This window comes from Lactobacillus sp. ESL0701, from assembly GCF_029433445.1.
Taxonomy (GTDB): Bacteria; Bacillota; Bacilli; order Lactobacillales; family Lactobacillaceae; genus Lactobacillus.
Genome location: NZ_JAQTIC010000004.1, coordinates 1 through 57,671, shown reverse-complemented (window position 1 = coordinate 57,671; position 57,671 = coordinate 1). Strand labels below are relative to the sequence as shown.

53 protein-coding genes (1 of these 53 running past the window's edge) are annotated in these 57,671 nt (G+C 39.9%); 6 read left to right on the top strand and 47 right to left on the bottom strand.

The window, feature by feature from the left end; all coding sequences use genetic code 11:
- The 8 genes from rseP to PT281_RS04190 all read right to left on the bottom strand — a co-directional run.
- On the bottom strand, positions 1-585 hold the start of the coding sequence (gene rseP / locus PT281_RS04225) for an RIP metalloprotease RseP (protein ID WP_277152354.1). The gene continues 672 nt to the left of window position 1, outside the view; the window shows 585 of its 1,257 coding nt (coding positions 1-585); the start codon lies at positions 583-585; its stop codon lies off the left edge, out of view.
- Between the two features lie 10 nt (positions 586-595).
- Complete coding sequence (locus PT281_RS04220) at positions 596-1,393, bottom strand: phosphatidate cytidylyltransferase (RefSeq protein ID WP_277152352.1); 798 nt, start codon at positions 1,391-1,393, stop codon at positions 596-598.
- A gap of 9 nt (positions 1,394-1,402) precedes the next feature.
- On the bottom strand, positions 1,403-2,134 hold the full coding sequence (locus PT281_RS04215; protein ID WP_277152350.1) for an isoprenyl transferase: 732 nt from the start codon (positions 2,132-2,134) through the stop codon (positions 1,403-1,405).
- Between the two features lie 7 nt (positions 2,135-2,141).
- The gene (gene frr, locus PT281_RS04210) at positions 2,142-2,699 is read right to left on the bottom strand and encodes a ribosome recycling factor (RefSeq protein ID WP_277129515.1); all 558 of its coding nucleotides are present in this window, start codon (positions 2,697-2,699) and stop codon (positions 2,142-2,144) included.
- Complete coding sequence (gene pyrH, locus PT281_RS04205) at positions 2,699-3,424, bottom strand: UMP kinase (RefSeq protein WP_277152348.1); 726 nt, start codon at positions 3,422-3,424, stop codon at positions 2,699-2,701. Before pyrH ends, frr begins: the two co-directional genes overlap by 1 nt.
- A gap of 131 nt (positions 3,425-3,555) precedes the next feature.
- Positions 3,556-4,431, bottom strand: coding sequence for a translation elongation factor Ts (gene tsf / locus PT281_RS04200; protein ID WP_277152346.1), 876 nt, complete (start codon positions 4,429-4,431; stop codon positions 3,556-3,558).
- Between the two features lie 31 nt (positions 4,432-4,462).
- Complete coding sequence (gene rpsB, locus PT281_RS04195) at positions 4,463-5,251, bottom strand: 30S ribosomal protein S2 (protein WP_277152344.1); 789 nt, start codon at positions 5,249-5,251, stop codon at positions 4,463-4,465.
- 158 nt (positions 5,252-5,409) lie between these two features.
- Positions 5,410-6,441, bottom strand: a complete 1,032-nt coding sequence (locus tag PT281_RS04190) for a GIY-YIG nuclease family protein (protein ID WP_277152343.1) — start codon at positions 6,439-6,441, stop codon at positions 5,410-5,412.
- 62 nt (positions 6,442-6,503) lie between these two features.
- Here PT281_RS04190 and PT281_RS04185 point away from each other — a divergent pair, with 62 nt between their 5' ends.
- Positions 6,504-7,118, top strand: a complete 615-nt coding sequence (locus PT281_RS04185; RefSeq protein ID WP_277152341.1) for a 1-acyl-sn-glycerol-3-phosphate acyltransferase — start codon at positions 6,504-6,506, stop codon at positions 7,116-7,118.
- 83 nt (positions 7,119-7,201) lie between these two features.
- The gene (locus PT281_RS04180) at positions 7,202-8,380 is read left to right on the top strand and encodes a cyclopropane-fatty-acyl-phospholipid synthase family protein (protein WP_277152339.1); all 1,179 of its coding nucleotides are present in this window, start codon (positions 7,202-7,204) and stop codon (positions 8,378-8,380) included.
- A 54-nt stretch (positions 8,381-8,434) separates the two neighbouring features.
- On the opposite strand, the gene PT281_RS04175 is transcribed toward PT281_RS04180, so the two are convergent.
- The 5 genes from PT281_RS04175 to PT281_RS04155 form a co-directional block, all read right to left on the bottom strand.
- A complete protein-coding gene (locus tag PT281_RS04175; protein ID WP_277152337.1) occupies positions 8,435-9,835 on the bottom strand; it encodes an FAD-binding oxidoreductase in 1,401 nt (466 codons plus the stop codon).
- A 133-nt stretch (positions 9,836-9,968) separates the two neighbouring features.
- A complete protein-coding gene (locus PT281_RS04170; RefSeq protein ID WP_277152335.1) occupies positions 9,969-11,750 on the bottom strand; it encodes an ABC transporter ATP-binding protein in 1,782 nt (593 codons plus the stop codon).
- A 1-nt stretch (position 11,751) separates the two neighbouring features.
- Positions 11,752-13,506 (bottom strand): ABC transporter transmembrane domain-containing protein, encoded by a 1,755-nt coding sequence (locus tag PT281_RS04165; protein ID WP_277152333.1) that lies wholly within the window; start codon positions 13,504-13,506, stop codon positions 11,752-11,754.
- A gap of 77 nt (positions 13,507-13,583) precedes the next feature.
- Positions 13,584-13,802, bottom strand: a complete 219-nt coding sequence (locus PT281_RS04160) for a YneF family protein (protein WP_277152331.1) — start codon at positions 13,800-13,802, stop codon at positions 13,584-13,586.
- Positions 13,803-13,872: 70 nt separating this feature from the next.
- Positions 13,873-14,121 carry a DUF896 domain-containing protein gene (locus PT281_RS04155; protein ID WP_277129505.1) on the bottom strand — a complete coding sequence of 83 codons (249 nt, stop codon included), beginning with the start codon at positions 14,119-14,121 and terminating at the stop codon, positions 13,873-13,875.
- Positions 14,122-14,265: 144 nt separating this feature from the next.
- Here PT281_RS04155 and lexA point away from each other — a divergent pair, with 144 nt between their 5' ends.
- Positions 14,266-14,889: a transcriptional repressor LexA gene (gene lexA / locus PT281_RS04150; RefSeq protein ID WP_277152329.1), complete on the top strand. Its 624-nt coding sequence runs from the start codon at positions 14,266-14,268 to the stop codon at positions 14,887-14,889.
- Positions 14,890-14,910: 21 nt separating this feature from the next.
- On the opposite strand, the gene PT281_RS04145 is transcribed toward lexA, so the two are convergent.
- The 8 genes from PT281_RS04145 to ylxM form a co-directional block, all read right to left on the bottom strand.
- Positions 14,911-15,561 (bottom strand): uracil-DNA glycosylase, encoded by a 651-nt coding sequence (locus tag PT281_RS04145; protein WP_277152327.1) that lies wholly within the window; start codon positions 15,559-15,561, stop codon positions 14,911-14,913.
- Positions 15,562-15,745: 184 nt separating this feature from the next.
- Entirely contained in the window at positions 15,746-16,510 is a 765-nt protein-coding gene (locus PT281_RS04140; protein ID WP_277152325.1) for a nucleoside phosphorylase, read from the bottom strand.
- 104 nt (positions 16,511-16,614) lie between these two features.
- Positions 16,615-16,962 (bottom strand): 50S ribosomal protein L19, encoded by a 348-nt coding sequence (gene rplS, locus PT281_RS04135; protein ID WP_277129501.1) that lies wholly within the window; start codon positions 16,960-16,962, stop codon positions 16,615-16,617.
- 122 nt (positions 16,963-17,084) lie between these two features.
- Entirely contained in the window at positions 17,085-17,801 is a 717-nt protein-coding gene (trmD, locus tag PT281_RS04130; RefSeq protein ID WP_277152323.1) for a tRNA (guanosine(37)-N1)-methyltransferase TrmD, read from the bottom strand.
- A complete protein-coding gene (gene rimM, locus PT281_RS04125) occupies positions 17,791-18,306 on the bottom strand; it encodes a ribosome maturation factor RimM (protein ID WP_277152321.1) in 516 nt (171 codons plus the stop codon). The genes trmD and rimM overlap by 11 nt, the downstream gene beginning before the upstream one ends.
- A 72-nt stretch (positions 18,307-18,378) precedes the next feature.
- On the bottom strand, positions 18,379-18,651 hold the full coding sequence (rpsP, locus tag PT281_RS04120; RefSeq protein WP_277129498.1) for a 30S ribosomal protein S16: 273 nt from the start codon (positions 18,649-18,651) through the stop codon (positions 18,379-18,381).
- Positions 18,652-18,734: 83 nt separating this feature from the next.
- The gene (gene ffh / locus PT281_RS04115; protein ID WP_277152319.1) at positions 18,735-20,162 is read right to left on the bottom strand and encodes a signal recognition particle protein; all 1,428 of its coding nucleotides are present in this window, start codon (positions 20,160-20,162) and stop codon (positions 18,735-18,737) included.
- 4 nt (positions 20,163-20,166) lie between these two features.
- Complete coding sequence (gene ylxM / locus PT281_RS04110) at positions 20,167-20,508, bottom strand: YlxM family DNA-binding protein (RefSeq protein ID WP_277152318.1); 342 nt, start codon at positions 20,506-20,508, stop codon at positions 20,167-20,169.
- A 203-nt stretch (positions 20,509-20,711) separates the two neighbouring features.
- On the opposite strand from ylxM, the gene PT281_RS04105 reads away from it, so the two are divergent.
- Both PT281_RS04105 and PT281_RS04100 read left to right on the top strand, forming a co-directional pair.
- Positions 20,712-22,139, top strand: coding sequence for an amino acid permease (locus PT281_RS04105; RefSeq protein WP_277152316.1), 1,428 nt, complete (start codon positions 20,712-20,714; stop codon positions 22,137-22,139).
- 159 nt (positions 22,140-22,298) lie between these two features.
- The gene (locus PT281_RS04100) at positions 22,299-23,723 is read left to right on the top strand and encodes an amino acid permease (RefSeq protein WP_277152314.1); all 1,425 of its coding nucleotides are present in this window, start codon (positions 22,299-22,301) and stop codon (positions 23,721-23,723) included.
- 49 nt (positions 23,724-23,772) lie between these two features.
- Here PT281_RS04100 and PT281_RS04095 read toward each other — a convergent pair whose 3' ends face one another.
- From PT281_RS04095 to PT281_RS04020, 16 genes are all read right to left on the bottom strand, one after another.
- Positions 23,773-25,197, bottom strand: a complete 1,425-nt coding sequence (locus PT281_RS04095; RefSeq protein ID WP_277152312.1) for a C69 family dipeptidase — start codon at positions 25,195-25,197, stop codon at positions 23,773-23,775.
- Between the two features lie 24 nt (positions 25,198-25,221).
- The gene (gene ftsY / locus PT281_RS04090) at positions 25,222-26,676 is read right to left on the bottom strand and encodes a signal recognition particle-docking protein FtsY (RefSeq protein WP_277152310.1); all 1,455 of its coding nucleotides are present in this window, start codon (positions 26,674-26,676) and stop codon (positions 25,222-25,224) included.
- Positions 26,677-26,678: 2 nt separating this feature from the next.
- Complete coding sequence (gene smc, locus PT281_RS04085) at positions 26,679-30,242, bottom strand: chromosome segregation protein SMC (protein WP_277152308.1); 3,564 nt, start codon at positions 30,240-30,242, stop codon at positions 26,679-26,681.
- A gap of 10 nt (positions 30,243-30,252) precedes the next feature.
- The gene (gene rnc / locus PT281_RS04080) at positions 30,253-30,939 is read right to left on the bottom strand and encodes a ribonuclease III (RefSeq protein WP_277152306.1); all 687 of its coding nucleotides are present in this window, start codon (positions 30,937-30,939) and stop codon (positions 30,253-30,255) included.
- A 161-nt stretch (positions 30,940-31,100) separates the two neighbouring features.
- Positions 31,101-32,870: an oligopeptide ABC transporter substrate-binding protein gene (locus PT281_RS04075; RefSeq protein WP_277152305.1), complete on the bottom strand. Its 1,770-nt coding sequence runs from the start codon at positions 32,868-32,870 to the stop codon at positions 31,101-31,103.
- Positions 32,871-33,049: 179 nt separating this feature from the next.
- Positions 33,050-34,819 carry an oligopeptide ABC transporter substrate-binding protein gene (locus tag PT281_RS04070; protein ID WP_277152303.1) on the bottom strand — a complete coding sequence of 590 codons (1,770 nt, stop codon included), beginning with the start codon at positions 34,817-34,819 and terminating at the stop codon, positions 33,050-33,052.
- A gap of 184 nt (positions 34,820-35,003) precedes the next feature.
- Complete coding sequence (locus tag PT281_RS04065) at positions 35,004-36,776, bottom strand: oligopeptide ABC transporter substrate-binding protein (protein ID WP_277152301.1); 1,773 nt, start codon at positions 36,774-36,776, stop codon at positions 35,004-35,006.
- 198 nt (positions 36,777-36,974) lie between these two features.
- Positions 36,975-37,889 carry an ABC transporter permease gene (locus tag PT281_RS04060; protein WP_277152299.1) on the bottom strand — a complete coding sequence of 305 codons (915 nt, stop codon included), beginning with the start codon at positions 37,887-37,889 and terminating at the stop codon, positions 36,975-36,977.
- A 15-nt stretch (positions 37,890-37,904) separates the two neighbouring features.
- Positions 37,905-38,864 carry an oligopeptide ABC transporter permease gene (opp4B, locus tag PT281_RS04055; RefSeq protein ID WP_277129485.1) on the bottom strand — a complete coding sequence of 320 codons (960 nt, stop codon included), beginning with the start codon at positions 38,862-38,864 and terminating at the stop codon, positions 37,905-37,907.
- A 2-nt stretch (positions 38,865-38,866) separates the two neighbouring features.
- Positions 38,867-39,832 carry an ATP-binding cassette domain-containing protein gene (locus PT281_RS04050; RefSeq protein ID WP_277152297.1) on the bottom strand — a complete coding sequence of 322 codons (966 nt, stop codon included), beginning with the start codon at positions 39,830-39,832 and terminating at the stop codon, positions 38,867-38,869.
- Between the two features lie 3 nt (positions 39,833-39,835).
- Complete coding sequence (locus tag PT281_RS04045; protein WP_277152295.1) at positions 39,836-40,855, bottom strand: ABC transporter ATP-binding protein; 1,020 nt, start codon at positions 40,853-40,855, stop codon at positions 39,836-39,838.
- A 119-nt stretch (positions 40,856-40,974) separates the two neighbouring features.
- Positions 40,975-41,217: an acyl carrier protein gene (gene acpP / locus PT281_RS04040; protein WP_277152293.1), complete on the bottom strand. Its 243-nt coding sequence runs from the start codon at positions 41,215-41,217 to the stop codon at positions 40,975-40,977.
- 40 nt (positions 41,218-41,257) lie between these two features.
- Entirely contained in the window at positions 41,258-42,256 is a 999-nt protein-coding gene (gene plsX, locus PT281_RS04035; protein WP_277152291.1) for a phosphate acyltransferase PlsX, read from the bottom strand.
- A 19-nt stretch (positions 42,257-42,275) separates the two neighbouring features.
- Complete coding sequence (recG, locus tag PT281_RS04030) at positions 42,276-44,312, bottom strand: ATP-dependent DNA helicase RecG (protein ID WP_277152289.1); 2,037 nt, start codon at positions 44,310-44,312, stop codon at positions 42,276-42,278.
- Between the two features lie 3 nt (positions 44,313-44,315).
- On the bottom strand, positions 44,316-45,974 hold the full coding sequence (locus PT281_RS04025) for a DAK2 domain-containing protein (RefSeq protein ID WP_277152287.1): 1,659 nt from the start codon (positions 45,972-45,974) through the stop codon (positions 44,316-44,318).
- Positions 45,975-45,995: 21 nt separating this feature from the next.
- The gene (locus PT281_RS04020; RefSeq protein WP_277152285.1) at positions 45,996-46,358 is read right to left on the bottom strand and encodes an Asp23/Gls24 family envelope stress response protein; all 363 of its coding nucleotides are present in this window, start codon (positions 46,356-46,358) and stop codon (positions 45,996-45,998) included.
- Positions 46,359-46,522: 164 nt separating this feature from the next.
- Here PT281_RS04020 and rpmB point away from each other — a divergent pair, with 164 nt between their 5' ends.
- The gene (gene rpmB, locus PT281_RS04015; RefSeq protein ID WP_277129477.1) at positions 46,523-46,708 is read left to right on the top strand and encodes a 50S ribosomal protein L28; all 186 of its coding nucleotides are present in this window, start codon (positions 46,523-46,525) and stop codon (positions 46,706-46,708) included.
- A 96-nt stretch (positions 46,709-46,804) separates the two neighbouring features.
- Here the strand turns inward: rpmB and PT281_RS04010 are convergent, their stop codons facing one another.
- From PT281_RS04010 to gmk, 10 genes are all read right to left on the bottom strand, one after another.
- Positions 46,805-47,491, bottom strand: a complete 687-nt coding sequence (locus PT281_RS04010) for a thiamine diphosphokinase (protein WP_277152283.1) — start codon at positions 47,489-47,491, stop codon at positions 46,805-46,807.
- The gene (gene rpe / locus PT281_RS04005; protein ID WP_277152281.1) at positions 47,488-48,138 is read right to left on the bottom strand and encodes a ribulose-phosphate 3-epimerase; all 651 of its coding nucleotides are present in this window, start codon (positions 48,136-48,138) and stop codon (positions 47,488-47,490) included. Before rpe ends, PT281_RS04010 begins: the two co-directional genes overlap by 4 nt.
- 9 nt (positions 48,139-48,147) lie before the next feature.
- Positions 48,148-49,041, bottom strand: coding sequence for a ribosome small subunit-dependent GTPase A (rsgA, locus tag PT281_RS04000; protein ID WP_277152279.1), 894 nt, complete (start codon positions 49,039-49,041; stop codon positions 48,148-48,150).
- The gene (gene pknB, locus PT281_RS03995; RefSeq protein ID WP_277152276.1) at positions 49,042-50,994 is read right to left on the bottom strand and encodes a Stk1 family PASTA domain-containing Ser/Thr kinase; all 1,953 of its coding nucleotides are present in this window, start codon (positions 50,992-50,994) and stop codon (positions 49,042-49,044) included.
- Positions 50,991-51,740, bottom strand: coding sequence for a Stp1/IreP family PP2C-type Ser/Thr phosphatase (locus tag PT281_RS03990; protein ID WP_277152274.1), 750 nt, complete (start codon positions 51,738-51,740; stop codon positions 50,991-50,993). Before PT281_RS03990 ends, pknB begins: the two co-directional genes overlap by 4 nt.
- Positions 51,741-51,744: 4 nt before the next feature.
- Positions 51,745-53,070 carry a 16S rRNA (cytosine(967)-C(5))-methyltransferase RsmB gene (rsmB, locus tag PT281_RS03985; protein WP_277152272.1) on the bottom strand — a complete coding sequence of 442 codons (1,326 nt, stop codon included), beginning with the start codon at positions 53,068-53,070 and terminating at the stop codon, positions 51,745-51,747.
- A complete protein-coding gene (gene fmt / locus PT281_RS03980; protein ID WP_277152270.1) occupies positions 53,057-54,001 on the bottom strand; it encodes a methionyl-tRNA formyltransferase in 945 nt (314 codons plus the stop codon). The genes rsmB and fmt overlap by 14 nt, the downstream gene beginning before the upstream one ends.
- Before the next feature lie 12 nt (positions 54,002-54,013).
- Positions 54,014-56,410: a primosomal protein N' gene (priA, locus tag PT281_RS03975; RefSeq protein WP_277152268.1), complete on the bottom strand. Its 2,397-nt coding sequence runs from the start codon at positions 56,408-56,410 to the stop codon at positions 54,014-54,016.
- 63 nt (positions 56,411-56,473) lie between these two features.
- Entirely contained in the window at positions 56,474-56,692 is a 219-nt protein-coding gene (rpoZ, locus tag PT281_RS03970; protein WP_277129468.1) for a DNA-directed RNA polymerase subunit omega, read from the bottom strand.
- Positions 56,693-56,695: 3 nt separating this feature from the next.
- Entirely contained in the window at positions 56,696-57,310 is a 615-nt protein-coding gene (gene gmk / locus PT281_RS03965; protein ID WP_277152266.1) for a guanylate kinase, read from the bottom strand.
- Between the last annotated feature and the right edge of the window lie 361 nt (positions 57,311-57,671).

Genomic DNA, 57,671 nt, shown 5'->3' with positions numbered 1-57,671 from the left:
AACCGTAAATGTCCAGACCAAAAAAACTACAAAGCCCAAAATGATGTTCATTAAGGGACCAGCAATATTAGTCGCTAGTTTTTGCCAGACATTTGCCTGTTGAAATTGAGTATCCCGCGGAGCAATTACTAATTCAGTCTTAGATTGATCGATAATTGTGGCATTATGATTAACCTGGTAAGTAACGAGTTTTTCTTCATCACCATTTTCATATCCGGTAATGACCAGCTCATCGACTAAGTCAGACTTAGTGACTTGAACGGGAATACCTTCAATTGGAATATCAGATTCTGAAGCATCAATTTTTACCACTTCATTCTGCTCATTCAATTGTAAGATAACCGTCATCCCTGGATCTAATTTGGCTTCATCATCTTTACTTGCCAAACGCACATATCCGCCTAATGGCAGCCAACGAATTGTATAAGTAGTTGGATTGCGCCGCACTTGAAAAAGCTTCGGTCCCATTCCAATTGAAAATTCCCGCACCAAAATACCGCATTTTTTAGCGACAATAAAGTGACCAAATTCATGAACAAAAACAAGAATGCCAAATACAACTAAAAAGATTAGTATGCCCTTCAATAGAATTCTCCTAGTGCATAATACCTAACAAAGCAGCAACTACTGGTAATACAAATAGCATGCTGTCAAACCGGTCTAAGATACCACCGTGACCCGGCAAAATTTTACCAGAATCTTTTACACCGTAATAACGTTTATAAGCAGATTCTACCAAGTCACCCATTTGTCCTACAATTGAAAGGAAGAAGGCAATGATAATCATTTGTACTTGCGGATAACCTACTTTAACACAGTAAACGTAAATTGCCGCGCAAATAACAGCACAAACAGTTCCGCCAATCGAACCTTCCCAGGTCTTGTTCGGACTAATTACTGGCCATAACTTATGCTTACCAGCTTTGCGGCCAATCATGTACGCACCCGTATCGGTTAACCAAACAACAACAAAGACATAGCACAGAAGAGCTAATCCATTATTGCTGTTTCTAATCGCTGCCATATAGTGAAAACCCGTTCCAATATATAGTGATGCTAATGTATAGACACCAACATCATCAAAGGTTGTTTTATTTTTTGATAAAACCGTCCAAGTCAGCATTAACATAATAACGGCAAAGTACATGCCGTACTTTGACCAATGCCATGGCATCCCCTTAATGAAACTATCTGGCACAGCCCAAATAATAGTTGCTAATAGTGCCAATAAGAAATTAACTGACACCAAGATTTGTTTTTTCATCAAGAAAATTTCACTGATACCAACTGCCGCAAAAGCCACAGTCAGCCAGTCCATCCAAAGACCACCAGCAATAACAATCGGAATAAATAAAATTAAAGCAATAACTGCTGTAATAACACGTTGTTTCATATAAACTACCTAACTATCTGATTCATCAACTTTACCAAATCGGCGGTTGCGATTTTGAAACTCACTTACAAATTTTTGTAAATCTGCTTCATTAAAGTCCGGCCAATTTTTAGGACTGAAGGCTAACTCTGAATAGGCTAACTGCCAAAGCAAAAAATTAGAAATCCGTTGTTCTCCCGAAGTTCTAATGAGCAAGTCAGGATCACGAAAAGTACCGAACTTGGCCGTCATCAAGCGCTGTGAGATCATTTCTTCATCAATTTGCTCGCTAGAAATCGCGCCGCTTTCAATCATGCCGCCCAATTCCTTAACCGCCGAAGTAATTTCGCTGCGTGAGCCATAATTAAAGGCAAAATTTAAAATTAAGCCGGTGTTATCAGCAGTTTCAGCCATTGCCCGTTGAACAACCTTATAAGTCTTAGGCGGTAATTGATCTAGGTAACCCATAATGTTTACCTTAACATTATTTGCCATTAACGTTGGCATAAACTTGTCAAAAAAGCGAACGGGCAAGTTCATCAAATAAGCAACTTCTTCTTTAGGACGAGCCCAATTTTCAGTAGAAAATGCATAAAGCGACAAAATCTTGATGCCCAGTTTATCGGCAGCAAGCGTAATCCGCTCAACATTATTCATTCCCTCATGATGACCGGCAACTCGCGGCTTACCTTGACGGCGAGCCCAGCGGCCATTACCGTCCATGATAATGGCAAGATGATTTAATTGATTCTTTTCTGCCATTCTGCTATTAACCTTCAGTAATTTCAGTCCGCTTTTTGTCAGCTACTTCATCAATTTTCTTAGTTGCATTATCTGTAGCTTTTTGCACTTGCTTTTCTAAATTACGTTGTTCATCTTCAGTAATTTCATCATCTTTTTGTTGCTTCTTCAAACTATTCATCGCATCACGGCGAACATTTCTGACAGCAATTTTTGCTTCTTCAGCTAACTTATTAACTTCTTTGGCAATTTCTTGACGTCTTTCACCAGTTAATTGTGGAATAACCAATCTAATTACCTTACCATCATTTGCTGGTGTTAATCCTAAGTTTGAAGCAAGCAAAGCATGTTCAATATCATCCAAACTGCTTTGATCATATGGCGTAATCAATAATACACGTGGCTCTGGAATAGTTACACTAGACATTTGGGTAAGTGGCGTTGGCGCACCATAATAGTCAACCTTAACACTTTCTAAAATTGCGGCATTCGCAACCCCAGCTCGAATTGAGCCGAGATTTTTTTGAAAAACCGTAATTGACTTGTCCATATTTTCTTGGGCTTTTTTAATTGTTTCGTTATTCATTATTTACCACCTTCAATAACAGTCCCAATTGGTTCACCCATGACTGCCTTCTTAATATTTCCTTCAGTATTAACGTTAAACACAATAAGCGGTATGTTTGTATCCATTGATAGCGAGCTTGCTGTCCGATCCATTACCTTTAAATCTTTAGCAATTAAATCAAGCTGCGTTAATTCCTGATACTTCTTAGCATTAGGATCAAGTTTAGGATCAGCTGAGTAAACTCCGTCAACACCATTCTTGGCCATCAAAATGACATCGGCATTAATTTCAGCTGCACGCAACGCAGCTGTTGTATCAGTTGAAAAGTATGGATTGCCTGTTCCACCACCCATAATTACAACTCGACCTTTTTCTAAATGACGAATTGCTTTTCTTCTAATATACGGCTCAGCAATTTGCCGCATTTCAATCGAGGTCTGTAATCTAGTTGGCACGCCAACATGTTCTAAACCATCTTGAAGAGCTAAACCGTTCATGATAGTTGCAAGCATTCCCATGTAATCAGCTTGTGAGCGTTCCATTCCTAGCTTTTCACCAGTTTCACCACGCCACATATTGCCGCCGCCGCAGACAATACCAATGTCAACGCCTAAGTCGTGAACCGACTTAATTTCTTGAGCTAAATGACTAATAACTGTGGGATTGATTCCTGATCCCTTATCACCAGCGAGAGCTTCACCGGAAATTTTTAAAATAACACGCTTATATTTAACTTTAGTCATAGTGACCTCCTCATCATCTAAATATTTTACCATATTAAGCATTAAATTGTCTGACGACAAAATAAAAGACCGAAATTTTATCCAGAAAAAAAGAGAAGGCATTTACCCTCTCTTTTTAATTAACAAATAAATTACTTCATTTGTTCTTGTACTTCAGCAGCAAAGTCTTCTTGCTTCTTTTCGATACCTTCGCCAACTTCGTAACGGGTATAGCTAACAACCTCGCCGCCTTCTGACTTAGCATATTCAGCAACAGTCTTGTCAGAATCTTTAACGTAAGGTTGGTCAACTAAACAAATTTCACTTAAGTACTTGTTTACACGACCTTCAACGATCTTAGGAATAATGTTGGCAGGTTTGCCTTCATTTTCAGTTTCCTTAGTAAAGACATCTTTTTGACGATCAAAGTCAGCCTTTGGTACAGAATCTTTGTTCAAGTATTCTGGGTTAATTGCAGCAACGTGCATTGCAATGTTCTTAGCTGCATCTTCGTTTGCACCCTTCAAGGTAACAAGAGCAACAATTGAACCACCATTGTGCTTGTAAGCACCAAATACTTCGTCATCATTCTTAGTTACTAAATCGAATCTTCTTAAGGTAATCTTTTCACCGATAACTGCAGTCAAGTTGGTGATTTCTTCACCAATTGTTGAGTCACCCATTGGTGCCTTTAATGCTTCTTCAACATTAGCTGGCTTAGCAGCAAGGATTGCTTTAGTTACATCATCAACTAACTTAACGAACTTGTCATTTGAAGAAACAAAGTCAGTTTCTGAATTGATTTCAACTAAAGCAGCAGTATTGCCACTAAATGCATATTCAGCTAAACCTTCAGCAGCAATTCTGCCGGACTTCTTAGCAGCTTTAGCAACACCGTTTTCTCTTAAAATATCGATTGCCTTTTCAATGTCTCCATCAGCCTTTACTAAAGCCTTCTTGGAGTCCATCATACCAGCACCGGTACGATCACGTAATTCTTTAACTTGCTTAGCAGTAATATTTGCCATTGATGTGTCCTCCTAGTTTAGAAACAGTAACTTATTCTTTGTCTGAATCTTCTTCAGTAGTTTCTGCTTCTTCAACGTTTTCATCGTCAGCAGCACCATTAGCCATGTCAACTTCAACGCTCTCGTCGTCATCATCTTGACCTTGCTTGCCTTCGATAACTGCGTCAGCCATTGCACCTGAAATAAGGCGGATAGCACGGATAGCGTCATCGTTTGAAGGAATAACAACGTCAACTGGAGTTGGGTCAGTATTAGTGTCAACCATTGCGACAACAGGAATACCTAAAATATTAGCTTCGTGAACGGCAATCTTTTCCTTCTTAGGGTCAACTACGAACAAAACATCTGGGATTCTAGGCATATCTTCGATACCACCTAAGAATCTTTCAAGCTTGTCCATTTCCTTAGTCAAAAGTGAAGCTTCCTTCTTTGGCAGTACTTCAAAAGTACCGTCTTCTGACATCTTCTTTAAATCCTTTAATCTTTGTACTCGGCTTTGGATAGTCTTCCAGTTAGTCAAAGTACCACCTAACCAACGTTGGTTAACGAAGTATTGACCAGCACGAGTTGCTTCTTCAGCGATTGAATCTTGGGCTTGCTTCTTAGTTCCTACAAAAAGAACTACGCCACCTTGTTGCGCAACGGCTCTAACAAAAGCATAAGCATCATCCAACATCTTGATTGTCTTTTGCAAGTCAATGATGTAGATACCATTTCTTTGAGTAAAAATGTAAGGAGCCATCTTTGGATCCCATCTTCTAGTTTGGTGACCGAAGTGGACACCAGCTTCAAGTAATTGTTTCATTGAAACTACTGACATAATAAATTCCTCCTATGGTTTTTGTCCTCTCAAGCGGTCATTTCAATATCTCGCCAAGTGTATGGCACCAAAATATTGATCGCTCTTGATGTGTTTTACCTGCATGCCTTATTTAGCACACCATAATAGAATACTAGATTTAGCTGGAAGATGCAAGACTAAAAATCTACGCCATGCTCACGTAAAAAGTTTTCTTTCCACTGTCTTGGATGATGTTTAAACCAATATTCTCGTTTCAGTGCTAAATTCTTATCAGTGAACTTCTCATGATAAATCATTTTAACGGGACGTCTTGCCTTAGTATATTTCGCACCCTTGCCTGAATTATGGGCAGCCAGCCGCTTTTGTAAGTCATCTGTAAAACCACCATAAAAGCTGCCGTCGCTGCATAACAAAACATAAAAGAAATAATCCTTACCCTGTTGTCTTTGCGCACGATCTTCAGGTGTTTCGCGAATAATACGCTGAATTGGCGGCAAAAAATTACCATTCTTGTCGTGAACTTCAATTGCGTCTTTTAAAACCAAACCATCACTGGCCGTATGCTTAACGGCTTCGATGATAATTAAATTGCTGTCATCGCCGCGGTGCGAAACAAACGGTTGAACAACCTTAATACTTAAATCGTGCTTCATGCAAAAATAAGCAATTTCATTTAATCGCTCGGGTCGATGCACCATAAACAATTTGCCCTTCATTTTTAGCAAACCGCTGGCAACGGTAATTATTTCTTCAAGATTAATTAGAATTTCGTGACGCGCAATTGCCTTTTTAGGATCTGGATTAATATCGTGACCTTCTGGCACCTTAAAATATGGCGGATTGACAACCACGACATCATAAGAATCTTTACGCAAAAAACTAGCTGCATCTTTAACATTTTTTTGAAAAACCGTTATCCGGTTTTCCATTTGGTTAAGCTCAACAGAACGCCGCGCTTGCGAAGCAGACTCGGGCTGAATTTCTACCGCATCATATTTTGCCCGATTAAAATATGCCATATAAATGCTAGCCGCGCAGTTGCCAGCACACAGATCCACGACTTTTGAGCGATCCCGGATAGCTTCTTTAGCAAGTGATGCCAAGAGCAAAGTATCAAGCGAAAAACTAAATGCCGTTTTATCCTGAATAATCTTTAAGTCATCATTATACATATAATCAATTCGTTCATTATTGGCCAATTTCACCATAAAATTTTGTCCTCTCCTTGAGCTTTGCTATAATATTTTACAACAACTGGAGGAGTTTAATCATGTTTTATCATTTTATTCGCGTGGTTGCGCGATTTGTTGTTTGGATTCTTAACGGTCATTTACACGTTTACCACAAAGAACGCATCCCTGAGGGCAACTATATCTTAGCTGCCCCACACCGAACTTGGTGGGAACCAATTTTATTTGCTTTAGCTGCCAGTCCGAAGGAATTTATGTTCATGGCCAAAATCGAATTATTTCAAAATCCAATTTTGCGGTTCATTTTAACTCATGCTCATGCCTTTGCCGTTGACCGCAAACATCCCGGTCCTTCAGCATTAAAAATTCCAATCAAGGGTTTGAAAAAAGGCGACTACTCACTAATTATTTTCCCATCGGGTACAAGACATTCAGCTGAGCTTAAAGGTGGAACCTTGGCTATTGCTAAATTATCGGGAACACCAATCGTTCCCGTGGTCTATCAAGGGCCACTCACTTTCAAGGGATTATTGAAACGCCAACCGCTTGACGTCTGCTTCGGTGAACCAATTAAGGTTGATCGGAAAATAAAATTAACTCATGAAAATGAAGCTGCCTTTGATGAGCAATTAAAAAATGCTTGGGACCAGCTCGATCAAGAACACAATCCTAATTTTCATTACGTTGCCAAATAAAAAAGGTTGAATTCATTATGAGTTCAATCTTTTTTTGTTAGTGCTAAAATTAGTAATGTTTAAATGAACGGAGGAATTTTAAATTGTTAGAAAAAACCTTTTACAAAATGATGCTTAACAAGTCTTTCCCTTTTCCAATTAAAGTTACCTATTGGGACGGCAAAAGTGAAACTTATGGTAATGGCAATCCAGATATTGAAATTATTTTTAATGAAAAAATTCCAATGTCAGCAATTTCGCGTAATGCTTCCCTAGCTTTAGGTGAAGCATACATGGATAAGAAAGTTGAAGTTAAAGGCAGCCTGCAAAAATTAATTTGTGGTGCTTATGAGAGCTCAGAAAGTTTTTTGCGGTCAAGCAAGTTTCGCAAATTCTTGCCTGAACAAAATCATACTGAGCAGCAAAGTGAAAAAGATGTCCAAAGTCATTACGATATTGGCAATAACTTCTATCAATTGTGGCTTGATCCGACATTGACGTATTCTTGTGCATACTTTACTGATGGCAATCACGATAACCTTGAGCAAGCACAAATTGCCAAAATCCATCATATCTTAAATAAATTGCACCCTGAAAAAGGCAAAACTCTATTAGATATTGGCTGCGGCTGGGGAACATTAATGCTTACTGCTGCTAAGGAATACGGCTTAAAGGTAACCGGGGTTACACTTAGCGAAGAACAATACAAGTTAGTGCAAAAGAAAATTTATGACGAAAACTTGCAGGATGTAGCCGAAGTTAAACTCGAGGACTACCGCGAACTTGGCGACCAGCAATGGGATTACATTACTTCTGTCGGCATGTTTGAGCACGTTGGTAAAGAAAATCTTGCTCAATATTTCAATGATGTTGCCAAATATCTGAAAAAAGATGGCGTTGCCTTAATTCACGGCATCACCCGCCAACAAGGCGGTGCAACTAACGCTTGGCTTAATAAGTACATTTTCCCCGGTGGTTACGTTCCCGGTCTCAACGAAAACATCTCACATATTATCGCCAGTGGTATGCAGGTTGATGACGTCGAAATGCTACGGCGCCATTATCAACGCACATTAGAAATATGGGATAGCAACTTTAACGAGCACCGAAAACAAATTCAACAGCTGATGGGTGAGCGTTTTACTCGCATGTGGGACTTATACTTACAAGCATGTGCTGCCTCATTTGAATCCGGCAATATTGACGTCATTCAATATTTGATTACCAAGGGTCCATCTGGCAAAAACCTACCACTAACTCGTGATTACATGTTAAATAAATAAATTAAACAACCAAAAAACTAGCAGCCTGATTAGGACTGCTAGTTTTTTGTTTAATTACATTTTGAAAATTTTGCCTGGATTTAAAACATCATTTGGATCAAATAAGGTCTTAACTTTACGTAATAATTCAGTATAGTCATGACCATAGAAGTCTTCAAAGTTGTCAGCACGGGCATAACCAATTCCGTGTTCACCAGACATATTACCGTCAAGGGCTTTAGCTGTCTTATACAGCTCGTCAATTACCTTTTTACTTGTTTCAGCGTATTCTACATCATTCATTTCATCCGAGCAGAGGTAAATGTGCAAATTGCCGTCGCCAGCGTGACCAAAGTTAGGAATTCTGATGTGTAATTCGTTTTCCAATTCTTCAATTCTATCCAAAACATCTGGAATATGATTGATTGGTACACAAATATCAATTTCATCCATTTTTGGCGTTGATTTTTGAATGGCTAGAAGTAACGCTTCACGACATTCCCAAATCTTCTTGGCTTCATCAGAATCAGCACTTAAAACAACCGCTTCTTCAGCCTTGAAGTCTTTAACTGTTGCCAAAGTTTGCTCTAATTCAGCCTTTAATTCTTCATCAGTGAAGGCATCAAGACCAAGAATAATAAAGCCATCACCATGCTTAATTGGGAATTGGTCACCAGCATATTTTTCCCACAAGTTGATTACTTTACGTCCCATAAATTCAACCGTTGTTGGTACAACACCGGATTTTAAAATTGCAGGTACTGATTTAATAGCATCATTTAAGGTTGGATAAGGAATAATTGCATTGATTGACTTACGTGGTTTTGGATAAAGCCGCAAAGTTACTTCAGTAATTACACCTAATGTCCCTTCTGCCCCAATAATTAAGTCTTTGAGTGAATATCCGGAAGCTGACTTAACAGCCTTAGAACCAAACTTATACAGCTTGCCGTCAGTTAAAACGACCTTTAATTCGCGGATATGTTCTCTAGTAACACCATATTTAATTGCCTTTAAGCCGCCAGCATTAGTTGAAACATTACCACCAATTGTTGCCCAGTGCATTGCAGGAGCAGGCATGTATGTAAATGGTTTATCTGCCAAATAGTCTTCTATATCCTTTAATCTGATTCCTGCTTGAACAGTCATCGTCAAACTTTCAGGATCATAATCAAGCACATGATTCATTTTAACCATGTCAAGCGAAATACCAGCATCAATGTTTAAATTGGCACCCATTAAACCAGTTGAGTTACCGCGCGGTACTACTGGAATATTATGATCACTAGCGTACTTAACAATATTTCTGACTTCATCGTTATTTACTGGTTGAATTACCAATTCTGGCATTGCTCTAACAGTCTTAAACTGGTCGTGATCCCAATGCTCAGTCGGCTTAGTAATAAACCTCTCTGGCTCAGAAACAAATTTACTTAAATTTTCACGATCAGTTTGATCGATTACATGATATTCCATTGCAATTTCCTTTCTTATTGTAAAATTACAGATGTGATAAAAATCAACATAAATTAAATTTACGCCACTGTGTAATCGCTGTCAACTTTTATAATAAAAAAAGCGCAGACTTACGGTTAATTCTGCACTTACATTATTTTTGATTTTGCAAAGTATACAAATTGTAATAGTAACCTTGTTGGGTCAATAATTCTTGATGGGTGCCGCGTTCAATAATTCTTCCCTGATTTAGGACAATAATCTGATCGGCATCGACAATCGTTGATAGGCGGTGGGCAATTGCGAGCGTCGTCCGACCTTGGCGCAAACGATGAAGTCCTGACTGAATTAACGTTTCCGTTTCGGTGTCAACATTTGCCGTTGCCTCGTCCAGCACTAAAATTTTCGGATCCGTTACAAGCGTTCGGGCAAACGAAATTAGTTGTCGTTGTCCCTGACTAAATTCACTGCCACCTTCACCAACTGAAGCATGATACTTGCCTGGCAACTTTTCAATAAAATCGGCAGCTTGTACTGTTTGGGCCGCCTGCTTAATCTGCTGATCCGTAATTTGTTCATTATACAGGCGAATATTAGAGCTAATATCGCCATAAAACATGAAGGGATCCTGCAAGACTAACCCTAACTTTTTTCGCAATTCTGCCTTAGGGTACTTTTTAATGTCAACGCCATCAATTAGCACTTCTCCCTGATAAAATTCATAAAACCGCATCATTACGTTAATAATCGAACTTTTACCAGACCCAGTATGACCGACAATTCCCAGAGTTTCGCCCGGATTAACGGTAAATGAAATATCATGCAGAATTTCGTTTTTACCATCATAGGAGAAGCTAACATGCTTAAATTCAATCTTACCATGCGTAATTGTCAATCCCGGTTGTTCATCCTGCTTGGGTTCATAATTAGTATCATCTAAAATCCGAAAAATTCTTTTGCCCGCGACAATGCCGTCTTGAAAGAAGGTCATCTGATCCATCATATTTGAAATTGGATTAAAAAACTGCGAAATATACTGTGAGAAGGCATAGACGACCCCCGCAGGCACAAAAGTCTTTTGCAGCGGGAAGCCAAAATACATTAAAGTTAACGCTAGAGCCAGTGAATAAAGTAGACTGGTCAACGGTGACAGCAATAAAGAATTCAAGTTAATCATGTTGAAGCGCGTCTTCATTAGGGCTGCATTCTCATGTTCAAAATTGCCAGTCATGCGCTTTTCTTGCTTAAACTGCTGAATTAACGAAACACCCTCAATTGATTCGTTCAAGTTAGTATTAATCCTGCTTAACCGTTCACGATAATTACGGTAAAGTTTAGAACTGCGCTTTGAGTATTGCCAAATAACCAGCAAGGAAAGCGGTAAGAAGGCCAGCATGATAAGCCCAGCAAAGGCATTAGTAGTAAACATCGCCACTAATGCCGAAACAATTGAAAATAATGACAACACAACACTTGATAGAACCGTCAAGAAATTACTTAGCGTCATTGTATCATTAGTAACCCGCGAAACAATCGAACCAGCTGGTGTTTGGTCAAAATAACGCATCCCCAGTGTGTGCAGTTTTTTATATAATTCAGCGCGCAGACCCTCAAGAGATTTCTCCGATCCCAACGCAAAAAAGTATTCATACGTAAACTGCAAAATACCCTTGATAACTGAGCCGCCAGCATATAACAAGCCGGCAAAAATAATCACTTGCGTTGTTACATTGGCCTTAACCAAATAATTATCAAGGAAAAATTGCAAACCATACGGCAGCAGGATATTGATAATACTGACAAGTAAGGCGCCAATTCCCGCGATAATCATTTCATTTTTAAAGCGCAGTACAAAGCGAACAAGCCGTTTAAAAATATCAAATTGCTCTTTAACCGGAATCTCTTTAGACCAAACCGATTCATTCTGTTCATCCATCTTATTCACCTACCTTTTCTTCTAATTCCTGCCGCCGCCACATTTCCGCATACCAGCCATCTGCAGCCAGTAATTGCTCATGTCTACCACGCTCGACAATTGCGCCATCCTTCAAAACTAAAATCAAATCAGCATTCATGACCGACGTTAACCGGTGAGTTGCAATCATTGTCGTCTTACCTGCACGCTCTTTACGCAACGATTGTAAAATTGCCATTTCGGTTCGTGCGTCAACTGCTGATAGTGCATCATCCAAGACCAAAATTTGACTTTGCTTCAATAACGCCCGTGCAATTGACATTCGCTGCTTTTGTCCTCCAGAAAGCGAAACCCCGTTTTCACCAACTAGTGTCTTGTAGCCAGCCGGCATTTGCAAAATATCTTCATGCAGATCACTCTTTTTTGCAGCACCAATAATTGCCTCCTCAGATGCATCAGCCTGTGAAAAGGCAATATTCTTTTGAATTGTCGTTGAAAACAAGTAATTATTTTGCGGTACATAAGATATTTGGCGTAAGAGAACATTGAGCGGAATTGTCCTAATGTCATAACCATTTAACGTTATTTGCCCATCATACTTGTCAAACTCGCGCAAAAGCAATTGGATAATTGTTGTTTTTCCAGAACCGACCTTACCAACAAGACCTAAGGTCTGGCCTTTTTTAAGGGTAAAATTGATTTGGTGCAGGACTGGTAATTGTGGTTCATCGGGATAAGCAAACGAATTAATTTGATAATTCAGATCACCTGCTAAATCGTCAGCCGTTAAACTTTCATCGGCATGCTGATCGGTGATCTGCGGCTGCTCATCCAGCAATTTTTCAACCCGGTCATAACTGGCGCTGCCCCGCTCCAAAATATTGAATAGGTAGCCAATAGCAAACATCGGCCAAACCATGTTACCAATGTAGGCAATAAAAGAAACTAATTGCCCAATTGTTAAAACCTTGTTAACTACCAGCAACCCGCCATAAATAATTGTAATCGTGTATGTTAGACCGATAATAATCGTGCCTAGCGGATCAAACAAGGCATCCCACTTGAAGACTTTTTTATTAATCTTGATCGTCTCATCAACCATTTGGTCAAATGCAGCAGTATCTTCGTCGCCTTGACCAAAAGTTTTGATAACTTTCATTCCTGAAACGGACTCTTGCGTCTTATTGTTTAACCGTGAAAATGCCGCCTGCGACTCATCAAAGGCATCATGCAGATGATTGCCCAATTGCCATGCACCCCAGGCTAAAAATGGTAAGGGCAACAAAGCAACAATTGTCAGCCGCCAATCAACAAAAATAATCATCGCAATCATGGTTGACACGCCCATAATTAACGAATCGACCAAAGTCAAAACCCCAGCCCCCGCAACATCTTGGATTGCGGAGACGTCATTGGTAGCATGTGCCATTAAGTCACCAGTTCTGTGGCGTTGGTAAAAGGTTTGATCCATCACCATAAAATGTTTAAACAATTTTGAACGTAATTGCCGTTCAAGTTCAGCCGCACCACCCCAAATTTGTTTGCGCCAAAAATAGCGAAAACCGTATAACAGTAGGGCAGCTACAATGATCGCTAAAATCAAGCCACCGTATTGTAGCCAGCTAATATGACCTTGATCAAGCTGATCCGCCATTAATCCCAAAATCCGTGGCGGTACTAAATTTACGATTGAAGTCAGTGCTAAAAAGGTTACGCCAACTAAATAACGCTTCTTTTCCTTTTTAAAAAACCAACCTAATTTCAAAAAAATTCCCATCTTTATTCCTATCTGACTTGCACCAAACTAAAAAAAAGGCGGGGAACAATCCCCGTCTTCTTTAGTCAATCTTAAGATTAATTATTTTGATGCTTCATCATGTTCATCACTTGGTTAACCTTCTTTGCAGATGGCTTTTGTCCCATTTGTGACATCATCGCAACAATCATATCTTCACTGATTGGTGGATTTTCCTTAAAATATTTTTTCATGTATGATCTTGCACCATAGAAGCCGCCAATTAAGCCGACCAATAGCGCAACGATAATTAAAATAATTGCTAATGCCAAATTCATAAAAACTAACTCCTCAAAATATCCAATAGTTATATCTTACCTAAACTCGCGTAAAATTTAAAGGTTAAAATTAATCTTTTCTTAAACCTTTGCGTCTTTGCGCCTCTTTAGCCTTTTCAGATGTAACTTCCTTACCGTCTTTATCGATAATTACCATATCTTCGACATTTTGCTTAAAACTAGCCCGGAAATTCTTCAAAAATTCTTGATGAAGTTTCTTACGTTCTTCTTCCTCTTGCTCAGTCAGATTACCCGCCTTTTTCTTACGATATAGCTCATTAATTCGGTCAATTGTTTGCTTTTCTTTATCTTGATTCATTTTTGACACCTCTTATTAAAAAAGTCTACCTTATTTGTCTCCAGAAAAAAAGTTTTAGTTCTTAGAACGTTTGTTTGTATTTAGCAAAAATCTTTGGTAAACTTACTTTATAGAAATTTTATCTTATAGTAATGGGGAGAAATTATGCCTGTTAATCATGATTCTAAACAATTAGAAATATTACGCTACATCTATGAAACCGTGACGGACCGTGGCTTTCCCCCAACTGTTCGTGAAATTTGCGCTGCGGTCAATCTTTCTTCTACGTCAACTGTTCACGGACACCTAGCTCGTTTGGAGCGAAAAGGGCTATTGATTAAAGACGCAACTAAGCCACGCGCTTTAGAAATTACAGCAGAAGGTAAACGAGCATTAGGCATTAAACCCAGCGAAATTCCAGTTGTTGGCGTTGTTACTGCTGGGCAGCCAATTTTAGCGGTTGAAGACGTTGAAGATTACTTCCCCCTGCCACCAGATTTAGCCAATGATGCCGGTGACTTATTTATGCTAAAAGTTCACGGCGAAAGCATGATTAACGCTGGTATCTTAAACGGTGACAATGTCATCGTCCGCAAGCAAAGTTCCGCAATTAATGGTGAAATTGTAGTTGCAATGACTGAAGAAAATGAAGCAACTGTCAAACGTTTTTACAAAGAAAAAAGCCATTACCGCCTGCAGCCGGAAAATGATGCGATGGCACCAATTATCCTTGACCAAGTGCAAATTTTGGGCAAAGTAGTTGGTCTTTACCGTAATAACATCAACTAATCAAAAAGACTAGAACTAGTTCTAGTCTTTTTTTGTGTCTAAATATGGCTTCAAAGCAAGCCAATCTTCTTTAATAGTTTCCGTTAACTTGCGATTATAAAAAACCGCTGCCGGATGATATTCCATAATCAACATATATTTTTCTTTTGACCATTCATAACCATCTTCAGCAGCATTCAATTGCAAAATTGGTGTCTGCTTAATCACCTGACCATGCTCACGTGAAATACTGTGCCCCGGTCCCAGCAAACGTTCAATCGCAGTTCCGCCAACCGTGACAATAATCTTAGGCTGGACATGAGCGACCTCATAATCAAAGAATGGTGCATGAGCTAAAATTTCTTTTTTAGTTGGCTTTCGATTCGGGTGCTTAATAACATCCTGATTTTCTTTTTTACTGAAAACCGTCTTAGTTGCAAAAGGACGACTGCGAACTACGCTGGTAATATAAACATCATCGCGTGTTAAACCAATCAATGCCAATGACTTCATTAGTTCTTTACCCGAACTGCCATGAAACGGGACATGCGAGACGATTTCATCTCGACCGGGAGCTTCTCCGACAATCATTAGTGCTGGATGCTGTGGTCCGGCACCTTCATTTAGCCCTTCTAATTTCATTCCTTGTGCTCTTTTTTGAACTTTGGCAATCAGCCACTCTGGATACTTCATCACGTATTATCGCTTTCATTGCAAGCTATTTGATAGTTTCCACATCTACTCGTTAACTTGACTTCACAAACTTTTTGGTAATAATTTTATACAATCGCTGATATATCAGCGATTAAATTTAAGATTGTGAAAATTTATTTAGTTTCACATTAGTTCCACGACAACAATTTTCACAAGCATTATGCTAGATTTTCGACAAAATTTGTGCTCCTAATTGCAAAGCCATATCGTGTGCATCCCTACCCCAGCCACGGTCCTCATGCTTTTCTAAATCACTTAAAGAGTCCGCCGTAAACAGAATTTGCGCAAAATCTACCTGGCGAAAGTTTGCGCATGCGGCTAAGGCTGCACACTCCATTTCAACGCAAGAAGCACCCAACTCCTTAAACTGCTTAACTTTAGCTGGCGTCTCGCGGAAAAAACCATCGGTTGTCCAAGTGGTAACTTCTTTCACCTTAAAATTATTCTGCTGCATTAGCTTTTCTACTCGCCTTAAATAAGGACTTTCTAAGCTAATAAAATTATCTGCTAACGCGTAATGAAATGACGTTCCTTCATCACGAATTGCCCTGGTTGGCACCAAAAAGTAATTTTCCGGCAAGTTAACCAGTACGCCAGCAGAACCAATGGCAATAACCTGCCTTACACCGTAACCGATTAACCAATCAAGCAATTCCACAGCTGCCGCAGCACCAATCTTTGCCTGACAAAAGGTGATTTTTTCATTTTCTAGCTGCACCTCATAAATTTTGGTTGGACCTTCAAAGCACTTAAATACACCAATTTCGCGGTGCTCATGTCCTGCCAAAAATTCAGCAATTGCCTCAGAAGTAATAAAGGCAAATAATAATTTTTTAGGAAAATGATAATCAAGCTCAGCCCGCTCATGGTCGGGATCTAGCACGGCACTAGGACTTGGATCAAATTGCATTAAAAACGGTTCACTCATTTTATCACCCTCCAATTATAGAAACATATTTTTATAGTACCACAAGTAACAAAAAAAGAACCATCTTTTTTAAAGATGGTTCTTTTTCAATGGTAAAGCGTGAATTAACGACGCTTTTCTGCGATTCTTGCAGACTTACCATGACGTTCACGTAAGTAGTAAAGCTTAGCACGACGTACACGACCGTGACGTAATACTTCAACCTTAGCAACACGTGGGTCGTTAACTGGGAAAGTACGTTCAACACCAACACCAGAAGCAATCTTACGAACAGTGTAAGTTGCAGCAATGCCAGCACCCTTTCTCTTGATTACGACACCTTCGAACATCTGAATACGTTCATGAGTACCTTCAACAACGCGAACGTGAACACGAACAGTGTCACCTGCGCGGAAGTCAGGAATATCGTCACGTAATTGTTCTTTAGTCAATTCTTGAATTAATGGATCCATAATTTTTCTCCTCTTGCGGCATTCATTAACGCTACCTGCGTCAGCGGAACACCCATAACTCTTAGTGCGGCTAAACACCAACACTTTTAATATCTTAGCAAATTAACCGCATTAACGCAAGTCTAATCGTCTTTTTTAAACTCCGCGAGCCAGTCTTGTTCTTGAAGACTTAAAGCATAATTTTCCAGCATATCAGGCCGAGATAAATAAGTCGCTCTGAGTGCTTCTTTATGCCGCCACTCAGCAATTTTTTGGTGGTTGCCTGATGTCAACACTTCTGGCACCTTGAAGCCTTCGAAGTCAACCGGTCTTGTGTACTGGGGGTATTCAAGCAATCCGTGAGAAAAACTTTCTTCAACTGGCGAAGCCGCATTGCCCAAAATCCCCGGAATCAGCCGCACTGTTGCATCAATCATACTCATGGTTGGCAATTCGCCGCCAGTTAAGACATAATCACCAATTGAAACAGTCTCATCAGCCAAATCATAAATCCGTTGGTCGAAGCCCTCATAATGACCGCAAATGAAAGTTAGATTTTCTTCATTAGACCAGCGTTGGGCCATTTGCTGGTTGAATGTCTGGCCTTGTGGGGCGGTAATAATTACCTTACCCTTATTAGTCAGTGAATCCAAGGCCTTCTTAATTGGCACAATTTGCAAGACCATTCCGGCGCCACCACCATACGGAGTATCATCAACGTGATGGTGGACATCACTGGTAAAGTCGCGAAAATTAACTAGATTAAGTGCCCATTTGCCGTCTTCTAATCCGCGCCCCAGCATTGAAGTTTGCAGTGGGGTAAACATATCTGGAAAAAGCGTCAACACATTAATCTTCATCGCGCAGTCCCTCCATTAATTCAACATAAACCTCTTTAGCAGCAATATCGACCTTTTTAACCACATCATCAATATAAGGAATCAGGTATTCCTTGCCCGATTCTTCAGTTATCTGCCAAACATCATTAGCACCAGGGGACATAATATCGGTGATTTTCCCTAAAATTTCGCCAGTTTGATTATCTAAAACCGTGCAGCCAAGAATATCACGATAATAGTAAACACCATCAGGCAGGTCGTGTTGAGCATCTTCACTTACAACCAAGGTTTTACCCTTTAATTTTTCAGCTTGATCAATATCGGTAACTTCCGCAAACTGAACCAGCCACGACTGCTTAAATGGTCGCCCACTTGTGACCGTTAAAACACGGTCTTGATCATCTTTGAGAGTTAATTTACTGCCAGCAGAAAAGCGTTCTTCAGGGAAGTCAGTTATTAAGTTAACCTTGACCTCACCCTTTAGTCCGTGAGTTGTCACAATCTGCGCTACATCATAATATTGCATTTGCCCTCCTAAATCTAAGTAAGAAAAAAGTTTGAAGCTTCTAACTTCAAACTTTCTACCTTTGCAAATTAATTATTTGCTTTGCTTTGATTCGTGCAACTTCTTCATTAAGCCAGCACCTGAAAGAAGTGATCTAACAGTGTCTGAAGGTTGTGCACCCTTCTTAAGCCATTCAAAGATTTTGTCTTCATCAAGCTTTAATTGCTTTGGTTCTGCAACTGGGTTGTAGAAACCTACTTCTTCGATGAAACGACCATCGCGTGGCATTCTTGAGTCTGCAACAACGATTCTGTAGAAAGGCTTTCTTTTAGCACCCATACGGCGCATACGAATTTTTACTGACATAAATTAATATCCTCCTAAAACTTAACGATTAATAATATAGCATTTTTTCAAGCAGGTGTAAAGTGTTTTTACTTAACAGGCAATTATGAGTGATAACGCTTGATCTTCATGCGCTTTTTCTTGTTCTTCTTGAACTTTTTACCCATACGCCGCATTGCCATTTTCGCCATAGGTGAATCCATGCCTGGCAAATTGCCCATGCCCTTAAAATTACCTTTGATAATCTTACTCATCATATCGCGAGCCTGTTTAAACTGCTTAATCATCCGGTTGACTTCAACAACTGGTCGACCAGACCCAGTTGCAATTCTTCTTCTGCGGCTAGGATTAAGCAATTCAGGGTCTTCACGTTCCTCAGGCGTCATTGATGACACAATTGCCTTGACGTGCAAAATTTGTTTTTTATCAATATTGATATTTTTCAGCTGCGGATTATTAGCAAGTCCCGGAATCATCTTCATAACTTGATCGAGTGGTCCCATCTTTTCAACTTGGTCAAGTTGATCGACAAAGTCGTTAAAGTCGAAGGTATTCTCCTTCATCTTTTCAGCGACTTGTTCAGCCTTTTTGGCATCGTAATCTTCTTGTGCCTTTTCAATCAAAGTCAGCATGTCGCCCATGCCCAAGATTCGAGAAGCCATCCGGTCTGGGTGGAACTGCTCAAGGTCAGTTAATTTTTCACCTTGACCAGTGAAGATAATTGGCTTACCCGTAACTGCTCTAATCGACAGTGCCGCACCACCACGAGTATCACCATCAAGCTTAGTTAAAATAATCCCGGTAATATCTAACCGGCTGTCAAAGCCTTTAGCAACATCAGTTGCAGCTTGACCAGTCATCGCGTCAACGACCAATAAGATATTGTCTGGTTGGGAAATTTCTTTAACTTGCTCGAGTTCTTCCATTAACGGTTCGTCAATTTCCAGTCGACCAGCCGTATCGATAATTACATAGTCATTCTTATTGGTTTCAGCTTGTTTTAAACCATTTTGGACGATTTGAGCAACGTCTGACTGGTCTTTTTCACTATAAACCGGAACTTTTAATTCAGCCCCGATTTGTTCAAGCTGGTCAATTGCGGCCGGACGATAAATATCGCCGGCAATTAACAGCGGCCGAGCTTTTTCTTTTTGCATCAGCCGATTGGCCAATTTACCAACGGTGGTTGTCTTACCAGTACCTTGCAGACCGACCATCATAATAATGGTTGGTATATGCTTGGACTTATTCAGCCCGACAGCACTCTCACCCATCATCTTGGTTAATTCATCATTAACAATTTTAATGACTTGTTGACCCGGATTTAAACTTTCCTGGACCTCCTTACCTAAGGCCTCTTCCTTGATTTTCTTGATAAAATCTTTAACAACCTTAAAGTTAACGTCGGCTTCAAGCAATGCTAGCCGAATTTCACGGCTGGCATTATTAATGTCTTCTTCAGAAATTTTGCCCTTGCCAGTTAAATTCCGCAACGCTTTTTGAATTCGTTCACTTAAATTTTCAAAAGCCATTGACTCATTCTCCCCTCATTTTTCCTAATAACTGCTTAATTTTAATTAATGCTTCTTCATGTTGATCCTGAGCGACCGCATCAGCAATTACCGCCAGCTCCTGCTCTATTTCATTATAATCTTTTTGCATGTGCAATTTTGCTTCATAATTGGTTAAAAGTTTTCGGCAGCGACGCAGATTATCATAGACTGCCTGCCTTGACACCTTGTGATTAGCGGCAATTTCACCCAAAGACAGGTCATTATAATAATAATCCTCAAAATAACTTTGCTGTCCCTTAGTTAAGAGCTGACCATAATATGCGTATAAATCGCCCAACAATTCATTTTTAACGAGTTCGTCCATTACTTTCACCTTGAACCAGTATAGCAAAAAAGCGCCAGCTTGACGATTGCCAGCAGCAACTCTTAGCAAAATTTATTGATTTTTGAATGAAAAAACATTTGCGATTATTTGCAAGTTTTCTTATGATAATTAAGCTTGCACACTTAAAGGCAATTGTGTAAGCTTCTTTATATTGATTTTAAAAATTTTAAGGAGAATAAAAAGTGAATTTATGGAAAAAAATTAACCGTAAGGAAGATCCACGAGTCTATGAACAAAAAGATGGTCAGCTAGTGCGCTCACTTACCGTGAAAGACTTTTTGGCATTAGGGGTCGGAACCATCGTTTCCACCTCCATCTTCACGCTGCCTGGAGAAGTGGCAGCTCTACATACAGGACCGGCAGTCGCCATTTCTTGCGTCTTGGCAGCCATAGTTGCCGGCATTGTTTCTTTTGCTTATGCGGAAATGGCGGCAGCAATGCCTTTTGCCGGTTCTGCATATTCTTGGATTAATGTTGTCTTTGGCGAAGTCTGGGGCTGGATTGCTGGCTGGGCGCTTCTAGCTGAATACTTTATCGCCATGTCATTTATCGGTTCGGGAATTTCGGCCAATTTTCGTGCCCTTATTGCTCCCTTAGGCTTAAAGTTGCCGGCTGCTTTAGCCAATCCCTTTGGTGTTCATGGCGGAGTTATCGATCTCATTTCAATTGTATCGATCTTTTTAGTTTCCCTGTTGATTAGTCACGGGGTATCTGAGGCATCTCGAGTTGAAAACGCCCTCGTTGCCCTGAAAGTCTTGGCAATCTTACTCTTTGTTATTGTTGGTATGACCGCAATTAAAAAGGCTAACTTCATTCCATTTATTCCACGTTACCGAGCAACTGCCAACGGTCCTTTTGGCGGCTGGCAGGGAATTTATGCCGGTGTGTCCATGATCTTCGTATCATATCTAGGCTTTGATGCAATCGCGGCTAATTCTGCCGAAGCCAAAAACCCAGAAAAAACCATGCCCCGCGGAATTGTCGGTTCACTATTAATTGCCGTTGTCTTATTTGTTGCCGTTAGTCTGGTGCTAATTGGCGTTGTCCCTTATCAAAAATATCTTGGTTCAGCCGAACCAGTCGGTCTTGCTCTGCGGTCAATTGGTCACGGGACAATCGCCACAATCGTGCAGACAATTGCTGTTTTCGGTATGTTTACCGCGCTAATTGGTCTCTGCATGTCAAGTTCAAGATTAGTTTACTCCTTTGGTCGTGACGGCATGCTGCCAAAGAAATTAGGTAAGTTGAATAATGACAAAAGACCTAATAATGCTCTCTGGACAATTACCGTCGTGGCAATCTTAATCAGTGCCTTTTTACCATTTTCATTCCTAACACAGCTGGTTTCAGCTGGCACACTGATTGCTTTCATGTTTGTTTCCCTAGGTATTTATCGCTTAAGACCACGTGAAGGCGTTGATATTTCTAAACCTGCATTTAAAATGCCCTGGTATCCTGTACTGCCATTCTTAGGATTTTTGGGATCACTCATTGTCTTTATGGGACTTGATACACAGGCTAAAATTTACGCAATTATTTGGTTTGTCATTGGACTAATTATTTATTTCGCTTATGGATTAAAACATTCAGTAATGAATCAGAAAAATTAACTTTAATTTTCAACTTTTAAAAAACGCAGCTAGACAACCTAGCTGCGTTTTTAGTTTGCTAATGAGGTTAAATTTGACGATTAAAATATTTTGCATTATTATTAATTATTATTTAATTTTATTATCAAAAAATAATTTTATCCTATGGAGGTAATTTAGTTGAAGCTTTGGCAAACCATGAACCGTAAGGAAGATCCTAATATTTATCAAGAAAAAGATGGTCATTTGGTGCGCACCTTAAAGGTACGTGACTTTTTGGCTCTTGGCGTTGGGACAATCGTTTCCACCTCAATCTTCACACTGCCAGGTGAAGTTGCAGCACTGCACACGGGACCAGCAGTTGCTATCTCTTGTGTTATTGCCTCAATCGTTGCTGGACTAGTAGCTTTTGCCTATGCCGAAATGGCGGCAGCAATGCCCTTTGCTGGTTCGGTATATTCATGGATTAACGTCGTCTTCGGCGAATTTTGGGGCTGGATTTCTGGCTGGGCGCTTTTAGCCGAATACTTAATTGGTATGGCCTTTGTTAGTTCGGGCTTGTCAGCCAACTTGCGGGCACTAATTGCCCCTTTAGGTTGGAAATTACCGGCAGCCTTAGCTAACCCACTAGGTGTTAATGGCGGCGTGGTTGACCTAGTAGCACTAATTGCTATCATTCTTGCCGCAATCTTAGTTAGTTTTGGGGTATCCAAGGCATCCCGCGTTGAAAATGTCTTAGTCGTTGTTAAAGTTTTGGCAATTGTACTTTTTGTTGTTGTCGGTTTAACAGCAATTAAGGCTGCCAATTTCGTGCCGTTCATTCCACATTATCGTCCTACCGCACACGGACCATTCGGCGGCTGGCAGGGAATTTATGCTGGTGTTTCCATGATTTATATTTCCTTCTTAGGCTTCGACACAATCGCTTCTAATTCTGCTGAAGCAATTAACCCGCAAAAGACCATGCCTCGTGGAATTATTGGTTCATTATTAATTGCTGTTGTCTTATTTGTCGCTGTAAGCTTAGTACTTGTCGGCATGGTTCCTTACCATCAGTATCTTAACTCTGCTGAACCTGTCGGTTATGCTTTACGCCAAACCGGTCATGGCGGTGTTGCAATCATTGTTCAATCAGTAGCAGTCTTGGGTATGTTTACTGCCTTAATTGGCCTATGTATGGCAAGTTCACGGCTAGTCTACTCTTTTGGTCGTGATGGCATGTTACCAAAGAAATTAGGTAAACTTAATCCGGATCACCGCCCAGCAACAGCATTATGGACAGTTGCCATTATTGCCATTGTCATTTCAGCCTTTATTCCCTTTGCCTTTTTAACTCAATTAGTATCTGCGGGAACATTAATTGCCTTTATGTTTGTGTCAATTGGTATTTATCGTTTACGACCACGCGAAGGTCACGACATTGCCGATCCCGCATTTAAAATGCCGCTCTATCCGGTTTTGCCGTTTCTCGCATTCTTAGGATCATTTGCCGTCTTCCTAGGCTTGGATAATCAAGCAAAAGAATACATGCTAGTTTGGACAATAGTTGGCATCATTATTTATTACCTCTATGGCATGCACCATTCCGCAATGAACAAGTTATAACTTCAAACTAAAAAAGCCTTAACCATCACGGTTAAGGCTTTTTTATTTACTATAAATTTTCATCCATATTAAAGGTCAATTTCGACATGTTAATTGAATCAATCATCATCTGACCCCACAATTTTTCTGATTGTTTGCGGGTATAAGCAACCGTTTCTTGGTTTGCCTTAGTCAAATAATCTGTCAATTCGCTGCCACTTTTAGCTTCAGCACCGGCAATAACATCTTCAACTCTCCGGCGGAAGTATTGGTTCAAATCCTTCAAGTAGTCGGTATCTAACTGCACAAATTGCGGATAATGACTTTCAACGATTGCAGCCAATGACTTGTAATACCACCAAGCGTCACTCATGTTGTAGTCCATTGAAGTATTACTGTATGATGGGTCTGTGTCGTTCATATTTGCAAAGAACGGCACAAATGGTGTAAAAGTTGGACCACCAATACATAACCACATGATTGCGGCCTTGTCGCGGTCAACATCATTCCTAATTTGCAAAATATGCGAGTTTTGCGTTCTGTTCAAACCAATTGGACGGAAACGGTGCTTCTCTTCTTCAGTTCCCTTGCCAAATGGATCATAAGGCGTGTCTTGATAATGACTGCCTAATACAAATTCGATATCTTCACGCGTAATCTTCTTGGCTGCCCGGCGGATAAATGGCAAGTCACCATCAGTTGGGTCTTGTTCAATTTCGGGATTGAAGTACTTTTGACCGTACCAAACGCGATTGGTATTGTAGTGGCGGTCTTGTTCTGTGTAAGTACCAAAGATATGCCGGAAGTTCCAACCTTCGTGATCGGTATTTAAGTGATGCGCGGTGACAAATTCTTGAATGCCTTCACTCCACATAAAGTTAGCTGGATCATTAAAATCAACTTGTTCAATCGAAACCCGGTTAGCAGCAATTGCATAAGCATCATCTGGTATTCTCTGAGCGACCCAGTGGTGACCAGTAACAATTTCCATGTACCAAACTTCATCTTGATCGCTGAACAGAACTGAGTTACCAGCAGGTGAACCATACTTAGCAATCAATTTGCCTAAATATTCCACCCCATGTTTAGCAGAATGAATATATGGCAAAACAACGGATTGCATACAGTCTTCATCTAAACCATCTTTAACCAATGGATCAAAAGCCAAAGCACGTTCATTGCCATAAGTTGACTCGGTACAAGACATGGCAACATTTTCTTGATTAATACCACTTTCGTCATAATAGCCGCGGTGTTGGTAGTCAACATTAGGAACAGCTGGTACAGCTTGCGCATCCTCAGGCAGGTCAAGCGTGAATTTATTCAGCCAAGACTTAATCTTGCGACCTTTTTCACCATGAGCAGCAGGATGAATAATAAACTTTTGCGGCGTAATTGGCCGAAAAGTGTCATCGTTGCGGGCAATCATTGTTGAACCATCAATTGAAGCATTTTTACCAACCAAAATGGTTGTACATGCACTATATTCTTTCATAATTTTCTCCTTTTGTTTTGATTATTATACCAAATCATGAAAAAGACCAACAGCATAATTTGCTGCATCAAAATCAGCAAGATCTTCAGGCTTCTCGCCTAAGCCAACTAGTTTTACCGGCAGCTTCATTTCGTTTCTAATTGCTAAGACCACGCCGCCTTTTGAAGAACCGTCTAATTTGGTTAGAACTAAACCCGTTAATTTAGTTGTTTTATCAAAATCTTTTGCTTGCAACAAGGCGTTCTGCCCTGTTGAACCGTCTAAAACCAAGAGAGTTTCTGTTGGTTCGTCTGGAGCCTGCTTTTTGATAATCCGTTCGATTTTTTCAAGTTCGCTCATCAAGTTCTTCTTATTTTGCAAACGACCAGCCGTATCAACCAATAAGTAGTCCACATGTTCCTTGATTGCTCTTGCTGTTGCATCATAAACAACCGATGCTGGGTCTGCCTGTTCTTGTCCTGTTACTACGGGAACATCAACCCGCTTGCCCCATTCAACCAGCTGTTCAACCGCACCAGCTCTGAAAGTATCGGCGGCTGCCATTAAGACCGACTTGCCTTGGTCTTTAAACCGTTTTGCAAGTTTACCAATTGTAGTTGTCTTGCCAGCTCCATTGACTCCGACAAAAAGATAAATATTGGGTTTGCCATCCTGATGAGAACGCAACTTTTCGTTTTCGGCATCCCCATTCTTGTCGTAAAGGTCGACCAGCTTTTCCACGATTAATTTTTTTAAATCATCGTGAGACTTTGCCTTTTGCAGTTTGGCTTCGTCTTTTAATTCGGTTGTCAGTTCTTCAGCCGTTTCAAAGCCAACATCTGACTCAATCAACAATTCTTCCAAATCATCAAAGAAATCTTCATCAACTGATCTAAATTTTGCGAAAAACTGATTTAATCTTGCACCAAAGCCCTTGTTAGTCTTAGCAAGTCCCTTTTCGTACAATTCAGTCTGGTCTTGCCCTTCTTGATCCTGAGTTTCAGCTTCTGGCTCTGGTTCTGCTTGAGATTCAGACTGCGTTTGAGCTGAAGCTACTTCTTCAATCGCAGACATACTTGCCACAGTTGATTCACTTGGCGCAGCAGACATTGTTTGACTTACAGATGTTGATTCTGATGCAGATTCACTTACAGAAATACTTTCACTTTCTGACACAGATTCATGCTGTGATTCAGATTCACTTACAGAAGTACTTGCGCTCTCTGAAATAGATACAGACTGTGACTCAACATCACTTTTAGCAGCCGAACTAGATTCAGATTGTGATGCAGTTTCACTTTCAGAAGCACTTCCGCTCTCTGATATAGCTGACTCTATTGGTTTTTCAGTTTCACTTTCAACATTATCAGTGTCAGTGTTAGCTCCCAGTTCAGAATTAGCCGTTGCGTCCTGCTTTTCTGGTTCAATCTTCGGCTCTACTTCAGCTTCTTTTTCCTTATTACCAAACAGTGATTTCTTAATTTTATCAAATAAGCCCACTTTTAGTTCACCTCATTCTTTAATTGCTTTAACGATACTGAAAAGACTTGCGAAACGCCAGACTCCTGCATAACAACACCATATAGTTGGTCAGCTCGTTCCATTGTCCCGCGACGGTGCGTTATCACAATAAATTGTGTATGCATGTCATACTTTTCTAAAAATTGCGCGAACCGCGTCACATTTGCATCATCAAGTGCAGCTTCTACCTCATCCAAAACGCAAAATGGCACCGGTTTAACTTTTAACATCGCAAATAATAACGTGATGGCCGTTAATGCCCGTTCGCCGCCAGATAAAAGACTCAAGCGCTGCAATTTTTTGCCAGGCGGCTGAGCAATAATCTCGACACCGGTTGTTAACAAATCATCAGGATCGGTCAAGACTAGCTTGGCATTCCCGCCGCCAAACACAACTGGGAACAGTTCCTTAAAGCTCTTGGCAACCGCCGTAAAAGTTTTACTAAAGCGACTGCCGACTTCTTGGTCCAACTCAGTCATTGACTGGCGCAAATCATCACGTGCTTTTAACAAATCATTTTGCTGATTATTCAAAAAGTCATACCGCGCCTTAACTTCTTCGTATTCTTCAATTGACTTTAAGTTAACGGGACCAATATCTTCAAGTGACATGCGGTGCAATTTAACCTCTTTTTGCAGTTGCTTACGAGTTGCCACATCATTTTCACCTTCAGCCTGAGCCAAGGCAGCTTCATAAGTCAGCGAGTAATCTTTATTCAAAGTTTCAAGTCGCTGGTCAATCTTACTGGTAAACTGGGCAATTTTAACTGAAAGTCCCTCTTGCTCAGTTGCGGCATCCTTACGCAAATCATAATTACGACTGGCAACTTGATCTAACTGATTGATTTGTGCATCAAATTGACCTAATTGTGAACTCAAAGCATTAAGTTGCTCTTGCAATTGGGACTTTTGCTCAACTCCAGCCTGACTTTCCTGATGGAGCTGCTGCTGCTTCTGCTGGTCAAGCTGACCATTATGCTCTAAGGTCGCCAACTTAGTTGTCAAAGTCTTAATTTGCTGTTGCTGGTCGGCTAATTTCGCTTGATTTGCCTGCTGCTGACTAACAAGATTTTCTAATTTATTAGTATAAACTGCAATTTGGGGATCAAGTTCAGCCAACTTGTCCTGAACCTTTTGGTTTAAAGTTGTAAAGTTCTTAATTCGTTCCTGAAGTTGACCAATTTTAGCTTTTTGGTCAGCAATTTCAGTAACAAAATGTGCTTTTTGCTGGTCAGCCTGCTTAATCTTCTCAGTTAGTGCCGTAATTTGCTTGTCGCGTTCTTCTCTGCGTGATTCAAACAACTGATTGGCAGCTTTTAGCCGGTTAACTTCCTTTTCCTGATTTTGGTAAGAAAGCACGGCTTCGCCCAAATCACGACTGACTTCTTGCAATTTTTGCTTAACATCAGCCAAGTCTTGTGTTAATTCCTCATCTTGCTTAACTAACGCGGTTAAAGCTGTTTGATCAGTAGACAAAATTGCCTTTAATTTTTCAAGCTTTTGTTTAAGCTGCGTTAATTCAGCAGTTGTTTGCAGCGGTGAATTGTTCTTTTGATTGCGCACGCCACCAGTCATTGAACCACCTGGTGAAATAATATCACCGTCTAAAGTAACAATGCGATAGCGACCGATGCGCTGCGAAATTTGCAAGGCATTGTCAATCGTATCAACAATCACCGTACTACCAAGAAGGTAATTAATTGCCGGACTGATGTCTTCCTTGCTGGAACTTTCTACCAAATCGCTGGCAATACCTTGATAACCTGCAAAAGACTGCAAACTGCGCACAGTCGAAGCTGGAATCGTGTACTGTTTTAAGCCATCAAGTGGTAAAAAGGTAGCTCGCCCAGCATGGCGCCGCTTTAATTGATTAATCGCATCCCGCGCATCTGACCTAGTCGCAGCGACCAAATCTTGCACGCCACCACCAAGTGCCGTCGCCATCGCTGCTTCAAGCTCTGCCGGAAACGAAATCAACTCACCAATTGCCCCAATAATTCCGGGATAATCGGCAATATTATTCAGAACATTCTTAACACCATAATAGTAACCTTCATGACGTTTGCGGATATTTTCTAAGGCGTCATACCTTGCACTAATTTGATTTAGCTGGTGTGTATTCTCACTGACAACTTGGCGTAAGTTAGTTAGCTCCTTTTGAACGTCAGCTTGTTTTGTTGTTAATTCAGCAGCTTGCTCCTGCTTTTTTGTCCGTTTATCTTTAAGTGCTTGTCCCTCTGTTTTTAGCCTGCTTAACTCGGTCGTTGCCTTAGTTAATTCAGCGGTCACATCATTATTTTGATAACTGCTATCATCGCGGGTTCTTTTTAATTCAGAATTAAGATAAACAATTTCATTATTATTAGAAGTTTGATCCTGCAATAATTGAATATAATCAGAACGTAAATCATCTAATTTTTGATTAAGGGCAGTGGGATTTTCATTTAATTCAGCAGTCAAATCGGCCCGCTGTCTTTGCAAGAGCTGCTGCTCACTAATTAAAGCTGTCTTTTGCTCAATTAGCTTCTCATCATCAGCTTGACCTTGGGTAACCTGCTCATTTAAATCCTTTAATTCAGACTGATATTCCTTCTTAGTTGCTTTACTATACTGTTTACTCTGTTCCGCGACTTGCAAATTAGCATTTAAATCCGACAATTTTTTCGTTAAAGCCAAAAGATCTGCTTGTACTTGCTCACGCTGATCACTAAGCTGCTTATACTCGTTTCGCTTAGTTGTGACCGCACTCTGTGATTCCTTAACTTCACGATCAAGCTTAGAAAGCAGAATTTGATTCTCATCCACCTGTTTTTGCACCTGTGTTTTTTGCTGATCCAAATCAGCAATTTCAAAAGCTAAGAGAGTTTTTAATTTTTGGTCAAGACCCTGTTTTTGAAATTGGTACTCCTTAGCTAACGAACTTTGCTCATGTAACGGCTCAATGCGCTGCTCTAATTCCTTAACCAAATCATTAATTCTGACCAAGTTGTCAGTTGTTTGTTCAAGCTGCTGACTGGCAGCTTCCTTTTGCTTTTTAAAATGAAGCACGCCCGCAGCTTCTTCAAAGAGAACTCGACGTGCCTCAGGTCGTGAATTTAGGATTTGATCGACACGCCCCTGAGAAATAATCGCCAGACTATCTTGTGAAATCCCAGAGTCCAAAAAAAGTGCGCGAACATCGCGCTGTCTAACTGAATGCTTGTTAATGAGGTACTCATTATCACCTGAGAGCAAAATTCGCCTTGTAACCGTGACTTGATCGTCATCAAAATTGAGCTGGCGGTTTTGATTATCAAACACCATCGTCACTTCAGCGTGATTGGCACCCTTACGAAATTCACTACCGGCAAAAATAACGTCCTTCATGTTTGAGCCGCGCAGTGACTTGGCTCGTGACTCGCCCATTACCCAACGAATGGCTTCAGTAATATTACTTTTACCACTGCCGTTTGGACCTACAATACCGGTAATTCCCCTGTCAAATTCAATCTTTGTCTTTTCCGCAAAAGATTTAAAACCGTCAATTATTAGTTCTGTTAATGGCACAAGCTACCCCCTAGCGCTTCTTAGCCAAGGCAGCCTTTGCCGCGTCCTGCTCTGCGGACTTTTTGTTGTGACCTGTACCTTGGGAGACATCTTGACCATTAACACGTAATTGAACCGTAAAACGCGACGGAAGTTGCTCTTCCTTAATCACTTGATATTCGATTTTAACTGGACCATCTTGCTGTAAGAATTCCTGCAAGTCGGTCTTATAATCACGTGATGCATCAAACTTACCAGCATCAATCAACGGATAAACAGTTAAATGGAGAAAATATTCAACTGCATTCATGCCTTGATCAAGGAAAAGCGCACCATTGAAGGCCTCAAACACGTCTTCAAGTAATGTCTTACGCGAACGGGCGCCAGCTTTTTCTTCACCATGACCTAAATTAATTTCTGCAGGAAAGCCAAACTTTTTAGCAAATTTCGCAAAGCCTTCAGTGTCAACAATATTAGACCGCATTCGCGTTAATTCGCCCTCATTTAATTCGGTAAAGTGGCGATATAAGTAGTCAGAAATTGCCAATTCCAATACCGCGTCTCCCAAAAATTCCAGCTTTTCATAATCACGCACACCATCCTGTGGATGCTCATTGGCATATGAGGAGTGAGTGAATGCTTCTTCCAATAATTTTGGATTATTAAATTTAATTTTATATTTGTCATTTAGTTGATTAACAAATTTCGTGCTTACCATCTTTTCAGCTCCTTTATCCTTTGATTATACCAGTTTTTGCCCGATAAAATGAAAAAGAAAGCAATTACAACAATAGTTATCCTTAAAAAGCAAAAAAGCACGTGATTACTATATCGACGTGCTCATTACTATATTTATATAATTTTTAACTATAACATTTATTATTTAACAAATGCTACTCGACCCCATAGTTGGTGCCCATTATTCATTAATGATGGCTTCAATGAATAACCAGTAAGCTTATTATTAACAGCATCAATTTGGTATGAATTATCCATTGGAATTACATAAGCTTGATCAAACATGTATTGTTGCCATTCATGGAACTTCTGTACCCGATACTTATGGTTAAAGGCTTTTTGTGAGTCCATTTCTTCCAATAATTTGTTGTTTTCTGGGGTAACAAATCGTTCATAGTTGGACATTGTTCCTTCACTGTACAATTGAGTTTGTGAAGGTTCACTAGATAAAGTCCAACCAGCATCAAACATATCAATTCCTGCTGCATCATGTTGAACCTTATCGTAGAATGAGTTCATTTCAGTTAAACGACCGCCAACTAATTTAACATTCAAGCCAATCTTATGCCATTGCTGAATATAATTCTGAGTAATTGATTCCTTAATAGAACCAAGATCTGCATTAGTTTTAGCTAAGTAGTTAATGGTTAATGGCTTGCCATTAGGTTGAACACGCCACTTGCCCTTCTTCTTATATCCAGCCTTATCCAAAATCTCATTGGCTTTCTTTAAGTTATATGAATAACCTTTAACATCCTTGTCAAAATAATCGCCAAATTGGGCTGGAATTAAAGTTGGTACTTGGAAGCTCAAGCCTTGAGTATAACGTTTATCAACAGCGTTGACGTTCATGGCGTAACCAATGGCTTGCCGCAATGGCTTAGTCATCTTAGGATTCTTTTCCATTACATTCTTTGATTGCTTGCCATCCCACTTACCAACCTTAAAACCAAGGTAGTAGTAAGATAATGGCACAGTAGCGACAAAGTTGACACCCTTTGTGTTTTTAACCTGATTCCACTGGGCGTTCACCACTCTAGTTACATCAAACTTTTGACTCTTGATTGATTGCGAAGCTGAGTTAGGCGAAACAACTTGATAAATAATCTTGTCTAGCTTTGGCTTACCACGCCAGTAATACTTGTTTGGAACCCAGCTGACTGATTGACCACGGACAATCTTTTGCACCTTGTATGGTCCAAAATATAACGGCTTCTTTCTAATTTGGTCAGACGACTGCAGCTTCTTAAACGGAATATTCTTTAAGTAGTGATATGGTGCAGCCATTTCCCAAATATAACCGTTACCTGCGTTAGTCATACCTGGCTTCAATTCTGTACAGTGCAATACAGCTACACGACCATTTTCACCATCGGGCATTTCAATTCCTGAAATAGTCTTAGCTTTGCCCTCGTGGTATTCTTTCATACCCTTAATGATGTTAAATTGGCTAGAATATCTTTGTGATTGAGTATCCTTGTTGGCAATAATCTCATAAGCATATTCAATGTCCTTAGCAGTTACTTGCTTACCATCGGACCACTTAACACCTTTTTTAACCGTAATCGTTGCAGTGTTAGCTTTACGATCAAGTTTCAAAGTGGCTGGACCCTTATCATTAATCTTATAGTGATCATCAGTATCGAATAATGATTCTTGACCAGGACTGGCAATATCACTATCAATCTGACTCATTTCTAATTCTTCATTAAAAATTCCTGTAAAAGGTGTGTCTGTTTCTTCTGCGACTTTAATTGTGCCACCTTGTTTAGCAGTTTTAACTGGTGCCTGTTCTGGGAATTTACTTGCAGTCTTAGTATTATCGTCATTATTACTCTTACCACAAGCTACCAATGTTAAGGCAGCTGCTGTAACTACTCCAATTGAGCCTAAAATTTTGTTTGTTTTCATAATAAGCTACCTTTCCTTATTATCATTTAATGATTTTTTCGAAACAAGTTAATAGTTAAATATTACCATGAAAAATTAAAAAATCAATATAATTATTAATATTAATTTAATAAAAAGTAAAATTATTTTTGCAAACAAAAAATCCTAAGAACTTAATCTTAGGATTTAGAGATTTATAATTACTTGGTGAAGGCAACGTTATACCATAATGGATAACCATTATTATCTTGTGATGGCTTCAATGAGTAACCAGTTATTTTATCATTAATTGCGTTAACTGAGTAATAGTTATATGTTGGCACAACATATGCTTCATCATTCATATATTTTTGCCATTCATGGAACTTCTGTACCCGATACTTGTGGTTAAAGGCCTTTTGTGAGTCCATTTCTTCCAATAATTTGTTGTTTTCTGGCGTAACAAATCTTGAGTAGTTGGACATTGTACCTTCACTGTACAACTGCTGTTGTGAAGGTTCAGAAGACATTGTCCAGCCAGCCATAAACATATCTACACCTGGATCGTCATGTTGAACTTTATCATAGAAGGAATTAAATTCAGTTAAACGACCGCCAACTAATTTAACGTTCAAACCAATCTTATTCCATTGTTGAATATAATTTTGCATAATTGGTTCTTGAGTAGCCTTACCCGACATTGCCAAGAAATGAATAGTTAGTGGTTTACCATTAGGTTGTACACGCCACTTGCCCTTCTTCTTATATCCAGCCTTATCCAAAATCTCGTTGGCCTTCTTGATGTTATAAGTATATCCCTTAACATCCTTATCGAAGTAATCACCAAATTGTGCTGGAATTAAAGTTGGCACTTGGAAACTCAAACCGTGGGTATAATGCTTATAAACTGAATCAGTATTCATTGCATATGCCATCGCTTGACGCAAAGATTTATTATTCATCTTAGCATTAGGGTTCATAACATTTTTAGCCTTCTTGGCATCCCATTTACCAACCTTAAATGCTAAATAGTAATATGCTAGAGGAATTTTAGCAACAAAGTTAACATTCTTAGTATTCTTGACATCATTCCATTGATCGTTGACAACTTCTGCAATATCAAACTTGTGGCTCTTGATTGATTGCGTAACTGAAGTTGGTGCAACAACTTGATAAATAATCTTGTCTAGTTTTGGCTTACCGCGCCAATAGTACTTGTTAGGTACCCAACTAACTGATTGACCTCTAACTAACTTACCCAGTTTAAATGGTCCAAAGAATAATGGGTGTTTGCGAATTTGATCAGAAGATTGTAGTTTCTTAAACGGAACATCCTTTAAGTAATGATATGGAACGGCATTTTCCCAAAAATAACCGTTACCACTATTAGTCATACCTGGCTTCAATTCTGTACAGTGTAATACAGCTACACGACCAGTTTCACCATCTGGCATTTCAATTCCTGAAATAGTCTTAGCCTTGCCCTCATGATATTCTTTCATACCTTTAATAATATTAAATTGACTAGAATATCTTTGTGATTGAGTATCCTTGTTGGCAATAATTTCATAAGCATATTCAATATCCTTAGCAGTTACCTGCTTACCATCAGACCACTTAACACCCTTCTTAACTGTAATTGTTACGGTGTTGGCTTTACGATCTAACTTTAATGTTGCTGCACCTTTATCATTAATCTTATAGTGATCGTCAGTATCAAACAGCGATTCAGCACCTGGACTCATAATATCAGTATCAATTTGACTCATTGATAGTTCTGGACTAAAGACACCAGTAAATGGGGTATCTGTACTTTCAGCAATCTTTAAAGTTCCGCCCTGCTTAGCAGTCTTAACAGGAGTTGCTGCTGGGAACTTACTTGCAGTCTTGGCATTTTCATTACTGTCATTGTTGCTCTTACCACAAGCTACTAATGTTAAAGCAGCTGCCGTAACAACTCCAATTGAACTCAATAATTTTGTCTTTTTCATAAACACACACCTTCTAATTGTAATATCTATCTTTCGAAACAAGCTAATAATTAAATCTTAGCATGATTTATTAAAAAATCAACAGCTTTATGAATATATAATTAAATATATTTTTAATTATTTAACAAAGCCTAACGAAAAATCCTAAGATTTTACTCTTAGGATTCTTGAAAATGATATTTAATTATTTAATAAAGCCAACTTGACCCCATAATTGGTGGCCGTTGCTATTTTGCGAAGGTCTTAGTGAATAACCGGTAATTTTATCATTGATTGCATAAATCGTGTACGAATTATCAGTAGGGATAGTATATGCTTGGTCATTCATGTACTCTTGCCATTCATGGAATTTTTGAACGCGATACTTATGATTAAATGACTTGGTTGAATCAATTTCAGACAATAACTTAGTATTTTCCGGTGTCACAAACCGTGAATAGTTCATCGGTGAAGTTTCACCATACAGATTATTAGGTGATGGCTCACTAGCTAAGCCCCAACCAGCTTCAAACATATCGACACTTGGATCATCATGTTGCAGCTTATCTTCAAAGGAATTGAATTCAGTTGGGCGACCGCCAAGTAATTTAACATTCAAACCAATCTTGTGCCATTGTTGAATGTAATTCTGCTGAATTGGCTCTTTAGTAGAATCACCTTGTCTGGTCATGTAATTAATAACTAGCGGCTTGCCATTAGGTTGGGCACGCCACTTGCCCTTCTTCTTATATCCAGCCTTATCTAAAATTTCATTAGCCTTCTTTAAGTTATAAGAATAGCTTTTAGCGTTTTTATCAAAGTAATCGCCAAACTGTTCAGGAATTAGGGTTGGTACACGGAAACTTAAGCCTTCAGTATAACGCTTATCAACAGCATCAACGTTCATCGCGTAACCAATCGCTTGCCGCAATGCCTTGTTATTCATCTTGGACTTCGGATCCATCACGTTCTTGTCTTTTTTGGCGTCCCACTTACCAACCTTAAAACCAAGATAATTGTATTGAATTGGAATTTGGGCAACAAAATTTACGTCCTTGGTATCTTTAACCTGATCCCATTGAGTATTGATTGCATTAACGACATCAAACTTGTGGTCCTTAATTGATTGCGAGGTCGAGTTAGAAGAAAGAACTGAAATTACAATTTTATCCAGCTTTGGTGTGCCGCGCCAATAGTATTTGTTAGGTACCCAAGTTGCTGATTCGCCGCGAACCAATTTAGCCAATTTAAATGGTCCAAAGTACATTGGATGCTTTCTAATCTTATCTGAAGATTGCAGCTTATCAAACGGTACATCCTTAAGATAATGGTATGGTGCTGCTGTTTCCCAAAAGTAGCCATTACCACTATTGTACATTCCCGGCTTCATTTGCTTAAAATGAAGCACAATTTGGCGACCATTTTCACCATCTGGCATTTCAATACCAGAAATAGTCTTGGCTTGACCATTATGGTATTCCTTCATGCCCTCAATATTCTCTAATTGGCTGCTATAACGTTGTGATGCAGTCTTCTTGTTAGCTAGAATTTCATAGGAATATTCCAAATCCTTAGCAGTTACCTGTTTGCCATCAGACCACTTGACACCCTTTTTAACCGTGATTGTCGCAGTTTTATCCTGAACATTCAGCTTCAAGGTTGCAGGACCTTTATCATTGATCTTGAAATTATCATCTGTATCAAACAAGGCTTCTTCGCCAGGTTCAGCAACCTGTGCATCAGTTTGAACAGTATATAATTCATCTGAAAAAATTCCGGTAAAAGGAGTATCGCTTCTAACAGCAACCTTCAGAGTACCACCTTGTTTAGCAGCTTTTTTAGGCACTGATTCAGAAAACTTGCTGGCTGTATTTGCACCTTGATTGCTGCTGCCATTATCACTTTTACCGCAAGCTACTAAGGTTAATGCAGCTGCTGTAACAACTCCAATTGAACTAAGTATTTTGGACTTTTTCATAAAATAATTACTCCTAACCATTCTATTCTCTATCTACATGTAATTGGAATAAGTTAATACATAGATTTTAGCATATCTAGATAGCATTCCAAATTATTTTATCGTGCTTTAATTTTGATCTTATGTTTATTTCATATCTAACTTAGGATTTTAGACCATAAAAAAAGCTTTACTGTTAAAGTAAAGCTTTTGATTAGACTAATTTTCTCGTTGACGAGCATCCCCAGCACGCTGCAAAGCACGACCAACATAGTTAATACTCAATGAAATCATTAATAACAATATTGTCGCTGGCAGCCATAACCATGGACGGTTAACAACGTTAACTGGGTCGTTAGCAAATCCAATCAACGTACCAAGTGAAGGTGTCGTTGTTGGCAATCCATAACCAATGAAGGATAAAGTTGTTTCAACACCGATGTTTCCGGCAATTGTCAAAACCACATCAATAATAATCATTGAGGTAATGTTTGGCAACACTTCTCTAAACATAATCTTCAAATCAGAAGAACCTGAAGTCTTCGAAGCCAAAACATAATCACGCTCACGCTGCGACAGGATAAAGGCACGGAAGTAACGTGCTGTCGCTGGCCACGCAAACATTGAGATAATCCAAACCAAGCTAACTGCATTGTAGTTAGGAATAACTGTTACAAGAACAATCATGATTGGCCATTTAGGCAAAACTTGGATGAAGTCAACAATTCTCATGATGATTGAATCAATATAACCACCGTAATAACCGGATACTAGTCCAACTAACAAACCAACAATTTCAACAACTGCGGTAACAGCAACCCCAATCATAATTGAGTTACGGCCACCCATCATCAGCAGCTTCAAAATGTCACGACCACCGTCATCAGTACCAAAAATGTGCCCATTTTGACCCCAACCATAGTAGGCGTCAACAATGTTAATCTCTGTAACTTGTGACTTGTGTAAAAACATCGATCCACCAAAGGTGAACAGCAAAATTAAAATGATAATAATCGCAGCAGTAAAGGCAACTTTATCATGTCTAATTTCATGCATTGCAATCTTAAATCCAGATGCAGGAGCTGGGCGTGATACCTTCTGGTCTTCTTGTGTTTTTTCTTTATTTTTAGCCATTGTACTCGCTCCTCCCTACTTAACCCGAATTCTTGGGTCAACAATACTCATAATAATATCTGAGAGCAAGTTGCCTAATAAAGTTAAAATACCAAAAATCAAAATCAAGGCGGTTAATGTCGTATAATCACGTTGAGAAATTGAATCAAGGAAGAGTTTACCCATTCCGGGATAACTAAAGACAGATTCAACAATCATTGAACCACTGAGCAGTCCAGTAATTACTGTCCCAAAGTTAGAAGCAATTGGCAATAATGAGTTACGCAAAATATGCTTGTTAAAGACGACATTTTCGGGAACACCCTTACTGTGTGCTGTCCGAACATAATCTTCAACCTTATTATCGACAATTCCTGTCCGCAGGTACTGCACAATACTGGTAGTTGTTACAACCGCTGTCAAAATTGCCGGCAGCAGCATGTGATAGAACTGACTACCAATTGTTCCCCAGAAGCCTGAGGCATTAGCAGCAACTGACCCTGAAATTGGGAACCAACCTAAGGTGAAACCAAACAGCCAAATAGCTAAAATGTAAAAAACAAATGGCGGTACTGCATAAGTAACATAGTTAAAGATTTCAACAGCTTGATCTTGCCATTCATCTTGGTGACGACCAGCAGTAATTCCCATTGGAATTGAAATTGCATAAGTAATAATAGTTGACAGTAATGACAGCCAGAAGGTATTAACTGCACGGTCAGCAATTAATGAAACAACCGGCACGTGTTGAATGTAACTTGTTCCTAAGTCGCCTCGGAATAAGTTACCAACCCAACGACCATATTGCACTGGAATTGGATCATTCAAGCCTGCTGCCTGTTTTAAAGCAGCTAGCTGCTTAGGGTCAGTGTTTGGGTTAATTTGACCACTGAATGGGTCACCAGGCATCATTTTAGCCAAAACAAAGACTAAAAAGCTCAAGATAATAATTTGCGGAATCATAACCAAAAAACGTCTCAGAATTGTTTTCCACATTTTTAGTCACTCTCCTTTTCTTGATTTACTTGCTCTGGCGGCAAGGCAACAAAGTGCTTGCCAGAAACGTGTTGTAACGGATAAACACGACCATCTTTATCATACCAAGCACTTTGATCGTTTTGAAATTCCTGTTCAACTCGATTACGTTCTTGCTTGTGTTCCTCACGATGTTCAACATCAACCTTAGGAATTGCGGAAAGCAGCCGTTTAGTATAAATATGAATTGGATTATTATAAATATCTTCACGCGTACCGATTTCAACTAAACGCCCCCGGTGCATGATAGCCAAGTTTTCAGACATGTGCTTAACAACACCCAAGTCATGAGAAATAAACAGGTAAGCAATATTATATTGTTGCTGAATATGCTTCATAAAGTTCAAAACCTGAGCTTGAACCGACAAATCCAAAGCACTGGTAGGTTCATCCGCTACAATCAACCTTGGATTTGTCGCTACGGCACGGGCAACTCCGATTCTCTGTCTTTGACCACCGGAAAATTCATGCGGATACTTGTAAATTGCGTCACTTGGCATTCCAACAATATCCAATAATTCCTGCACCCGATCACGTTCTTGATCTGTCGTTAAATTCTCAAAGTTACGAATTGGTTCTGCAATAATATCTTCAATTCGTTTACGGGGATTCAAACTAGACATTGAATCTTGGAAAATCATTTGAACATCTTTATTGTAGTTCAACCGGCGTCTGTTTTTAGCTTTAGTAACATCAACGCCTTTATAAATAATTTGACCACTAGTAACAGGTTCAACTCCGACAATTGCCTTACCGGTAGTTGATTTACCAGAACCAGATTCACCAATTAGACCGTAAGTTTCACCTTCATTAATCGTGATACTAATGTCATCAACGGCACGCACATAATCAGTAATTCTATTCCAAAAACCACTCCGAATAGGATAATGAACCTTTAGGTTTTTTATTTGAATAATTTCTTTAGCCATAAATTACTCCCCACTTACTGCAGCATCTTGATCTTGGAAGTGGAAGGTCTTCCAGCATGTACATCTAACCCAGTGTCCCGGCTCAACTTCATGCATCACTGGATTTGCTTCATGATCGCTTTCAGGAATCCACGGAATTCTTGGCGCAAACCGATCACCTGTCCGCCGCATATTTTGCAATGATGGAACTGTTCCTTGAATAACATGCAAATCTTCACTTTCATCATCTGATTGTGGCATTGAATTCAATAACGAACGCGTATATGGATGCAATGGATGATTAAAAATCGTCTTGACATCAGCTTTTTCAACAACCTGTCCGCCATACATAACAGCAACTTCGTCAGCTGTTTCAGCAACAACGCCTAAGTCGTGCGTAATTAAAATAATGCCGGAATGTGATTGCTTTTGAATATCTTCCAACAGGTCCAAAATTTGAGCCTGAATCGTTACGTCCAAAGCAGTTGTTGGCTCATCAGCAATAATAATTTCAGGCTTACATGCAACAGCCATTGCAATTACGACCCGTTGACGCAGACCACCAGATAATTCATGTGGATACATTGAATACATTTCTTCAGGCTTAGGCATACCTACCTGATTAAATAACTCAATAACGCGCGCATGACGTTCCTTTTCATTCATATCGGTATGGTAATACAGAGTTTCGGCTACCTGGTCGCCAACCCGCATTAATGGATTAAGACTTGCCAATGGATCTTGGAAAATCATTCCAATCTTGTTACCACGAATTTTATTAAACAGCGCCTCATTTAGTCCAACTAAGTTCAATTCATTATAAAGAATATCCCCAGTTACTTTCGTATTTTTATGGTCATACAAACCAATAATACTTGCGGCAATTGTACTCTTACCACAACCAGACTCACCTACGACTGATAAAATTTCGTCACGCTTTAGAGTAATATTTATATCATCAGCAGCATCATAAAATTTCCCATGCAGACGGTACGCCGTATGCAAATGCTGGATATCTAGCAAGAGATCACTTTGTTTTTCCAAAGGTCATTTCCCCTCTCAATTTTTGTAAAATTTATTAAAGATATTTAACAAATTTATTTAATTTCTAATTATATACATCAAACAGGCTTCATGCAAATATCAAAATCACTTTTTAGAAATTAATTTTGGTGAGCTGCCACGTAACTAACGGCATCACCAACTGTTTTAATTTTTTCAGCATCTTCATCAGAAATTTCGGCGCCAAATTCATCTTCTAGTTGCAAAATAAATTCTACTAAATCAATAGAATCAGCATCTAGGTCACTAGTAAAGTTAGTATCTTTAGTAATCTTATCTGCATCTACTTCAAAATTTTCAGCCAACATATCTTTAATTTTTGAAAAAATTTGCTCTTCTGTCATTCTTTTATCTCCTTATTATTCTTAATTATACCTTAATTAATTATTCAGCAGCGGAAAATTCTGCTTTAAATTCATCAATAATTTTTTCAGACAAAATTTTATCAATCTGTTTAAGAGTGAAATAGATTGCTCGTTGATCTGAACGACCGTGGGTTTTAACTACTGGCGCATTTACCCCAAGCAAAACGGCACCACCATATTTAGCTGTATCAAATTTTGAAATTAAGCCCTTCAGCGCATTTTTAATTAATAAAGCACCGACTTTTGCTTTAAGACCATTATTTAACAAGCTGTCTTTAAGTAAATGAATTAAGACGCTGGAAGTACCTTCAATATTCTTCAAAACAGCATTTCCAGTAAAACCATCGGTAGCCACAACATCAGCATTACCTTCAAGTAACTCATTGCCTTCAATATTACCAACAAAGTTCAGGTCGCTGTCAAGCAAGAGCTGGTATGCGGCTTGGTGGACATCATCGCCCTTGTCGCTTTCAGCACCATTATTTAGTAAAGCAACCCGCGGATTAGTAATCCCGCGAACCTTCTCTGCATAATAAACGGCCATGCGTGCCCAAGCCAAAATGTATTCGGGCTTACTCTTAGCGTTAGCACCAACATCAATCATGTTAAAACCATCATCAGAATTTTTAACTGGTAAAGTTGGCATTAAACCTGGTCGCGCGATTCCTTTAATCCGACCAATAATAAAAATCCCGCAGGATAACAATGCCCCAGTATTACCTAAAGATAGTAATGCATCAGCCTTGCCCTCTTTAACATAGCGAGCAGCTACTACCAAAGAAGAATCTTTTTTACTGCGAATTGCCTTTACTGGTTCGTCTTCATCGTTGATAACTTCAGTTGTCGCAACTACTTCAACTCGCTCCTTATCAGAACCAACTAATTTATTAATCTGCTTGGCATTACCAAACAAAATAAATCTTGTTTGGGTTAATTCTGCCTTCGCTTGTAAAACAGCCTTCACGATTGCCTTAGGGGCATTTTCGCCGCCCATCGCATCTATTGCAATTGTTCTCATTTATCTACCACAATCTTTTCTATGTTCGTTCTTGCTGCAGCTGCTTATATTCCAGCACTTCTTTTAAAGTCTGGTGATCTGCAGCTGCCAATTCCGGATCCTGCTCAATTAGGGATTTTGCCACATTTTGAGCAACTACCAGTGTCTCATAATTATTAACGACATTGCCAACCTGAAATTCGGGTAATCCTGATTGAGCCTTGCCAAACAGGTCACCTTCACCCCGCATTTTCAGATCTGCTTCAGCCAATTTAAAGCCATCGGTCGTTGAAGAAATAATTTGCATTCGTGCTTTGCCAGCGTCAGTTTTTGGATCAGCCATAAAAACGCAATAACTCTGCGTCTTACCTCGACCAATCCGACCACGCAACTGGTGCAATTGACTAATGCCAAAGCGATCAGCATTGTAAATTATCATCATATTTGCATTAGCAACGTCAACACCAACTTCAATTACACTTGTTGCAACCAAAATATTAATCTCGCCAGCTGCAAATTCCGTCATAATCTCATCTTTTTTAGCCCCTGGCATTTGACCATGAAGCAATACAACTTTTTGCTTAGGAAAATCATGGCTAAGCTTGGTATATAATTGCTCAGCATTTTTTAAGTCGACGGCCTCAGACTCAGTAATCAGCGGTGTTACCGCATAAATCTGAAAGCCTTGCTCAAGCTGCTGATGCATTAACTGGTAAACTTCATCCATTTGACTGCTGGTCTTCCAAGTTGAAATAATCTGTTTACGACCAGCCGGCAGGTGACGAATTTCCGAGACTGTTGTTTCGCCATAAACCGTTAAGGCGAGTGTCCGCGGAATTGGCGTTGCCGTCATTGCTAAGACATCCGGACTTGCTCCCTTATTAATTAGCGCTTGCCGCTGACCGACACCAAAGCGATGCTGCTCATCAATAATTACTAAGCCTAATTTTTTAAAAATCACCTTAGATTGAATTAAAGCATGGGTCCCAATCACCACATTAATCGTACCATCAGTTAACTCGCGATAAATTTCTCGCCGCTCCAGCGTCTTGGTCGTGCCTGTCAATAAGGCGACACGAACTCCCAATGGTCTAAGTAATTCATCAATTTTCTTAAAGTGCTGCGTTGCCAAAATTTCGGTCGGCACCATCAAAGCTACTTGAAAGCCGGCTGTGACCGCCGCAAAAATCGCATAAACGGCAACTACGGTTTTACCAGAACCAACATCCCCTTGCAGTAGCCTTTGCATCTGCCTAGTTGAATGTAAATCCGCAAATATTTCGTTAACTACCTGCTTTTGATCCGCCGATAGCTCAAAAGGCAACAATTTTGTCAGTTTGGCAACTTCTTTCAGGTCATATTTTTTGGCAATACCGTGATGTTTTGCATTGCCCTGAGCAAGCTGGGCTAACTCAATTTGAAAAATGAAAAATTCTCGAAAAATTGCACTTCTTTTGGCTAATTCAGCTTCGCGTCCATTTTTTGGGTGGTGCATTTTGGCAATAATTACCTGATCAGTTAACAGGCGATATTTTTGCCTGACCTCATCAGGTACCACATCCTCAACCAGTGGCAAATAATCAGTTAATGCTAGATTAATTAGTTCAACTAATTTTTTCTGGCGCAAATTCCGATTAACTGGATAAATCGGCGCCATGCCGCTGTCATTTTCCTTAGCCGCGACAAACTTGAAGCCTGATAGACTTTGCCGTGCCACGGTATACTTACCGTAAACGGCAACTTCCTTACCAACTTCAATTTTATCCTTTAACCATGGCTGATTAAAAAAATTGACCATGACAATATCATGGTCAATCCGCATTTTAAAACTAAGCCGGCTCTTTTTATAACCAAAACGGCTAACAAAAGCTTCTGTAGCTACAATGCCTTTTAACATTACCTTCTGGCCATCCATGATCTGGTCAAGAGGCATTGTTTGAAGTTCATCATAACGAAACGGAAAATAGAATAGCAGGTCATAGATACTATAAATACCCAAGCTGCCTAAGGCAGCAGCTGTCTTAGTACCTACTCCTTTTAAATCTGTTACCGGAGCAAACAATGCTTTTGTGTTCATCTTTTATTCAACAGAAATCAAGAAATTATAAACTGGCTGACCGCCATCATGAACTTCAAATTCCAAGTCATCGTGTTTTGCCTCTAAATTAGCTACAACTTCATCAGCCTGCTTCTTGTTAGAATCCCGACCAAACATGATTGTAATAATTTCAGAATCTTCATCCAGCATCTTTTCAATCATGTTAACTGTCGCAGTAACTAGGTCAGGATGGTCAACTTCAATATCGCCGTCAATAATTCCAAGATAGTCATTAGCATGAACTTCAACATCGTTAATTGTGGTATCACGGTTAGCTTGTGTAACTTCACCAGAAACCACAGCTTCAAGGTCTTCAGTCATACTGTCGACATTTTCTTCAACTGATAAGTCCGGATCAAAGGAGAGCATTGCTGTTAACCCTTGTGAAATCGTCTTAGTTGGCACAATGCCAACAGGAATATCACTGACTTCAGCGGCCTGCTTGGCAGCCATCACAATATTGCCGTTGTTTGGCAGAACGATTGCCTTTTGCGCACCAGACTTTTTAATGGCATCAATAATATCTTGCGTCGATGGGTTCATCGTCTGACCACCAGAGATAATTCGGTTAACGCCTTCGCTTTCGAATAACTTGCGCACCCCGTTACCAGAAGCAACAGCAATTACCGCAAAATCAACACTCTCCTGTTGTTCATTACTATCATTGACAATTGTTTCGTGCTGAATCCGCATGTTGTCAATCTTGATCTTACCCAATTGACCAAACTGACTGCCGTATGCAAAAACTTCACCGGGGTGTTCAGTATGAACGTGCACCTTAGCAACTTCATCATCAGAAACAGCTAGCAGTGAATCACCAATTTCAGACAGGTGATTTCTAAATTCTTCAAGATTAAATGGTTTTTTATTAGGAATATCAGCGGTCAAATCGACCATGATCTCAGTACAATAACCATTTTCAATATCTTGTGTTGATAATTGTGTTTGCACTGATTGGTGGTGCATGGCATTAATCATTTCATCCATTTCGCCTTCATCTGGTTGGTAACGATCAGCAAAGTTCTCGCCTAAGATACCTTCCAAAAAGCCTTCATAGATAAAGAGCAGACCTTGACCACCAGAATCAACGACACCAACTTGTTTTAAGACAGGCAATAGATCAGGTGTGGTCTTCAGAGACTTCTTTGCACCATCAACAATTGCTTCCATGACTTCTTCAACGTCATCCGTCTCATTGGCCTTGTTTGCCCCTTCTTGAGCGGCTACACGCGCAACCGTTAAGATTGTTCCTTCAACGGGCTTCATCACAGCCTTATAAGCTGTTGCGACACCATTAGAAAACGCATTAGCCAATTCTTGAGCGTTTAAAGTCTTCATGCCTTGAGTAGCCTTATAGAGCCCTCTAAAGAGCTGTGAAGAAATAACGCCACTATTGCCTCGTGCTCCCATGAGCATTCCTTTGGCTAAACTTTCAGTTAGATCGCCCACACTCGTACTGGGATTCTCAGCAACGGCCTTTGCACCACTTTCAATAGTTAAATTCATGTTAGTACCAGTGTCACCATCTGGAACTGGGAACACATTAAGTGAGTTGACAAACTCAGCATTACGACCCATCCGGTGAGTAGCTACCCGTACCATATCTCTAAATTTGTTACTATCTATTTCCTTTAAAACCAATATTCTAAACCTCCGACTGAGTTACTCGTCAAGTACTTTAACACTTTGAACGATCACGTTAACAGCTCTTGTGTCAATTCCAAGTTGATTCTTCAAACTGAATTTAACGCTGTCTTGTACATTACGACTAACTTCAGAAATCTTCAAGCCGTAACCGACAATAATATAAACATCAACCGTAATTTCATTATCTTCTGACTTAACAACAACGCCACGCTTATAATTCGCACGGTTCAAAATAACGTCAACACCATCACGAATCGTATTTTTGGACGCCATGCCAACAACACCATAATTAGACGTAGCTGCGCTACCAACGACAGTTGCGATTACTCCGTTTGAAATATCAATCAATCCATTTTTTGTTTTGATTTTAACAGCCATGTTTATCCTCCGTCTCATTGTTTCTTTTATATGAATCTATTTTATCATAGTAAACCAAGATAAACGCAAAATCCATTCATAAAAAATACTTTTGCAGTTGCATTACGTTAAAAGTTATGCTATCTTAAATAAGTATGAAAACACAAATAAAGGAGGTTTAGCAAATGGCAAAAGATTATATTACAGGTAAAAAGACCACTTTTGGTAACACACGTTCTCACTCATTGAATTCAGCTCGTCGTGCTTGGAAGCCAAACCTTCAAAAAGTTCGTATTCTTGTTGATGGTAAACCAAAGCGTGTATGGGTTTCAACCAAGACTTTGAAGTCTGGTAAAGTGACTCGTGTCTAATACGCTTAAGAAACTGTTAGATTAATTTCTAGCAGTTTTTTTATTATCCTAAATTAAAAGCCAATTCTTAGTATTACTAGGAATTGGCTTTTTTAGTTAAATATTTTGATAACGGTCAATATCTTTAGCTTGAATAACAGCAACTGTCCCCTTAGCAAAAGATAAATTAAATGAATCTGCCTGCGGTAAAAATTCATTGGAACCAAACGACACAGGATACGAATTCTGATAATCAGCTAAATTGTATTTTGCATTAGCAATCTTAAGCTGCTCTACTGCTGTTAATGTTGCAACACCAAAATAGGTATAACCCTCTTGCCGTGCTACTACATGTTTACCAGGATTATAAAAGTTAATCAAATTTTGCCGGTCTAAAATTTGAACTTGTTCTGCAAACCGATTAACTGCTGGATTCAGCAGCATTAACAAATTTACGAGAAAATGATCGATTCGCCCGCCAGTAGCTCCTAACAGGGTTAACTTCTCAACTTGATAATCGTTAAAAACAGCCCTAATCATTAGTTCTGTATCGGTAAAATCTTTTTCAGGGACCGAATAACGCACATCTGGCACATCACAGGCAATCTTAGTTAATTCTTGTCTTTTTAAGGAATCAAAATCACCAACTGCTAAGTCAGACGTAAAACCCAACTGTTCAAGCAGGATACTGCCACGATCAACACCAATTAACAAATCCCCTTGTTCTTGTGCTGCTGTCAAAATCTGCTTAATCTCCTGCGGCCATTCTGCTTCTGGACCGCCCAGTAACGCAACTGCTCTCATCCTAAAACCGCCATTAATTCTGCAACTTGCTTAGCAACCTGCCCTTTACCAAACAAATACGAGCCAGCAACAAAAATACTTGCCCCAGCAGCTTGAGCAACTTGGGCTGTTTCAACATTAATACCACCATCGACTTCAATTGGCAACTTTTCTTGCAATAATTCATTGACCTGCTTAATTTTAGTAGACATTTCTGGTATAAATTTCTGACCACCAAACCCAGGATAAACCGTCATTAACAATACTTGATCAAGCTTAGGCGCAAACTTAGACAAAACAGCTGCCGGTGTATCAGGATTAAGGACTAGTCCAGCCTTAACATGGCGGTCATTTAAATAAGTCAGCCACTTAGTTAATTCCGCTTCAGGCATAGCTTCATAATGAAGTTCAACCACATCAGCTCCAGCTTCAACAAAAGCCGGAACAAACACTTCCGGCTTGTCACTCATTAAGTGGATTTCCGCAGTAATATCAGGGAATTCACGCTTAAAGTCGCTAACTAACTGTGGTCCAAAAGACAAATTCGGCACAAAATGACCATCCATAATATCAATATGAAAGCGACTAATTCCTGCAGCAACAGCTGCTGCTATCTCACTTTTTAGGTTTAAATTGTCGGCGTTTAAAATCGAGGGGGCAATTAACATTCTTTCTCCTTATTTCAAATATTCAGGCATGCGACCATTGGCAATCTCATTACGCATCATCAAATAATCATCATAACGGCTCTGACGAATCTTGCCTTCTTGCACAAGCTCTTTAACCGCACAACCGGGTTCTTTAAGGTGTTGACAACCACGAAACTTACAATTAACACTGGCCTTTTTAAATTCACTAAAATAATTACATAATTCATTCAGCTTTATCGGTGTGAAGTCAATCGCCGAAAATCCCGGTGTATCAGCTAAAAAGCCTTGACCTAGGCTAAATAATTGAACCGTTCTGGTCGTGTGTTTGCCACGATTCAAACTGGTTGAAATTGCGGCAGTTTCTTGCTTTAAATCCTTTTTTAAATGATTAATCAAGGTTGACTTACCAGCCCCAGACTGTCCTGCTAGTGTCCAAATCTGGTCTTGAGTGATTGCCTTGGGCAATTCAGTCGCTAACTTAGACCAATCATCATAAACCGGGTAACCGATTGCGGCATAATAATTGAGCTCATGCTTAATTTCTTGCAGCTTATCAGTATCGACAATATCACTTTTTGACAAGTAAATACTAACCGCGACCTTTTGCCATGAAAAAAACGTCAAATACCGATCAAGCAGCTGCAAAGAAAAATCCGGCTCAACGGCAGACATAACTAGCAGAACATGATTTACATTTGCCAAAGCTGGACGCCCAATCAGGTTTTGCCGCGGCATAATTGCAACCAAATAACTGGTTCCTTGATCGTCAATCTGGATTTGGACATGATCGCCAACCGTTGGTTTTTCCTTATTTTTACGAAAAACACCACGTGCTCTTGTACGTACAATTCCAGATTCTGTCTGCACATCATAAAAGCCAGCAATCAGACCCACAACAATTCCTTCGACTTGCTTAGTCATTTATTTCACCTTTTCATTTAATACAGTTTGCCCATCACGCACAACCCGCAAACTACCAGTACCATTTTTTAGCGAAAATGGAATTGAAAAGTTAGTATTGTGCTTAATATACAAGTCACGGTAAATATCACTCAGAGAATGATTATCATCAGAAACATAGATTTGAACGTGATTGCCGTGACTGCCAGCACTATTTTCAGAATCATAGTTAACGGTAAAAGTCTTAATTGTCGAGGAATCTTTTTCTTCCTTTGGTCCCTCTGACAGGCTCACTGTAACTGTACTGTTACGCAATACTTGCGTGCCCGCAGCTGGACTCATTGAAATAATTTTACCCTTTTTGACTTTATCAGAATATGTTGAGGTCACTTGCAGAGTCAAACCATACTTATGAGCATATTCTTGCGCTTCTTTTAGCGTGTAATTCTTTAAATTCCCTAACTTAATCGAATCACGTTTAACGCCGTCATCGCGGCCTTTAGATACGACCAAGGTCACTGTGGTTTGACTTGGCTTAACTTCAACATCAGCAGCAATGCTTTGGCTAATTACATGATCAGGCGGCACATTAGGCGAATATTGACTATCTTTAATGACATCAAAACCTAACTTCTGCAACTTAGCAGTCGCGGTATTATAGTCATCACCAGTAACATCAGGTACGCGCACCATCCCCGCACCATCAGAAACATATAGATCAACTACATGCCCCTTCTTGCTTTGCGAGCCGGCAGGCGGGGACGTTTCAATTATTCGTCCCCGATTAATACTGTCTGAACTCTTATGTTTAATATGACCGACTTTTAAGCCGACCTTTTCAAGTTGGGCACGGGCACTTTTTTCAGTTAAATTAGTTACATCTGGAACACGAACATCTTCATGACTATTAAGAACCAAAAGCAACAGCCCAACTACTACTACCGCAGCAATGGCAATAAATAACCACCACCACTTATTTTGGCGTAAATTAGCTAATAGGCTGGCTTTTTTAGTTGGCGGCTTTTCCGAGGTTTTATCTAAGTCTTGCTGTGTAGCCTGTAACTTTCGACTTGGCTTAAAATTAGGCAACACAATGGTTTCATCATTATTAAGACCATGATTGGGAACAAAAATTGCCTCATCTGCACGGCTAGAATCAAGGCTAGTATCTAGGTCAGCCTTCATCTCTTTGGCAGTACTGTAACGATCTCGCGGATCCTTAGCAGTTGCCTTCAAGACCACATTTTCTAATGCTTGCGGGACCTTAGGATCTTTAGCTTTAATTGATGGAATCGGCTCTTGGGCATGCTTTAAGGCAATAGCAACAGCTGTATCACCGTTAAAGGGCACTGTACCAGTAATCAATTCATAAAGGATAATACCCAGCGAATACAAGTCAGACTGCTTGGTTACTAGTCCTCCCCGTGTTTGCTCTGGGGACATATAATGAACCGAACCGATTGCGGAATTAGTCTGGGTAATAGAATTCTGATTCAAGGCGACAGCGATGCCAAAGTCGGCAATCTTAATATTGCCCCGTTTATCCATGAGAATATTCTGCGGCTTTAAATCACGGTGAATAACATTATGTTTGTGAGCTAGGGTCATGGCACTTAATATTTGGTCCATAATCCGAATTACATCGTGTAAGTCCAGCGGCGAATTTTGGCGGATGTATTCTTTTAAATCTGGTCCCGAAACGTATTCCATTACCATATAGGGCAGGCCATGATCGGTTCCCACATCAAGTACCATGACAATATTGGGGTGACTTAATTCACTAGTAGCTAATGCCTCACGTTGAAATCGAGCAAGAGTTTGTGGCTCACGCTGCAAGTCCATTCGCAAGATTTTAACTGCAACTTTTCGTTGCAAAATAATATCTTCAGCTAAGTAAACATTAGCCATCCCGCCTTCGCCCAGCGTGTCAATAATTCGATAACGATCGCCTAACAAATACCCTTTATCAATCACTGCTTCTCACCGCCCTCATTAACAATAAGACAGACAGTAATATTATCGCCGCCACCTAAACGGTTAGCCTCATTGATTAATTTACGGCATCGCTCCTTTAAAGACAGCTCTTTAGTGGCCAAAATTTGTTGAATTTGGGGATCACTTAGCGAATTGGTTAACCCATCTGTACATAGCAAAATCACGTCATCATCATGTAGTTCTATTTGCTTAAATTCTGGTTCAATCGTGCTGGAAACGCCAAGTGCTTGCGTGATGATATTTTTTTGAGGATGGTGCTTTGCCTGCTGCTTAGTAATTTGACCCATTTTGACAAGTTCATTAACCAGCGAATGGTCTTCAACTAATTGGCTAAATTTTCCTTCAGTATAACTATAAGCACGCGAATCGCCTAAATGAGCAATTAACGCTTCTTCAGCAAAAACAACCGCCAAAACAATGGTTGTCCCCATGCCGTTTAGATCGGGAAAGCGATCAGCAGTTTTTAAGATAGTTTCATTTTCAGAATTAAGCTGTACTTTAAGCCATTTACGCGCACTCTCACAGTCTGTAAAATCGGTTATGCTAAAGTTGTGACCTAAATGGCTAACAGCCATTGTGGAAGCAACATCTCCCCCTTGATGACCGCCCATACCATCACAAACAATTGCCATAGTCGCGCCACTTTTATTTTGAAAAACTCGTACAAAATCTTGATTGCTTTTTCGTATTCGACCAATACTTGAAGCGTATGCTGTTTTAATCAAAACTCTAACCTCGCATTACAAACTTAGCAATGAAGAAGCCGTCACTGCCGTAACTATCAGGTAAAATCTTAAGCATCCCATCAGGTGCGTCAATTTCTCCCGCCTTAAATGCCTGCAATTCAAATTCAGGATGCTGCTTTAAAAATTCCTTGACGACTGCTTCATCTTCTTCAACAGCAATCGTACAAGTAGAATACACCAGTTCGCCTTCTGCTTGCACAAGTCCACTCAAATGGTCCAATAATGCCAGCTGCACCTTTTGCAAGTTAGTCAAATCATTCAAATTCTTAGTATAGCGAATTTCCGGCTTACGTCGTAAAAGACCTAGACCTGAACACGGCGCATCAACTAAAATTTTGGCAAATTGTCCTTGTTCAAAAATTTGATCAGCCTTGCGGGCATCCATTGCCTTCGTGATAACCCGATCTTTGACGTTCATTCGGTCAGCATTTTGCTTAACTAGCCGCAACTTGTTTTCATGAATATCAAGCGCGGTCACATGACCAGTGGTTAAATTTTCTGCAATTTGAACGGTTTTTCCGCCAGGTGCACTACAAGCATCTAGGACTTCTTCTTCTCCAACAAAATTGAAAGCACTTACTGCTAAACTAGCAGCTTCATCCTGAATTGTCAATTTACCATCTTTAAATAACGATGTTTCACTGACGCCGCCGCGAGCCAAAACCAGCTCATCAGTTGCAATAGCTGATTTTTCTGGCTCAAAGCCTAATTCTGTCAGCTTCTTAATTACTTCTTCGAAATCAGCTACGCGTGCCACACGCACCGTATTTTTAGCAGGCAAATTAATACTAGTTAAAATACTGTTTGTGCGTTCAATTCCCCAATTAGCAATTAAATATTGGACTAACCATTCGGGCACGCTTTCTTTCACGCTTAAATATTGAACTGAGTCCTGCTTATCTGGCAATACTGGTCCACGACGAATTAAGGCATGCAAAATACCGTTAACGATTTTAAAGCCAGTTGAATGAGGCTTACCGAATTGTTTAGCCAAGAGATTTGCCTCATTAACTGCAGCCCGATTAGGCACCTTATCCAAAAATAGGATTTGGTAGGCTGACATCAATAAAAGCGGCAGCAGGTAATCTTCTTTAAGCTTAGTTTTAACCAAGTCATGCAGCTGATATTCCAGGTAAATCTTATACTGAATTGTCCCATAAACTAACCGGGTACAAAAATTACGGTCAGCCTGGCTTAGTTGCGAATGCCGCAAACTATTATTCAAGCTGATGTTTGAGTATGAGCCATCACGCAAAATGCGAATTAAGGTTTCTAGCGCGACTGCCCGCGCACTTTTAGTCGTCGACAATTTTTTCTCCTACTGTATACTTACTGCCTTGACCGTTTAGAAAATTGTTAACGGTCATTTTCTTTTTGCCTGCTGGTTGGACTTCAACTAAGTTAAGCACCGTGCCTTCTGCAAAGCTAATCGCAAATCGGTCGTCATTGGCAACTAACTTACCAGCTGCTAGGTCTGTTGTTTCTTGACTAACCTCTGCCTGCCAGACCTTTAGACGTTTACCAGCAACTGACAAGTAAGCACCTGGATCTGGATTAAGTCCGCGAATTAAATTATTCGCTTGCGTTGCTGTCTGCGTTAATTTAATTTGCTCCTGCTGCTTTTGAATATTAGGTGAAAAGACAACCTTGCTGGTATCCTGCGGCGTCTTTTGGTCTGGATTAGCAATAATTTGCGGCAAAGTTGCCAGCAATAAATCCCGACCTAATAATGATAACTTCGCAAACACGCTACCTGTGGTGTCTTCTGGTTCAATTTTGAGAGCCTTTTGAGCATAAATATCACCAGCGTCCATTTGCTTAACCATTTCCATGATGGTAATTCCAGTTTCAGAATCACCATTAATTAGCGAGTATTGAATTGGCGCGCCGCCGCGATACTTCGGTAATAATGAGCCATGCACGTTAACCGCTGCAATTTTAACTGATTCTAAAAATTTGCTTGGTAAGAATTGCCCGTAAGCTGCGGTAATAATTAGGTCAGCATGCAAGCCAATCAATTCTTCTACTTCTGGTGAACCCGACAATTTCACTGGTTGAAAGACCGGCAGGTTAAGTTCTTCTGCAGCAACCTTAACCGGTGTTGGGGTAATCTTCTGCTTACGTCCGACTTTCTTGTCAGGCTGCGTAACAACTGCCTGAATATCGTAATTATGGTCTACTAATGCCCGTAAAATCGGCACTGCAAACTCGGGCGTCCCCATAAAAATAACTGATGTCATTGCGATTCTCCTTTACATAATTCGCTCAGGCTCGTTGTCGATATACACATTTAGGCCGTACTTTTTTACTTCCTGTGCTGAGTCCTGAATTTGGTGTAATAAATTATTTAAGTTGGCTTCTTTTTTATATTTTACCAGTATTTGATAATAATATTGGTTTTTTAAGCGAGAAATTGCACTCGGTGTCGGACCCAAGACAATCGTTGCCGGATGCAAATTAGCTTGCAGTCGGCGTTTAATCTTAAATGCTTCCCGAGCCGCGTTCTGCTCTTTTTTGGCTGCGACTGAGATTAAAACAGTGTAAAAATACGGCGGATAGTTGCCCGCATGCCGCATCTGCATTTCATAAGCGTAAAAACGTTCATAATCCTGCGTTTGTGCCAGTGCAATTGCATAGTGATCTGGATTAAAGGTCTGAATCATGACCTCACCCTTTTTTTCAGCGCGACCAGCCCGGCCAGCAACCTGCGTTAACAATTCAAATGTCCGCTCAGAAGCATTATAATCCGGCAGCCATAGCCCAGTATCGGCATTAACCACCCCAACTAGTGTAACATTAGGGAAGTCTAATCCCTTGGCAATCATTTGGGTTCCCAGCAGAATATCTGCCTCATGCTCGCCAAATGAATCCAGAATACGCTTAAATGCTCCTTTGCGCCTGGTTGTATCAACGTCCATCCGTAAGATTCTTGCTCCTGGCAATAATGCATTCAATTCTTCCTGCACCTTTTGCGTGCCAGTACCCAAAAAACGAATCTTAGAACTCTGACAATTAGGACACTTTTTCGGGATTTGTATTGTATACCCACAATAATGACACTGCATTTGCCCAGTATCCTTGTGCATCGTCAGCGACAGGTCACAATTAGGACATTTCATGACATAACCACATTCACGACACAACATAAAATTGGCAAAACCGCGCCGATTAAGCATTAAAATAACTTGTTCCTTCTTAGCAAGCCTACTCTTGATTGCATCAATCAATTCCACGGTCAGATCTAATTGCCCACCAGCAAAATCAGCCTGCTTGAGGTCGATTAACTTAACTTCAGGCAGGTTCTTTTGGTTAGCTCTCTTAGTCAATTTTAATAATTGATAAACACCCTTTTGCGCGCGTGCACGGCTATCAAGTGATGGTGTAGCACTGCCCAGTACCAGCGGACAAGAATTGTACTTACTGCGCCAAATAGCAACATCACGGGCATGGTAGCGGGGATTATCTTCCTGCTTGTAAGAAGACTCATGCTCCTCATCAATGACAATTAAGCCAATATTAGTTAAAGGCGCAAATACCGCACTGCGAGCACCAACAACCACGCGAACTTCGCCGCGGCGAATCCGCCGCCACTCATCATACAATTCACCTTCAGATAAGCCACTATGCAATACCGCGACTTGTTCGCCAAAGCGCTCTTTAACCTGCGTTACCATCTGCGGTGTTAACGAAATTTCCGGCACCAACATTAGCGCATTTTTGCCACCAATTAATGTCTGACTGATTGCATGCAAATAAACCTCAGTCTTGCCGCTGCCAGTAATCCCCTCAAGTAAAAAAGTCTGCGGTTTAGCCGTTTGAATTGCCGGCACAATCTGGTCTAGTGCTGTTTGTTGTTCATCATTTAATTTAATTTGATGATGCTTGTTGCTCGTATTAACATCGGCTAATGGATCACGATAAACTTCCACAGGCTCCTTTTTAAGCCAACCTTTTTTAACAGCACTGGTCAAGGCTGCCGTGCTAACTTGTGCTGCCTGCTCTAGTTGCTGCTGCAACATCGGAAAAGCCGAATAATTCTCAATTATTGCCATCAATAGCTGTTTTTGCTTAATTGCATTTTGCCGTAATGATTCGTAAAGGTCAATGTAATCTTTTTTAGATAACGGCACAGTATATTGGTTCTGCGTCTTAACCTTAGCCCGATTTTCTACCACATATTCAATCTTAGCATCATCACTGCGCAACAATTTGCGGATGGCAGCAATTTCTTTTGGAGCAGTAATTTTACTTAAATCGAGCGGCTCGCCTTGAAAAAAGGACATTGCCTTGGCTTTAGCAGACACAGGAACTAAAATTTTGCGATAATTTGCGCGCATCACTCGGGGCAACATCGCTTTTAAAAGCGTAATACGATACGAAAAAATTCGGTCAGCCAGTGCCTTGGATAATGATACTAATTCCGGGGTCAAAGGCGGCATTTCATCGACAACTAACAAAAGGTCCCTTAATTTGCCTTGAAACTGGCTACTATCAGTCAAACCAACCACAAAGCCCTGCAATTTACGCGGACCAAACGGCACAAAAACTCGTGAGCCAACCTCAACTTCGCCAACTTCATCTGGAACATGATATTCAAAAATTCGATCCGTTTGCTTGGCTGCAATATCTACAATTACTTGCGCAATCATTTAATCACCTTGAAAAAAATGACCTCCATCACTTGCGGATGAAGGCCATAAAATTTAACCAATTTATTGATTAACCTCGCGATGTTCGGGATCAACGGTAACTTTCCCGGCTTCGATTTCTTCCAGCGCCTTACCGACAGCCTTTTGCGACTTGTAGCTCTTTAATGCTTCAGGATCGCCAGCTTCTAATTCGTGTGCTCTTTTTGCTGCCAGCACTGATAATGAATAACGCGAATCAACACGTGCTAATAATTTGTCAATTGATGGATATGTAACTCTCATAAATTAGTCCTCCCTGACCATTTTTCGGTAAGTATCAATTACCCGTTTAACGCTAACATGCTCGGCATCAACAATTGCCTTGATATGATGAACAGCATTTGCCACTTGATCGTTGACAACCGCATAATCATAATCCTGCATTACCAAGATTTCCTCTCTGGCTTGTTTAATGCGTCCCATAATAACGTCTTCTGATTCTGTACCGCGATTTTCCAAACGTTCATGCAAAGTGTGCAGATCCGGTGGTGTTAAGAAAATAAAGACACCATCCGGCATTTTTTCACGCACTTTTTGCGCCCCATTAACGTCAATCTCTAACAAAACATCTTTTCCCTGCTCCAGCATTTTTTCAACCGGTGCAAGAGGTGTCCCATAATAATGGTTCACATATCTATTATATTCTAGAAGTTCGCCATGGTTAATAGCTTGCTTAAAACGTTCTTCTGAAACAAAAAAATAATCTTTGCCATCAACTTCGCCCGGCCGCGGCTTACGCGTTGTCATTGACACCGAATATTCAAACGGGAAAACTTTATTCTCAACTATTGCACTTTTAACGGTTCCTTTACCAACTCCAGAAGGACCCGAAAGGACAAGTAACAAACCTTTATCTGCCATGCCATACTCCCCTATAAAAAGCTATTAAGTCTATTTAAAACTAAATGTAACAGTTTTTCAAGTTAATAAGTTTTTTCACATTAATATAAAGTATTTGTAGAGAAAATAAAAAATAGCAGGGTACCTTCTGTTAAAATGTAGTTTGACTTATTACATTCAGAAAAGTTTTCTTCTATAACTAATAAAATTGCGATACTGTCAAAACAAAATACACGATTCCGAATAAATTTCGAAATCGTGTATTTTAATATAGTCTAAATTTTAGAATTGACCTTTATGAAACCTAGTCTTTAACTTGCTTGATAGTATCAATGATTGAGCCATCACGATATTCAACTAAAGCAACTGTCCGATCAGTATA

Excerpts from the sequence above, each read along its gene's own strand:
- frr (WP_277129515.1), bottom strand. The coding sequence starts at position 2,699 with ATGAATAACGAAACAATTAAAAAAGCCCAAGAAAATATGGACAAGTCA.
- acpP (WP_277152293.1), bottom strand. The coding sequence starts at position 41,217 with ATGACAGAAGAGCAAATTTTTTCAAAAATTAAAGATATGTTGGCTGAA.
- PT281_RS04185 (WP_277152341.1), top strand. The coding sequence starts at position 6,504 with ATGTTTTATCATTTTATTCGCGTGGTTGCGCGATTTGTTGTTTGGATT.
- PT281_RS04170 (WP_277152335.1), bottom strand. The coding sequence starts at position 11,750 with ATGGATGAACAGAATGAATCGGTTTGGTCTAAAGAGATTCCGGTTAAA.
- PT281_RS04070 (WP_277152303.1), bottom strand. The coding sequence starts at position 34,819 with ATGAAAAAGACAAAATTATTGAGTTCAATTGGAGTTGTTACGGCAGCT.
- PT281_RS04165 (WP_277152333.1), bottom strand. The coding sequence starts at position 13,506 with ATGGGAATTTTTTTGAAATTAGGTTGGTTTTTTAAAAAGGAAAAGAAG.
- rpsP (WP_277129498.1), bottom strand. The coding sequence starts at position 18,651 with ATGTCAGTAAAAATTCGTATGCGCCGTATGGGTGCTAAAAGAAAGCCT.
- rpsB (WP_277152344.1), bottom strand. The coding sequence starts at position 5,251 with ATGTCAGTAGTTTCAATGAAACAATTACTTGAAGCTGGTGTCCACTTC.
- recG (WP_277152289.1), bottom strand. The coding sequence starts at position 44,312 with ATGAACACAAAAGCATTGTTTGCTCCGGTAACAGATTTAAAAGGAGTA.
- opp4B (WP_277129485.1), bottom strand. The coding sequence starts at position 38,864 with ATGTGGAAAACAATTCTGAGACGTTTTTTGGTTATGATTCCGCAAATT.
- pyrH (WP_277152348.1), bottom strand. The coding sequence starts at position 3,424 with ATGACTAAAGTTAAATATAAGCGTGTTATTTTAAAAATTTCCGGTGAA.
- PT281_RS04190 (WP_277152343.1), bottom strand. The coding sequence starts at position 6,441 with ATGGTGAAATTGGCCAATAATGAACGAATTGATTATATGTATAATGAT.
- PT281_RS04095 (WP_277152312.1), bottom strand. The coding sequence starts at position 25,197 with ATGAAAGAATATAGTGCATGTACAACCATTTTGGTTGGTAAAAATGCT.
- PT281_RS04155 (WP_277129505.1), bottom strand. The coding sequence starts at position 14,121 with ATGAATCAAGATAAAGAAAAGCAAACAATTGACCGAATTAATGAGCTA.
- trmD (WP_277152323.1), bottom strand. The coding sequence starts at position 17,801 with ATGAAGATTAATGTGTTGACGCTTTTTCCAGATATGTTTACCCCACTG.
- rnc (WP_277152306.1), bottom strand. The coding sequence starts at position 30,939 with ATGGTAAGCACGAAATTTGTTAATCAACTAAATGACAAATATAAAATT.
- fmt (WP_277152270.1), bottom strand. The coding sequence starts at position 54,001 with ATGACATCAGTTATTTTTATGGGGACGCCCGAGTTTGCAGTGCCGATT.
- tsf (WP_277152346.1), bottom strand. The coding sequence starts at position 4,431 with ATGGCAAATATTACTGCTAAGCAAGTTAAAGAATTACGTGATCGTACC.
- rsgA (WP_277152279.1), bottom strand. The coding sequence starts at position 49,041 with ATGACTAAGCAAGTCGAAGGAATTGTTGTGGGTCTGATTGCTGGCTTT.
- plsX (WP_277152291.1), bottom strand. The coding sequence starts at position 42,256 with ATGAGAACAATTGCAATAGATGCGATGGGCGGCGAAAATGCCCCTAAG.
- PT281_RS04010 (WP_277152283.1), bottom strand. The coding sequence starts at position 47,491 with ATGAGAGCAGTTGCGTTACTGGGCGGTCCAGAAGCAGAATGGCCGCAG.
- PT281_RS04020 (WP_277152285.1), bottom strand. The coding sequence starts at position 46,358 with ATGGCTGTTAAAATCAAAACAAAAAATGGATTGATTGATATTTCAAAC.
- PT281_RS04075 (WP_277152305.1), bottom strand. The coding sequence starts at position 32,870 with ATGAAAACAAACAAAATTTTAGGCTCAATTGGAGTAGTTACAGCAGCT.
- PT281_RS04175 (WP_277152337.1), bottom strand. The coding sequence starts at position 9,835 with ATGGAATATCATGTAATCGATCAAACTGATCGTGAAAATTTAAGTAAA.
- rpe (WP_277152281.1), bottom strand. The coding sequence starts at position 48,138 with ATGTTAATTGCCCCCTCGATTTTAAACGCCGACAATTTAAACCTAAAA.
- rpmB (WP_277129477.1), top strand. The coding sequence starts at position 46,523 with ATGGCAAAAGATTATATTACAGGTAAAAAGACCACTTTTGGTAACACA.
- rimM (WP_277152321.1), bottom strand. The coding sequence starts at position 18,306 with ATGCAATATTATGATGTAGCGCAGATTGTGACAACTCACGGACTAAAG.
- rpoZ (WP_277129468.1), bottom strand. The coding sequence starts at position 56,692 with ATGAGAGTTACATATCCATCAATTGACAAATTATTAGCACGTGTTGAT.
- PT281_RS04160 (WP_277152331.1), bottom strand. The coding sequence starts at position 13,802 with ATGAATTTGGCATTAGCAATTATTTTAATTATCGTTGCGCTATTGGTC.
- PT281_RS04145 (WP_277152327.1), bottom strand. The coding sequence starts at position 15,561 with ATGAAGTATCCAGAGTGGCTGATTGCCAAAGTTCAAAAAAGAGCACAA.
- PT281_RS04140 (WP_277152325.1), bottom strand. The coding sequence starts at position 16,510 with ATGAGTGAACCGTTTTTAATGCAATTTGATCCAAGTCCTAGTGCCGTG.
- PT281_RS04220 (WP_277152352.1), bottom strand. The coding sequence starts at position 1,393 with ATGAAACAACGTGTTATTACAGCAGTTATTGCTTTAATTTTATTTATT.
- gmk (WP_277152266.1), bottom strand. The coding sequence starts at position 57,310 with ATGGCAGATAAAGGTTTGTTACTTGTCCTTTCGGGTCCTTCTGGAGTT.
- lexA (WP_277152329.1), top strand. The coding sequence starts at position 14,266 with ATGCCTGTTAATCATGATTCTAAACAATTAGAAATATTACGCTACATC.
- PT281_RS04060 (WP_277152299.1), bottom strand. The coding sequence starts at position 37,889 with ATGGCTAAAAATAAAGAAAAAACACAAGAAGACCAGAAGGTATCACGC.
- ylxM (WP_277152318.1), bottom strand. The coding sequence starts at position 20,508 with ATGGACGAACTCGTTAAAAATGAATTGTTGGGCGATTTATACGCATAT.
- PT281_RS04050 (WP_277152297.1), bottom strand. The coding sequence starts at position 39,832 with ATGGCTAAAGAAATTATTCAAATAAAAAACCTAAAGGTTCATTATCCT.
- priA (WP_277152268.1), bottom strand. The coding sequence starts at position 56,410 with ATGATTGCGCAAGTAATTGTAGATATTGCAGCCAAGCAAACGGATCGA.
- PT281_RS04065 (WP_277152301.1), bottom strand. The coding sequence starts at position 36,776 with ATGAAAAAGTCCAAAATACTTAGTTCAATTGGAGTTGTTACAGCAGCT.
- PT281_RS04215 (WP_277152350.1), bottom strand. The coding sequence starts at position 2,134 with ATGGCAGAAAAGAATCAATTAAATCATCTTGCCATTATCATGGACGGT.
- rplS (WP_277129501.1), bottom strand. The coding sequence starts at position 16,962 with ATGGATCCATTAATTCAAGAATTGACTAAAGAACAATTACGTGACGAT.
- ffh (WP_277152319.1), bottom strand. The coding sequence starts at position 20,162 with ATGGCTTTTGAAAATTTAAGTGAACGAATTCAAAAAGCGTTGCGGAAT.